General features: G+C 66.8%; 53 protein-coding genes (2 of these 53 cut by a window edge). 28 read left to right on the top strand and 25 right to left on the bottom strand.

Going from position 1 to position 55,094, the window contains the following annotated elements; genetic code table 11:
• Positions 1–1,641: the 3' portion of a type IV pilus assembly protein FimV gene (locus tag AC4BAR_RS05740; RefSeq protein WP_490626843.1), read on the top strand. The gene continues 150 nt to the left of window position 1, outside the view; the window shows 1,641 of its 1,791 coding nt (coding positions 151–1,791); its start codon lies beyond the left edge, outside the window; it ends in the stop codon at positions 1,639–1,641.
• Between the two features lie 97 nt (positions 1,642–1,738).
• On the opposite strand, the gene AC4BAR_RS05735 is transcribed toward AC4BAR_RS05740, so the two are convergent.
• Positions 1,739–2,377: a CoA transferase subunit B gene (locus AC4BAR_RS05735; RefSeq protein ID WP_490626842.1), complete on the bottom strand. Its 639-nt coding sequence runs from the start codon at positions 2,375–2,377 to the stop codon at positions 1,739–1,741.
• 2 nt (positions 2,378–2,379) lie between these two features.
• Positions 2,380–3,087, bottom strand: a complete 708-nt coding sequence (locus AC4BAR_RS05730) for a CoA transferase subunit A (RefSeq protein WP_490626841.1) — start codon at positions 3,085–3,087, stop codon at positions 2,380–2,382.
• A gap of 63 nt (positions 3,088–3,150) precedes the next feature.
• Here AC4BAR_RS05730 and AC4BAR_RS05725 point away from each other — a divergent pair, with 63 nt between their 5' ends.
• Positions 3,151–3,735 (top strand): LuxR C-terminal-related transcriptional regulator, encoded by a 585-nt coding sequence (locus AC4BAR_RS05725; protein WP_490626840.1) that lies wholly within the window; start codon positions 3,151–3,153, stop codon positions 3,733–3,735.
• A gap of 7 nt (positions 3,736–3,742) precedes the next feature.
• On the opposite strand, the gene AC4BAR_RS05720 is transcribed toward AC4BAR_RS05725, so the two are convergent.
• The gene (locus AC4BAR_RS05720; protein WP_490626839.1) at positions 3,743–4,126 is read right to left on the bottom strand and encodes a carboxymuconolactone decarboxylase family protein; all 384 of its coding nucleotides are present in this window, start codon (positions 4,124–4,126) and stop codon (positions 3,743–3,745) included.
• A 92-nt stretch (positions 4,127–4,218) separates the two neighbouring features.
• Positions 4,219–6,429, bottom strand: coding sequence for a catalase/peroxidase HPI (gene katG, locus AC4BAR_RS05715; RefSeq protein WP_490626838.1), 2,211 nt, complete (start codon positions 6,427–6,429; stop codon positions 4,219–4,221).
• Positions 6,430–6,636: 207 nt separating this feature from the next.
• Between katG and AC4BAR_RS05710 the strand changes: the two genes are divergently transcribed.
• The 7 genes from AC4BAR_RS05710 (at position 6,637) to AC4BAR_RS05680 (ending at position 15,448) form a co-directional block, all read left to right on the top strand.
• Positions 6,637–7,209 carry a peroxidase-related enzyme gene (locus tag AC4BAR_RS05710; RefSeq protein WP_490626837.1) on the top strand — a complete coding sequence of 191 codons (573 nt, stop codon included), beginning with the start codon at positions 6,637–6,639 and terminating at the stop codon, positions 7,207–7,209.
• Between the two features lie 204 nt (positions 7,210–7,413).
• The gene (locus AC4BAR_RS05705; protein WP_490626836.1) at positions 7,414–8,439 is read left to right on the top strand and encodes a methyltransferase; all 1,026 of its coding nucleotides are present in this window, start codon (positions 7,414–7,416) and stop codon (positions 8,437–8,439) included.
• A 41-nt stretch (positions 8,440–8,480) separates the two neighbouring features.
• Positions 8,481–8,930 carry an SRPBCC domain-containing protein gene (locus tag AC4BAR_RS05700; RefSeq protein ID WP_490626835.1) on the top strand — a complete coding sequence of 150 codons (450 nt, stop codon included), beginning with the start codon at positions 8,481–8,483 and terminating at the stop codon, positions 8,928–8,930.
• 93 nt (positions 8,931–9,023) lie between these two features.
• Complete coding sequence (locus AC4BAR_RS05695) at positions 9,024–9,470, top strand: SRPBCC family protein (RefSeq protein WP_490626834.1); 447 nt, start codon at positions 9,024–9,026, stop codon at positions 9,468–9,470.
• Between the two features lies 1 nt (position 9,471).
• Entirely contained in the window at positions 9,472–9,801 is a 330-nt protein-coding gene (gene cutA, locus AC4BAR_RS05690) for a divalent-cation tolerance protein CutA (RefSeq protein ID WP_490626833.1), read from the top strand.
• Between the two features lie 215 nt (positions 9,802–10,016).
• Complete coding sequence (locus AC4BAR_RS05685) at positions 10,017–11,039, top strand: diguanylate cyclase (protein WP_490626832.1); 1,023 nt, start codon at positions 10,017–10,019, stop codon at positions 11,037–11,039.
• A complete protein-coding gene (locus tag AC4BAR_RS05680; protein WP_490626831.1) occupies positions 11,021–15,448 on the top strand; it encodes a PAS domain S-box protein in 4,428 nt (1,475 codons plus the stop codon). Before AC4BAR_RS05685 ends, AC4BAR_RS05680 begins: the two co-directional genes overlap by 19 nt.
• Positions 15,449–15,457: 9 nt before the next feature.
• On the opposite strand, the gene AC4BAR_RS05675 is transcribed toward AC4BAR_RS05680, so the two are convergent.
• Both AC4BAR_RS05675 and AC4BAR_RS05670 read right to left on the bottom strand, forming a co-directional pair.
• A complete protein-coding gene (locus AC4BAR_RS05675; protein ID WP_490626830.1) occupies positions 15,458–15,892 on the bottom strand; it encodes an acyl-CoA thioesterase in 435 nt (144 codons plus the stop codon).
• A gap of 25 nt (positions 15,893–15,917) precedes the next feature.
• Positions 15,918–16,703: an SDR family oxidoreductase gene (locus AC4BAR_RS05670; protein ID WP_490626829.1), complete on the bottom strand. Its 786-nt coding sequence runs from the start codon at positions 16,701–16,703 to the stop codon at positions 15,918–15,920.
• 111 nt (positions 16,704–16,814) lie between these two features.
• On the opposite strand from AC4BAR_RS05670, the gene AC4BAR_RS05665 reads away from it, so the two are divergent.
• Both AC4BAR_RS05665 and AC4BAR_RS05660 read left to right on the top strand, forming a co-directional pair.
• Positions 16,815–18,506 (top strand): electron transfer flavoprotein-ubiquinone oxidoreductase, encoded by a 1,692-nt coding sequence (locus tag AC4BAR_RS05665; RefSeq protein WP_490626828.1) that lies wholly within the window; start codon positions 16,815–16,817, stop codon positions 18,504–18,506.
• Positions 18,507–18,545: 39 nt separating this feature from the next.
• Positions 18,546–19,568 (top strand): hypothetical protein, encoded by a 1,023-nt coding sequence (locus AC4BAR_RS05660; RefSeq protein ID WP_490626827.1) that lies wholly within the window; start codon positions 18,546–18,548, stop codon positions 19,566–19,568.
• A 25-nt stretch (positions 19,569–19,593) separates the two neighbouring features.
• Here the strand turns inward: AC4BAR_RS05660 and AC4BAR_RS05655 are convergent, their stop codons facing one another.
• The gene (locus AC4BAR_RS05655; RefSeq protein ID WP_490626826.1) at positions 19,594–20,046 is read right to left on the bottom strand and encodes a MaoC family dehydratase; all 453 of its coding nucleotides are present in this window, start codon (positions 20,044–20,046) and stop codon (positions 19,594–19,596) included.
• Between the two features lie 120 nt (positions 20,047–20,166).
• Here AC4BAR_RS05655 and AC4BAR_RS05650 point away from each other — a divergent pair, with 120 nt between their 5' ends.
• From AC4BAR_RS05650 to gcvP, 4 genes are all read left to right on the top strand, one after another.
• Positions 20,167–20,703, top strand: a complete 537-nt coding sequence (locus AC4BAR_RS05650) for a hypothetical protein (protein ID WP_490626825.1) — start codon at positions 20,167–20,169, stop codon at positions 20,701–20,703.
• A gap of 72 nt (positions 20,704–20,775) precedes the next feature.
• A complete protein-coding gene (gcvT, locus tag AC4BAR_RS05645) occupies positions 20,776–21,939 on the top strand; it encodes a glycine cleavage system aminomethyltransferase GcvT (RefSeq protein WP_490626824.1) in 1,164 nt (387 codons plus the stop codon).
• 64 nt (positions 21,940–22,003) lie between these two features.
• Positions 22,004–22,375 (top strand): glycine cleavage system protein GcvH, encoded by a 372-nt coding sequence (gene gcvH, locus AC4BAR_RS05640; protein WP_490626823.1) that lies wholly within the window; start codon positions 22,004–22,006, stop codon positions 22,373–22,375.
• Between the two features lie 49 nt (positions 22,376–22,424).
• Positions 22,425–25,322: an aminomethyl-transferring glycine dehydrogenase gene (gcvP, locus tag AC4BAR_RS05635; RefSeq protein ID WP_490626822.1), complete on the top strand. Its 2,898-nt coding sequence runs from the start codon at positions 22,425–22,427 to the stop codon at positions 25,320–25,322.
• On the opposite strand, the gene AC4BAR_RS05630 is transcribed toward gcvP, so the two are convergent.
• Positions 25,313–26,176: a DODA-type extradiol aromatic ring-opening family dioxygenase gene (locus AC4BAR_RS05630; protein ID WP_490626821.1), complete on the bottom strand. Its 864-nt coding sequence runs from the start codon at positions 26,174–26,176 to the stop codon at positions 25,313–25,315. The two genes, gcvP and AC4BAR_RS05630, sit on opposite strands and share 10 nt — an antisense overlap.
• Positions 26,177–26,404: 228 nt before the next feature.
• Between AC4BAR_RS05630 and AC4BAR_RS05625 the strand changes: the two genes are divergently transcribed.
• On the top strand, positions 26,405–26,965 hold the full coding sequence (locus AC4BAR_RS05625; RefSeq protein WP_490626820.1) for a bactofilin family protein: 561 nt from the start codon (positions 26,405–26,407) through the stop codon (positions 26,963–26,965).
• Between the two features lie 22 nt (positions 26,966–26,987).
• Here AC4BAR_RS05625 and AC4BAR_RS05620 read toward each other — a convergent pair whose 3' ends face one another.
• From AC4BAR_RS05620 to aroQ, 3 genes are all read right to left on the bottom strand, one after another.
• On the bottom strand, positions 26,988–27,665 hold the full coding sequence (locus AC4BAR_RS05620; RefSeq protein ID WP_490626819.1) for a DsbA family oxidoreductase: 678 nt from the start codon (positions 27,663–27,665) through the stop codon (positions 26,988–26,990).
• A gap of 74 nt (positions 27,666–27,739) precedes the next feature.
• The gene (gene arfB / locus AC4BAR_RS05615) at positions 27,740–28,144 is read right to left on the bottom strand and encodes an alternative ribosome rescue aminoacyl-tRNA hydrolase ArfB (protein ID WP_490626818.1); all 405 of its coding nucleotides are present in this window, start codon (positions 28,142–28,144) and stop codon (positions 27,740–27,742) included.
• A gap of 5 nt (positions 28,145–28,149) precedes the next feature.
• Positions 28,150–28,614 (bottom strand): type II 3-dehydroquinate dehydratase, encoded by a 465-nt coding sequence (gene aroQ / locus AC4BAR_RS05610; RefSeq protein WP_490626817.1) that lies wholly within the window; start codon positions 28,612–28,614, stop codon positions 28,150–28,152.
• An 84-nt stretch (positions 28,615–28,698) separates the two neighbouring features.
• Between aroQ and AC4BAR_RS05605 the strand changes: the two genes are divergently transcribed.
• A complete protein-coding gene (locus AC4BAR_RS05605) occupies positions 28,699–29,592 on the top strand; it encodes a DMT family transporter (protein ID WP_490626816.1) in 894 nt (297 codons plus the stop codon).
• On the opposite strand, the gene AC4BAR_RS05600 is transcribed toward AC4BAR_RS05605, so the two are convergent.
• Positions 29,546–30,739: an MFS transporter gene (locus tag AC4BAR_RS05600; RefSeq protein WP_490626815.1), complete on the bottom strand. Its 1,194-nt coding sequence runs from the start codon at positions 30,737–30,739 to the stop codon at positions 29,546–29,548. The two genes, AC4BAR_RS05605 and AC4BAR_RS05600, sit on opposite strands and share 47 nt — an antisense overlap.
• Positions 30,740–30,743: 4 nt before the next feature.
• Positions 30,744–31,838, bottom strand: coding sequence for a chorismate synthase (gene aroC / locus AC4BAR_RS05595; protein WP_490626814.1), 1,095 nt, complete (start codon positions 31,836–31,838; stop codon positions 30,744–30,746).
• Between the two features lie 99 nt (positions 31,839–31,937).
• Between aroC and AC4BAR_RS05590 the strand changes: the two genes are divergently transcribed.
• Positions 31,938–32,363, top strand: coding sequence for a cupin domain-containing protein (locus tag AC4BAR_RS05590; protein ID WP_490626813.1), 426 nt, complete (start codon positions 31,938–31,940; stop codon positions 32,361–32,363).
• 102 nt (positions 32,364–32,465) lie between these two features.
• Here AC4BAR_RS05590 and AC4BAR_RS05585 read toward each other — a convergent pair whose 3' ends face one another.
• Positions 32,466–33,122, bottom strand: a complete 657-nt coding sequence (locus AC4BAR_RS05585) for a glutathione S-transferase (protein ID WP_490626812.1) — start codon at positions 33,120–33,122, stop codon at positions 32,466–32,468.
• Positions 33,123–33,276: 154 nt separating this feature from the next.
• Here AC4BAR_RS05585 and AC4BAR_RS05580 point away from each other — a divergent pair, with 154 nt between their 5' ends.
• On the top strand, positions 33,277–34,494 hold the full coding sequence (locus AC4BAR_RS05580; protein ID WP_490627202.1) for a polyhydroxyalkanoate depolymerase: 1,218 nt from the start codon (positions 33,277–33,279) through the stop codon (positions 34,492–34,494).
• 21 nt (positions 34,495–34,515) lie between these two features.
• Here the strand turns inward: AC4BAR_RS05580 and AC4BAR_RS05575 are convergent, their stop codons facing one another.
• Positions 34,516–34,977, bottom strand: coding sequence for a CBS domain-containing protein (locus AC4BAR_RS05575; protein ID WP_490626811.1), 462 nt, complete (start codon positions 34,975–34,977; stop codon positions 34,516–34,518).
• 156 nt (positions 34,978–35,133) lie between these two features.
• Between AC4BAR_RS05575 and AC4BAR_RS05570 the strand changes: the two genes are divergently transcribed.
• The 3 genes from AC4BAR_RS05570 to AC4BAR_RS05560 are packed head-to-tail and all read left to right on the top strand — an operon-like array spanning position 35,134 to position 38,488.
• On the top strand, positions 35,134–36,432 hold the full coding sequence (locus AC4BAR_RS05570; protein WP_490626810.1) for an O-acetylhomoserine aminocarboxypropyltransferase: 1,299 nt from the start codon (positions 35,134–35,136) through the stop codon (positions 36,430–36,432).
• 36 nt (positions 36,433–36,468) lie between these two features.
• Complete coding sequence (locus AC4BAR_RS05565; RefSeq protein WP_490626809.1) at positions 36,469–37,671, top strand: E22 family MetX-like putative esterase; 1,203 nt, start codon at positions 36,469–36,471, stop codon at positions 37,669–37,671.
• Between the two features lie 10 nt (positions 37,672–37,681).
• The gene (locus tag AC4BAR_RS05560) at positions 37,682–38,488 is read left to right on the top strand and encodes an alpha/beta fold hydrolase (protein ID WP_490626808.1); all 807 of its coding nucleotides are present in this window, start codon (positions 37,682–37,684) and stop codon (positions 38,486–38,488) included.
• A 15-nt stretch (positions 38,489–38,503) separates the two neighbouring features.
• Here the strand turns inward: AC4BAR_RS05560 and AC4BAR_RS05555 are convergent, their stop codons facing one another.
• A complete protein-coding gene (locus tag AC4BAR_RS05555; protein WP_490626807.1) occupies positions 38,504–40,975 on the bottom strand; it encodes a putative bifunctional diguanylate cyclase/phosphodiesterase in 2,472 nt (823 codons plus the stop codon).
• 173 nt (positions 40,976–41,148) lie between these two features.
• A complete protein-coding gene (locus tag AC4BAR_RS05550) occupies positions 41,149–42,351 on the bottom strand; it encodes a YihY family inner membrane protein (RefSeq protein WP_490626806.1) in 1,203 nt (400 codons plus the stop codon).
• 20 nt (positions 42,352–42,371) lie between these two features.
• Here AC4BAR_RS05550 and AC4BAR_RS05545 point away from each other — a divergent pair, with 20 nt between their 5' ends.
• Together AC4BAR_RS05545 and AC4BAR_RS05540 are read left to right on the top strand one after the other, a co-directional pair.
• On the top strand, positions 42,372–42,758 hold the full coding sequence (locus AC4BAR_RS05545) for a DUF2069 domain-containing protein (protein ID WP_490626805.1): 387 nt from the start codon (positions 42,372–42,374) through the stop codon (positions 42,756–42,758).
• Positions 42,759–42,762: 4 nt separating this feature from the next.
• On the top strand, positions 42,763–44,187 hold the full coding sequence (locus AC4BAR_RS05540; protein ID WP_490626804.1) for an FAD-binding oxidoreductase: 1,425 nt from the start codon (positions 42,763–42,765) through the stop codon (positions 44,185–44,187).
• A 19-nt stretch (positions 44,188–44,206) separates the two neighbouring features.
• Here the strand turns inward: AC4BAR_RS05540 and AC4BAR_RS05535 are convergent, their stop codons facing one another.
• Both AC4BAR_RS05535 and AC4BAR_RS05530 read right to left on the bottom strand, forming a co-directional pair.
• Complete coding sequence (locus tag AC4BAR_RS05535) at positions 44,207–44,812, bottom strand: hypothetical protein (protein ID WP_490626803.1); 606 nt, start codon at positions 44,810–44,812, stop codon at positions 44,207–44,209.
• 61 nt (positions 44,813–44,873) lie between these two features.
• Complete coding sequence (locus tag AC4BAR_RS05530) at positions 44,874–46,199, bottom strand: malic enzyme-like NAD(P)-binding protein (protein ID WP_490626802.1); 1,326 nt, start codon at positions 46,197–46,199, stop codon at positions 44,874–44,876.
• Positions 46,200–46,414: 215 nt separating this feature from the next.
• Between AC4BAR_RS05530 and AC4BAR_RS05525 the strand changes: the two genes are divergently transcribed.
• The 4 genes from AC4BAR_RS05525 to xth are packed head-to-tail and all read left to right on the top strand — an operon-like array spanning position 46,415 to position 49,118.
• Positions 46,415–47,248 carry a thymidylate synthase gene (locus tag AC4BAR_RS05525; RefSeq protein ID WP_490626801.1) on the top strand — a complete coding sequence of 278 codons (834 nt, stop codon included), beginning with the start codon at positions 46,415–46,417 and terminating at the stop codon, positions 47,246–47,248.
• 2 nt (positions 47,249–47,250) lie between these two features.
• Positions 47,251–47,742, top strand: coding sequence for a dihydrofolate reductase (locus AC4BAR_RS05520; protein ID WP_490626800.1), 492 nt, complete (start codon positions 47,251–47,253; stop codon positions 47,740–47,742).
• 1 nt (position 47,743) lies between these two features.
• Positions 47,744–48,331, top strand: a complete 588-nt coding sequence (locus tag AC4BAR_RS05515; RefSeq protein WP_490626799.1) for a DUF4337 domain-containing protein — start codon at positions 47,744–47,746, stop codon at positions 48,329–48,331.
• Between the two features lie 10 nt (positions 48,332–48,341).
• Positions 48,342–49,118 carry an exodeoxyribonuclease III gene (gene xth / locus AC4BAR_RS05510; protein ID WP_490626798.1) on the top strand — a complete coding sequence of 259 codons (777 nt, stop codon included), beginning with the start codon at positions 48,342–48,344 and terminating at the stop codon, positions 49,116–49,118.
• Between the two features lie 62 nt (positions 49,119–49,180).
• Here the strand turns inward: xth and ntrC are convergent, their stop codons facing one another.
• From ntrC to AC4BAR_RS05480, 6 genes are all read right to left on the bottom strand, one after another.
• A complete protein-coding gene (ntrC, locus tag AC4BAR_RS05505) occupies positions 49,181–50,722 on the bottom strand; it encodes a nitrogen regulation protein NR(I) (protein ID WP_490626797.1) in 1,542 nt (513 codons plus the stop codon).
• Positions 50,723–50,750: 28 nt separating this feature from the next.
• The gene (gene glnL, locus AC4BAR_RS05500; RefSeq protein ID WP_490626796.1) at positions 50,751–51,851 is read right to left on the bottom strand and encodes a nitrogen regulation protein NR(II); all 1,101 of its coding nucleotides are present in this window, start codon (positions 51,849–51,851) and stop codon (positions 50,751–50,753) included.
• Positions 51,841–52,341 (bottom strand): hypothetical protein, encoded by a 501-nt coding sequence (locus AC4BAR_RS05495; protein ID WP_490626795.1) that lies wholly within the window; start codon positions 52,339–52,341, stop codon positions 51,841–51,843. The genes glnL and AC4BAR_RS05495 overlap by 11 nt, the downstream gene beginning before the upstream one ends.
• 124 nt (positions 52,342–52,465) lie before the next feature.
• The gene (gene glnA, locus AC4BAR_RS05490) at positions 52,466–53,881 is read right to left on the bottom strand and encodes a type I glutamate--ammonia ligase (protein ID WP_490626794.1); all 1,416 of its coding nucleotides are present in this window, start codon (positions 53,879–53,881) and stop codon (positions 52,466–52,468) included.
• Between the two features lie 224 nt (positions 53,882–54,105).
• On the bottom strand, positions 54,106–54,969 hold the full coding sequence (locus AC4BAR_RS05485) for a competence/damage-inducible protein A (protein ID WP_490626793.1): 864 nt from the start codon (positions 54,967–54,969) through the stop codon (positions 54,106–54,108).
• Positions 54,923–55,094, bottom strand: the final stretch of a protein-coding gene (locus AC4BAR_RS05480) for an EI24 domain-containing protein (protein ID WP_490626792.1). It continues 734 nt past the right edge of the window; only the last 172 of its 906 coding nucleotides appear in the window; its start codon lies off the right edge, out of view; it ends in the stop codon at positions 54,923–54,925. Before AC4BAR_RS05480 ends, AC4BAR_RS05485 begins: the two co-directional genes overlap by 47 nt.

Raw genomic sequence — 55,094 nt, 5'->3', positions numbered from 1 at the left:
ATCAGCCTGTCGGTCGAGGCGGGCAATGACCCGCTGGCGGCCTTGTTGCGCATCCGATCGCCAGTGGCCGTCAACGAGCCGGTGGTGACGCTGGTCGTTAAAGCGTCATGCGGCGCGGAAACCACCCGCCGCTACACGCTGCTGCCTGACGTGCCCGCCCCCAATGTGCCCGTGGTCGAGGGCCCAGCTCTCCAGCCCGCGGCCACGGCCTCGGCGCCCTCGCTGCCCCTGGCCAGTCCCGCCAGGGCGGCCCCGCCTTCGAACAACACCAGCGCGGCCGTACCGCTGGCCTCGCCGACCGCCAAAAAGGCCCCTGCCAGCGTGCCGCGCAAGCGCCCTCCGGCACCGCCCAAGGTGTTGGCCGAGGTGGCCAAGCCCTCGGCAGCTGCCAGCGCCCTGCCCTTTCCCTCCAAAGCGCCGGTCACACCGCCCCCGACACAGGCCGGCCGGCTGAAGCTGGACCTGATCGACGCTGCACCCGCGGCCGGGCGTTCCGCATCGGCGGCGGTGGCAGCAAGCGCTTTGGCCGCCGCGCCGACGGCGCTGGGCAAGGACGTCGAAGTGACCCGCTCGCTCAACGAGGTGATTGCCGACGAAGCCCGGCTGCGCGCCTTGGAGGCCAAGATCCAGACCCTGGTCGAACTGAATACCAGCAATCAGGCGGCGGTTGCCGCGATGAGAAGCCGCTTGGAGTTGGCGGAGGGTGAGCGTTACAACAACCCCTTGGTGTACGCGCTGGGGGCGGCCTTGTTGCTGGCCGCAGCGGCCTTTGTGGTCCAGCGTCGCCGCCAGGCCCTCGACCAGCGGCATTGGGCCGGCGAGAACACCACCTTTGGCCTGACCAATTTCCCCAGTTCTTTCCTGAACGCCGAGACCGGGACCTCTGATTTGCCGGAGCAGCCCGATTCCGCCAGAACAGGCCCCGCCAGTAAGCCTGCCGCACCGCTGGCCTCGAAACAACCGGCGCCGACCACACCGCCGACGTTCAAGCGGGCGCCGGTGGCACCCGCAGCCAAAGCCGTTGATGTGCCTGACTTCTTCCTCAACAGCATCAGCAGCACGCTGCATTCGGTGAGCACAGAGGAATTGTTTGACATCCAGCGTCAGGCCGACTTCTTCGTGGTGCTGGGCCAGCACGACAAGGCCATCGACCTGTTGCTCGACCACATCGAGAAAAATCCCGACACCAGCCCGCTGGCCTACCTGGACCTGTTGGCCATCTACCACCAGCAGGACAACCGGGCCTTGTTTGATCGCCTGCGCGAAGACATTCGGAAGAACTTCCGCGTGCAAATTCCGGCTTTCGACCAGTTCACCGAAAAGGGACGTTCCCTGATGGACTACCCCGACACCTTGGCCCAGATCAGCCGGGCCTGGCCACGGCCCGAAGTGTTGGCGCTGATCGAAGAACTGGTGTTCAGCGACCCTTTCCAACCTCAGGGCGACATGTTTGAGGTGGAAGCCTACCGCGACCTGATGCTGCTGTTCGCGGTGGCCAGAGGTTTGCTCACCGGCGTGGTCAGTGAACCGCTGCGTCAGTCCGGCATGCCGGCAGGGTCGCCACCGGTGGCACTGGACATCGACCTCAGCGACCAGCTGAAGCTGCTTGACAACGAGCCTTCGAAGCGCCCCCCCGCCTGACGGTTTGCGCGCCCTCCTCGGCGCTGTCTGTGGATGAAAAAAAACGCCCGCCGCGGCAGCACCGGGCGGGCGTTGGTGTTGGTGGGGCCTGGTTGGCTTAGCGCAAGGTCACACCGGTCTTCGACTGGATGAACTCGCGGGTCACGCCCGGCGCCAGTTCAACCAGCGTCAGGCCTTCGGGGGTGACGTCCATCACACCCAGGTCGGTGATGATGCGGTCGACCACGCCCACGCCGGTCAGCGGCAGCGTGCAGGCCGGCAGGATCTTCAGGTCCTCGCTGCCGTCCTTCTTCTTGGCCACATGCTCCATCAGCACGATCACGCGCTTGACGCCGGCCACCAGGTCCATCGCGCCACCCATGCCCTTGACCATCTTGCCCGGGATCATCCAGTTGGCCAGATCGCCTTGTTCACTGACCTGCATCGCGCCCAGGATGGACAAATTGATCTTGCCGCCGCGGATCATCGCGAAGCTGTCGTGGCTGCCAAAGATGCTGCTGCCCTGGATGGTGGTGACGGTTTGTTTGCCGGCGTTGATCAGGTCGGCGTCGACCTCGTCCTCGGTCGGGAAGGGGCCGATGCCCAGCATGCCGTTTTCGCTCTGCAGCCAGACCTCCTTGTCGGCCGGCACGAAGTTGGCCACCAGCGTGGGAATGCCAATGCCAAGGTTGACGTAGAAACCGTCTTCCAGCTCGTGGGCGGCCCGTGCCGCCATTTGATCTTGGGACCAGGCCATGTTCACACCCCCGCCTTCTCAGTGATGGTTCGTTTCTCGATGCGTTTTTCAGGATTCGGGTTGTGCACGATGCGGTGCACGTAAATGCCGGGCAGGTGCACCTGGTCGGGCGGGATGGCGCCGGTTTCCACAATCTCTTCGACCTCCACGATGCAGACCTTGCCGGCCATGGCCACCGCCGGGTTGAAGTTGCGCGCCGTCAGGCGGAACTGCAGGTTGCCCGACTTGTCGGCCCGGTGCGCCTTGACCAGCGACACCGCCGGCACCAGCGAACGCTCCATCACATAGGTCTCACCGTCGAACTCGCGCAGCTCCTTGCCGTCGGCCACGATGGTGCCCACGCCGGTCTTGGTGAAAAAGGCCGGGATGCCGGCGCCGCCGGCGCGCAGCTTTTCGGCCAGCGTGCCCTGGGGCGTGAACTCCAGCGCCAGTTCACCGGCCAGGTACTGGCGCTCGAACTCCTTGTTCTCGCCCACGTAGCTGGAAATCATCTTCTTGATCTGCCGGGTTTCCAGCAGCTTGCCCAGGCCGAAGCCGTCGACACCGGCGTTGTTGGAAATCACGGTGAGGTTTTGCACGCCGCTGTCGCGCAGCGCGTCAATCAGCGCCTCGGGAATGCCACACAGGCCAAAGCCGCCCACGGCCATCAGTTGGCCGTCTTGCACCACGCCGGCGAGCGCGGCCGTGGCAGAGGGAAAAATCTTGTTCACGAAAGGGTCTCCTTGCGAATGAGCCTGAACGATACTACGTAGTGGACTACGTAGTATTTCGTAATGGAAGCACCGGACATCGATTACCGCCTGGCCTTTGACCTCAACCCCATCGGCCTGGTGTTGTCCAACAACCGGCAGATTGTGGACTGCAACCAGCGCCTGTGCGAAATGTTCGGTGCCACAGCCAAGCAATTGGTGGGCCAGTCGTTTCTGGTGTTGTACCCCAGCGCCGCCGAATACCAGCGCACCGGCGAGCGCATCACGCCCATCATGAACACCCGTGGCAACTACGCCGACGACCGCATCATGAAGCGGCTGGATGGCCGCTTCAAGGGCGAAACCTTCTGGTGCCATGTGACCGGCCGGGCGCTGGACCGCAACCGCCCGCTGGGCCCCGGGATCTGGACCTTTGAAGACCTCAGCGAGCGCCGGCCGGTGACCGCCGCGCTGACCCCGCGCGAACGCGAGGTGGCCACGCTGCTGACCGACGGTCAGACCTCCAAGGAGATTGGCCGCACACTGGGCGTGAGCCACCGCACGGTGGAGGTTTACCGGGCCCGGCTGATGAAGGCCTACAAGGCCGGCACCACCGCCGAGCTGGTCAACAAACTGCTGGCCGGCGGTCAGTCACTGGCCAAGCCGTAACGCCAACTCAAACGACCTTGGGCGGCTCCACCACCTCGGCGGCGCTGCGAAAGGCCTCCACTGCCGCCGGAAAACCGCAATACACGGTGGCGTGCAGCAACACCTCCTGGATTTCCTTGACCGTGGCGCCGTTGTTCAGCGCGCCGCGGATGTGGCCTTTCAGCTCGGTCTGCCGGCCCAGCGCGGTGAGCATGGCCACCGTCACCAGGCTGCGGGTCTTCAGGTCCAGCCCGTCGCGCTGCCACACCGTGCCCCAGGCGTTGCGTGTCACGTACTCCTGCAGCGGCTCGGAAAACGGCGTCATGCCGTCAAAGGCCTTGGCCACAAAGGCCTCACCCATCACCGCGGTGCGTTGGGCCAGGCCGGCTTCGAATTGCGCGTCTTTGTTCATGTTTTTTCTCCAGCCCGGCAGCTTACCCAAACTCGCCGGGGCACAAAAAAGCCCGGCCGAGGCCGGGCTTGGGGGATGGACCCTGGCGGGCCTCAGGCCAGGTCGAAACGGTCGGCGTTCATCACCTTGGTCCAGGCAGCCACAAAGTCGTTGACGAACTTGCCCTGGGCGTCGCTGGTGGCATAGACCTCGGCCAGCGCGCGCAGCTGCGAATTGGAGCCGAACACCAGGTCCACCACGGTGCCAGTCCACTTCAGCGCACCAGTTTGGCGGTCACGGCCTTCCAGCACCTGGGCGTCGGCCGCCGAGCGCTTCCACTGGGTGCGCATGTCCAGCAGGTTGACAAAGAAGTCGTTGCTCAGCGTCTCCGGCCGGGCGGTGAACACGCCGTGTGCGGCCTGGCCCACGTTGGCGTTGAGCGCGCGCAGGCCGCCCACCAGCACCGTCATTTCGGGGGCGCTGAGGCCCAGCAGCTGGGCCTTGTCCACCAGCAACTCGGCCTGGGCCGCTGCCAGACCCGGCTTGACGAAGTTGCGGAAGCCATCGGCCTGCGGCTCCAGCACCGCAAAAGACTCCACGTCAGTCTGCTCCTGGCTGGCGTCGGTGCGGCCCGGCGCAAAGGGCACGCTCACGTCCTGGCCGGCCTTTTTGGCCGCGGCTTCCACCGCCGCGCCGCCGGCCAGCACGATCAGATCGGCCAGCGAAATCTTCTTGCCGCCGATGGCCGACGCATTGAAGTGCTTCTGGATGCCGTCCAGCACCGCCAGCACCTTGGCCAGTTGCGCCGGTTGGTTGGCCTCCCAGTTCTTTTGCGGCGCCAGGCGGATGCGGGCCCCGTTGGCACCGCCTCGCTTGTCGCTGCCCCGGAAGGTGGAGGCCGAAGCCCAGGCCGTGCCCACCAGCTCGGCGATCGACAGTCCGGAGGCCAGCACCTGGGCCTTCAGCGCCGCCACGTCGCTGGCGTCCACCAGCGGGTGGTTGACGCCGGGCACCGGGTCTTGCCAGATCAGCGCCTCTTGCGGCACCAGCTTGCCCAGGTAGCGGGCGCGTGGGCCCATGTCGCGGTGGGTCAGCTTGAACCAGGCGCGGGCAAAGGCGTCGTGGAAGGCCTGCGGGTCCTTGTGAAAGCGGCGCGAAATCTTCTCGTAGGCCGGGTCGAAGCGCAGCGACAAATCGGCCGTGGTCATCATCGGCGGGTGCTTTTTGCTCGGGTCGTGGGCATCGGGAATCAGGTGCTCGGGCTTGCAGTTCTTGGGCGTCCACTGGTGGGCGCCGGCCGGGCTCTTGCTCAGCTCCCATTCGTAACCCAGCAGCATGTCGAAGTAACCCATGTCCCACTTGGTCGGGTTGGGTTTCCAGGCGCCTTCAATGCCGCTGGTGATGGCGTCGCCGCCTTTGCCGCTGCCGTGGCGGCTGATCCAGCCAAAGCCCTGGGCCTCGATGGGCGCACCTTCGGGTTCGGGGCCGCAGTTGGAATCGGGCGCGGCGCCATGGGCCTTGCCGAAGGTGTGGCCGCCGGCCACCAGCGCCACGGTTTCCTCGTCGTCCATGGCCATGCGGGCAAAGGTGTCACGCACGTCGCGGCCCGAGGCCACCGGGTCGGGGTTGCCGTCCGGACCCTGCGGGTTCACATAGATCAAACCCATCTGCACTGCGCCCAGCGGCTTGGCCAGTTCGCGATCGCCCGAGTAGCGGCTGTTAGGTTTGTCGCTGGTGGCCAGCCATTCGGCCTCGGGGCCCCAGTAGGTGTCTTCTTCCGGTGCCCAGATGTCGGGCCGGCCACCGCCGAAACCAAAGGTCTTGAAGCCCATGGAGTCCATGGCCACGTTGCCGGCCAGCACCAGCAGGTCGGCCCAGGACAGCTTGCGGCCGTACTTCTGCTTGATGGGCCACAGCAGGCGGCGGGCCTTATCGAGGTTGCCGTTGTCGGGCCAGCTGTTCAGCGGGGCGAAGCGCTGGTTGCCAGTGCCAGCACCACCGCGGCCGTCGTGGATGCGGTAGGTGCCGGCGGCGTGCCAGGTCATGCGCACGAACAGGCCACCGTAGTGGCCCCAGTCGGCCGGCCACCAGTCTTGCGAATCGGTCATCAGCGCACGCAGGTCGGCCACCACCGCGTCCAGGTCCAGCGTCTTGAATTCCTTGGCGTAGTCAAAGTCGGCGCCCATGGGGTTGGACTCGTTGCCATGCTGGTGCAGGATTTTCAGGTTCAGCTGATTCGGCCACCAGCCGGCATTGCCGCGTGTGCCGGTCACAGCGTTGGGGGCGGCATGGGCGCCGAATGGGCACTTGGCTTCTGTGGACAAGATGATCTCCTTGGTTGTTGGAATGGCTGACCGAGTGCAGTCTAGGGCGTCCCCTCCCATCCATCAACATGGTTTTGCCAATGACCCCGATAGCCGGCCACTCGCGGGGCTGCGGTGACGATTCGGGGGCCGTCCGATGGCAGTACGATGACAACCGATCACCGGCCTTGCCGCCACGAAGACCCGCCCCACGACATTGGAGACCCCATGAGCCGCTACCCCTTCCCAGACCTGAACAGCCTGCCCGACGACATCAAGACCCAGGTGCTGGCGGTGCAGGAAAAAGCCGGCTTCATCCCCAACGTGTTTCTGGCGCTGGCGCGCCGCCCCGCCGAGTGGCGGGCCTTCTTCGCCTACCACGACGCGCTGATGCTCAAGGAGGATGGCAGCCTCAGCAAGGGCGATCGCGAGATGATCGTCACCACCACCAGCGCGGCCAACCAGTGCCTTTACTGTGTGGTCGCCCATGGCGCGCTGTTGCGCATCTACGAGAAGAAGCCGTTGGTGGCCGACCAGGTGGCGGTGAACCACCGCAAGGCCGACATCAGCCCCCGCCAGAAAGCCATGCTGGACTTTGCGATGAAGGTCTGCAACGCCTCGGCCGAGATCACCGATGCCGACATCGACGCCCTGCACGCCCATGGCTTCAGCGACGAAGACGCCTGGGACATCGCCGCCATCACCGCCTTCTTCGGCCTGTCCAACCGCATGGCCAGTTTCAGCGGCATGCAACCGAATCCGGAGTTCTACCTGATGGGCCGGGTGCCCAAGCAGAAGTGAGGCCGCCGTCGACCGCCTGAAGAGGCGGTCGCAGACCCGGCCAATTGACATCGGTGCGGCCCGTCCTCAGAATGCCCTTAGCGCAATCCAGGTGAGGCCCGCTCGGCTGAGGCGCACTCATCCACGGTCGAAGCCATTCAGCGTTAAGCGCGACCTGCCTCGTTGTGACAGCCACGGTTCAGCATTGACCTGGAAGGAAACGACATGAATGAGCCGCTCGACCCCACCCCCATCATGCAAACGGTCACGGCCTTCTGGGCCTCCAAGGTGCTGTTGACAGCGGTGGAACTGGATGTGTTCACCACCCTGGCCGACCGCCCGGCAACAGCCGCGGAACTGGGTAGCACGCTGGGTCTGCACCCGCGTGGCACCTTCGACTTCTTCGATGCGCTGGTGGCCTTGAAGTTTCTGCAGCGCGACGGCGATGGGCCGGCAGGCCGTTACCGAAACACACCTGAAACTGGCGCTTTCCTGAACCAGAAAAGCCCTGCCTACATCGGTGGCCTGGCGCACATGCTGAACAGCCGCCTCTTTGGCTTCTGGAACCACCTGGGGACGGCGCTGAAAACAGGCCAGCCACAGAACGAGATGAAGAACGGCGGCAAAGGCATGTTCGAAGAGCTTTATGCCGACGAGGCCAGGCTGGGCCAGTTCCTCGAAGCCATGACGGGGTTTCAGGCCGGCAACTTCAAGCTGTTGGCGGAGAAGTTCGATTTTTCCCGGTACCAGACGGTCTGCGATGTCGGCGGGGCGCTGGCCCTGCTGTCACGCATCGTGGGCGGTCGCCACCCCCACCTGCGCCTGGCCAGCTTTGACCTGCCAGTGGTCAGGCCCCATGCCGAGCAGCATGTCAAGGCCGCCGGCCTCGACGGTCGGATCGCGGTGGTGTCCGGTGACTTCTTCAAAGACCCACTGCCCAAGGCCGACGTCGTGACCATGGGCAACATCCTGCACGACTGGAATCTGGAGAAGAAGAAAATCCTCATCCAGAAAGCCTACGAGGCGCTGCCTGCGGGAGGGGCCTTGATCGCCATCGAAAACGTCATCGACGATGCACGCCGGGAAAACGCCTTCGGCCTGCTGATGTCGCTGAACATGCTGATTGAATTCGGCGACGCCTTTGACTACACAGCCCAGGATTTCCGCAACTGGTGTGGCGAGGCCGGCTTCCAGCGTTTTGAGTTCATCCCGCTGGCGGGCCCGACCAGCGCGGCCATCGCCTACAAGTGAGCGGCGGCCCGGCCCCTCCCCCATTCCTCCCCCAATTCACCATGGACAACGCCAGTTTCTTCACCCAACGCCGCCTGCCCCAGACCACGCCCGCGCAGGTGTTCGCCGCCTTTGCCGATCCCACGCGGCTGGCCCGCTGGTGGGGGCCGGCGGGGTTCAGCAACCGCTTTCAGGTGTTCGAGTTCCAGCCCGGCGGGCGCTGGGAGTTTGTGATGGTGGGCCCGGACGGCACCGAGTACGCCAACCGCAGCGTGTTTGCTGAACTGCGCCCGCCACAGCGTGTCGTCATCGAACACCGCTCACAGCCGCACTTCACCCTGACGGTGGTGCTCACCGCCGAAGGCCCCGACACCGTGATTGCCTGGACCCAGGCCTTCGAGAGTGCCAGCGTGGCGCAAAGCGTGCGCCACATCGTGGAGCCGGCCAATGAGGAAAACCTCGACCGGCTGCAGACCGTGCTGGGCTCCCCCGGGCTTGTGCCAAATCGTTGACAGCCGCGGGTTTTTGTCTGCGCAGGGGGCGCTGCACTTCCCTTACCATGGCCTGCGAAACAGCGGGTAGTCGTCCGCGCCAAGGAATGTTTCATGCCCAACAACACCGTCCGTTTTCACCGCGTGCTGCGCGCCCCTGCCGAACGCATTTACCGTGCCTTTCTGGACCCCGGCGCCATGGCCAAATGGCTGCCGCCGTTCGGCTTCACCTGCCATGTGGAGCACATGACGCCCGAGGTGGGCGGCAGCTTCCGGATGGCGTTCACCCAGTTCGGCACCGGCCACAGCCATGCTTTTGGCGGCACTTACCACGAGCTGCTGCCCTCGTCCTGCATCCGCTACAGCTCGCTGTTCGATGACCCGCACCTGCCGGGTGAGATGCTGACCACCGTCACCCTCACCGAGGTGTCTTGTGGCACCGAGGTGAACATCGTGCAGGAGGGCATTCCGGTGGTGATTCCACTGGAAGCCTGCCACCTGGGCTGGCAGGAGTCGCTGGTGCAGCTGGCCCAACTGGTGGAAGCCAGCAGTCCGGCCTGACATGGCAGCCGCCGACGCACTCGCCGTGGTCACCACCCTGCCCACCCGGGAACAGGCCCTTGCGCTGGGCCGGACCTTGGTGGAGCAGCGGCTGGTGGCCTGCGCCCAGGTGTCGGCCATCGACAGCGTCTACCGCTGGGATGGCGCCATTCAACAGGAAGCAGAATTCCAGCTGGTGTGCAAGACCACAGCCGGCCAGTGGACTTTGGTCGAACAGGCCATTTTGGCCCAGCACCCCTACCAACTGCCAGCGATACACGCGTTGCCAGTGGCCAGAATCCACGCCCCCTACGGTGACTGGGTTGCCTCTCAGGTGATCCCCAAGCCCTGATTGCCCTCCTCGGGCCATGCCCGAGCGAGCTTGTGACCCCGCACAAGGTCTGTTGCAAGGCCAGGCCCCCTTGGCGGGGCAAAGGTGTCCAGGCGTCCCGCTGTGGTTTCACCACAGCCAGGCTGCCGCCATTCAAGTCTGTGCCCAACGCACCGATAACACCGACACAGGCACGTCCAGGATGTGCCATCCCCCACAACACAGAACAACACCACATGACGCCCCAACCCAAAATTCTGCTGGTTGACGATCAACCCGGGATGATTCAGGTCATGGCCAAAGCGCTGTCCAACGTGGGGCAACTGACCTTCGCCACGTCCGGCCAGGCCGCATTGGACCAGGCAAGGAACACACGCCCCGATCTGATCCTGCTCGACGCCGAAATGCCGGGGATGACCGGTTACGAGGTCTGCGTGGCCCTGAAAAAGGATGTCACCCTGGCCAACATCCCCGTGATTTTTGTCACAAGCCACAAGGACCAGGAACACGAGTTGCGTGGTTTGGACCTGGGCGCCGCGGATTTCCTGTCCAAACCGGTCAGCGAGCCCCTGCTGCTGGCACGGGTGAAAACCCAGTTGCACATCAAACACCTGACCGACGAATTGCGTCGCATGGCCTTGATCGATGCGCTGACCGAAACCACGAATCGACGGGGTTTCGATGCGGCCCTGACGCAGGAGTGGCTTCGCTGCCAGCGCGCCGGGGATCCCATCGCCTTGCTGATGGTGGATGTGGACCATTTCAAGAACTACAACGACCACTATGGCCATCCGGCCGGTGATGCCAGTCTGCGCCAGATCGCCATGGCGATGCGGCAGTCGGTCATGAGGCCTGCGGACCTGGTGGCACGCTTCGGCGGTGAGGAATTCGCCGTGTTGCTGCCGCACACCGGCCAAGAGGGTGCCATGCACGTGGCGGCCAAAATGCTGGAGGCCGTGACCGCGCTGCAAATTCCCCATGCGACGTCGCCGGTCGCCAGCCACGTCACGGTCAGCATTGGCGTGGCCTGCCAAGACCACCTGCTGGCCATCCCCGGAGATGAGGCCGTTGACGCCGGGTTCGACCGCGACATCCAGGCCAGCGACCTGATCCAGGCGGCCGACAGCGCGCTCTACATGGCCAAAGCCGCCGGCCGGGCCCGGGCATGCTTCCAGCCCGTGACGCGCCACCGCCCGGCGTCACCGGCGCCCCAATTGGTGCACCTTTCATCCACGCCACCATGCCGACTGAGCGCCTGAATCGACCCAGGCTCGTGCCTTGGGTCGGCGGCATTACGCTGCTGCTGGGCCTGCTGGTGACCGCGTTCAGTGCCTGGTGGCGATTCCAGGCCAACCAGAACGAGGCGCAGCGGCATTTCGACACCATGGCGTTGGAAGTGACCGACCGCATCAAAGAAAGAATGGCGCGGTACGAATACGGTCTGCGTGGTGGCCGCGGCGCCGTCGTGGCAAACCCCAACCGCATCACCAGACAGGATTTCAAAGCCTACAGCTTGACCCGGGATCTCCCGATCGAGTTCCCTGGCGCCCATGGTTTTGGCCTGATATACCGCGTGCCCAAGCAGGACCAAGCCCGCTTTGAGCGTGCCGCCCGAATTGACGATTGGCCATCGTTCGCCGTCCGGCAGTTGGAGCCACACGACGGCGACCGCTTTGTGATCCAGTACATCGAGCCCATCGAGCCGAATCGCGCCGCGGTCGGCCTCGATGTGGCCTCTGAGCCCAACCGCCGCGAGGCGGCGCTGCAGTCGGCGCAGACGGGCAGGGCCACCCTCACCGCACCCATCACGCTGGTTCAGGCCTCCGGGCTGGCCATGCGCTCCTTTCTGCTGATGCTGCCGGTGTACAACACCGACCAGCCCAGCCAACTCGCCGAGGAGCGACTGTCCCAAACCATTGCGTGGAGTTACGCGGCCCTGGTGACGGACGAGGTGCTGAAAGACCTGTTCAAAGACCCCCAGCGTTTCAAGCTGACCTTGCAAGACAAGGGCTCACCAGAGCAGCAGCCCTTTTTCCAGATGGCCGAGGGTGGCGTCTCGCCCGACGTCCTGCCACAGAAGCGGATGGAGTTGCCCATCTTCGGCCGTACCTGGGTGGCCACAGTGACGGCCACACCGCAGTTCATGGCCTCGCTGAGGCTTCAGTCACCGATTCAGGTCGGGTTGACGGCGGGGCTGATCACGGTGCTCCTGGCCGCGGTGGCCACCATGCTGGCCCAACTTCGCGAAAAGTCCCGCCGCCAGCGGCTGGATCAAGCCCGGCGCGCCGCCCTTGTGGAGTCGTCTGACGACGCCATCATCAGCCTGACATTGGACGGCCAGATCACGGACTGGAACGACGGTGCCGAACGCCTGTTCGGCTACTCTGGCACCGAAGCGATCGGTCAGTTCGTCAAGTTCCTCTTGCTACCGCCGGAGTTGGAAGCGGAAGAGGACAAGCTGGCCGCTGCGGCGAAGGCAGGCAAACGCCACAGTCCACTGGAAACCAAACGCCGCCATCGATCGGGTGAACTGATCGATGTGTCCATCACCACCGCACCCATCCAGGGGGAAAACGGGGATTGTGTCGGTTACACGAAGTTCCTGCGTGACATCCGTCAGAGCATCGAGGACCGAAACCGCCTGGCCAGCATGAATGCCTCCCTCGAGGCCTTGGTGCTGGAGCGCACCGAACAACTCCGTGCCACCAGCCACGACCTGCGTGCGGTTTTGGATGCCGTGCCGTCCATGATTGGCTATTGGGACCATGACCTCGTCAATCGCATGGCCAATCAGGCCTACGCCAAATGGTTTGGTGTGGACCACGAGCAGCTGCCGGGGCGGACCATGTCCAGCCTGCTCGGGGCAACCTTGTTTGAAAAGAACCGCGTTCACATTGAAGCCGCGCTGCGTGGCGAAGCGCAAACGTTCGAGCGGTCCATCCCCAGGCCGGATGGTCAGGGCAATCGCCATTCCCTGGCACATTACCTGCCAGACATTGTGGACGGCCAGGTGCGGGGTTTTTATGTGCTGGTTCACGACGTCAGCGAATTGGTAGAGAGCCGGCAGGCTTTGGCCCGCTCCCTGGAGGAGAATGACCAGCTCCTGCTGCGTGCCGAACTGGCGCGCAAGGAAACAGAAACCGCGCACCGCTTTCTGCGCCAAGTGACGGACAAGCTTCCCTTGTCCATCGCTTACCTCGACCAGGAACTGCGTTACCGCTTTGTCAACTCGGCCTTCTGCCGCCAGCTGGGGCTGGCCAAAAAGGACCTGCTTGGTCATGCCGCATCGGATGTGGACAGTGCCAACGGGCGCGAGCTCGCAGAACGTTTTGCAGACGGCATTGCGAGCCAGGGGCTCACGTTTGAGTCCTCTGTGGAGCAGCGCATCCAGGAAGTTCGCCTGGTGCCTGATTTGGACGAAGACCACAGGACAAACGGTCTGTTCTCCATTGGCACCGACATCACGGAGCGCAAGGCGTTCGAGAACAACCTCAAGCGCACCCTGACCCTGTTGAACTCGGTTTTGGCGACGTCCACCCAGGTGGCCATTGTGGCCGTCGATCCGGAGGGAATGATCAACCTGTTCAACCGGGGGGCCGAAAACATGCTCGGGTACAGAGCAGAGGATGTGGTGGGGCGCTTGCCAGGACGTGTGTTGTTGGACAAAGAACAACTCTCGCAAAGGGCGACCGAGCTCGGCAAGCGACTGGGCAGAACAGTCCGGGGAGCGTATGTGCTGACGGAAGCCGAGTACTTGAATCGGCCCATGGAATGGAACTATGTGCACAAGGACGGGCACAAAGTCCCCGTGTCACTGGGCATGACCGCCATCACCGACAGCGCTGGTGTGCTGCTGGGCTACCTGGCCGTGGCACACGACATCAGTGAGCGCAAAAAGTACGAGGCTTCGCTGCGCCATGCGGTGCAAAAATCGGAGGCGGCCAACCTGGCCAAAAGCCGATTCCTGGCCAACATGAGCCATGACATACGCACACCCATGAACGCGGTGATCGGCCTGACCCATGTGCTGGAGAAAACCCGGTTGGACGCCAACCAGGCCGATTTGCTGCAAAAAATGAAGCTGTCCAGCCAATCCTTGCTGAACCTGCTCAACGACGTGCTGGACCTGTCCAAAATCGAGGCTGAGGAAATGCACCTCGAAAGGCGACCGTTTGCCCTGTGCGGCCTGCTGAAGAAGGTCGAAAACCTCTTTCGGGTCCAGGCTGAAACGAAGCGCCTTCGGTTGGACTTGGTTCTCTCTGACGACATGCCCTGCCATGTCCGTGGGGATGAGACCCGGCTCCAGCAGATTCTGCACAACCTGTTGGGCAACGCCATCAAATTCACGGACCATGGCACCGTGAGACTGAGCGCCCAGGTGCTGCGCAACGACGGGATGCGTGCGTTGCTGCAATTCAGTGTCAAGGACACCGGTATCGGTATTGCAAGCGATGTCCTGCCCAAGCTTTTCGCCCCTTTCGTCCAAGCCGATTCCACCACCACCCGGCGCTTCGGCGGCACGGGCCTGGGGCTGTCCATCGTCAAAGAGCTGGTGACCATGATGGGCGGTCAGGTCCATGTGACCAGCACCCCGCACAGTGGCAGCGAATTCACGGTCGAGTTGGAAATGCCCTTGTGCATGCCGGGTGAGGTGTCAGACAACGCAGCGACGGACGGCGACAGCGGATCCGTCGACATCCGGAATGTGCGGGTGCTGGTGGCTGACGACAGCAAGATCAACCTGGAGGTGGCACGGCGCATCCTCGAGCACGAAGGCGCCATCGTCACATTGGTGGACAACGGTCAACAGGCCGTCGACGCCCTCGCCAACCCGGATGCCCGCTTCGATTTGGTGTTGATGGACGTGCAAATGCCGGTGTTGGATGGCTGCGATGCCACCCGCCGCATCCGCAGCGGTCTGGGACTCCAGGCTCTCCCCATCGTGGCGCTCACCGCGGGAAACACCACCAGCGAGCGTTCTCGGGCCCTGGCGTCGGGCATGGACGATGTGCTGGCCAAGCCCTTTGACCCGGACCATTTGGTGCAGGTCATGGGCAAACACCTGAAGCGGCACATCGCCGCCCGCACCGACCAGACCAAGCATGGCGACGCCTGGCCATCCCTTGAAGGCATTGACATGCCGGTGGTGAGAAACCGGCTCAAGGGAGACCTTGCCCTTTTCCGCACGCTGTTGCGCAACCTGATGGACGAACTGTCAGCCCTGTTCAACAAACAGGCGGTCGACGGCCCAACACCTGCGCTGGCCGCACAATTGCACAGCCTCAAGGGTTGTGCGGGCACCTTGGGTGCTGACGCCCTTTACAGCGTCACCGCTCGCGCGGAAACCGTTTGCCTGACCCAGGATGTGGCTTCGTTCCCGTCCGTTCTGAGGGAATTGCGCGAGGAGCAAAGCCGGCTGCAGTCGCTGGTGTCAGGGTTCTTGAATGTCCAGGAACGGTGGGAGGACTCCGCGGAGCCCATGGATCCCAAGTCCCTGTCCCATTTGCTGGACCAGTTGCGCTCAGCCGATCTGGCAGCCATCGAATCCTTCAAGTCGCTTGCACCCCAGCTGCGTCACAAGCTCGGACCGTCGTCATTCGAGAGAGTTCGCCAACACATCGACAACCTGGAGTTCTCCGAGGTGGCACAGGCACTGGCAACCTGCTGAGCCGACCGCTCAGACCCGCGCCTCTGGCGTGACTGCGGCGCGCACCCAATCCGGCAGAGGCACGGCCTTTTGCCTGGGAAAGTCGACCCAGATGGTGGTGGCGCCGCCCTCGGCGTGGATGACGCCGGGCAGGTCGGTGCGCTCCAGCGTGCACCAGGTCTCGAAGGTGGTTCGGGCCGGGTCGCTGGCATACATGCGGGCCAGCACATCGCCCGGGTATTCCAGCTGCTTGTAGAAATTGCAGAAGGCGTTGACGATCACCGGCCCCTCCCCCATCGGGTTGGCCGGCGCACCGATGGCGCGGAACCACTCGATGCGGATGGTTTCCAGGTAACGGAAATAGGTGGTGTTGTTGACATGGTTCATCGCGTCCATGTCGCCCCAGCGGATGGGGATCACCATTTCGTGGACTTGCTTCTTGGTCTCAGGCAGCGAAAATTTCATCGGTTCAGGGCCAGGTGAAAAGGGCTCAGGCCGCGCCAAAACCGTCGTCGGCGGCAATCACCGCGCCGTTGACGAAATGGCTTTCGTTGCTGGCCAGCATGACCAGGATGGCGTCCAGATCCGAGGCCTGGCCCACCCGCTTGCGCGGCAGCATCTGCACCAGCTTCTGGCCTTGATCGGTTTGCCAGTGGTGGTGGTTGATTTCGGTGTCGATGTAGCCCGGGCAGATGGCGTTGACGTTGATGCCGTACTTGCCCCACTCCAGCGCCATGGCCTTGGTCATGTGCACCACCGCGGCCTTGCTCATGCAGTACACGCCGATCTGCGGCAGCACCCGCAGGCCGGCCATGCTGGCGATGTTGATGATGCGCCCACCGGTGTAGCTGCCGGGGGCGGCGCCACGGGCCCGGGCCAGCATGCGTTTGCCCACCTCCTGGGCCATGAAGAACGCGCCCTTGACGTTGGTGTCGAACACGAAGTTGTAGTCTTCCTCGCTCACGTCCTGCAGGCGCTGGGTGGTGCTGACGCCCGAGTTGTTGACCAGGATGTCGATCGAGCCCACCTCGGTTTCGGCATGGGCCACCGCGGCCTTGATGCTGTCGTGGTCAGTCACGTCGAGTTCCAGCACATGGGCGTCACCGCCCTCGCCTTCGATCTCGGCGCGCAGGTCCTTGAGCTTCTCGACCCGGCGGCTGGCCAGCACCACCGCCGCCCCGGCGCGCGACAGCACGCGCGCGAACTGCGCGCCCAGGCCGCCGGACGCGCCGGTGATGAAGGCCACGCGGCCCGACAAATCGATGCTGTATGCCATTTAGAGCGTCTCCACAAAACGTCAGTGCCGCCAGGCGGCGGGCCGCCATTCCCCGAATAAAATCCGTTAGATCTCCGGCAGCCGTCGGCCCATTATCCAGCGAGACACCGCATGACCAACCAAGAAATACTGGCCCAGTTCGGCCCCCGCGAATCCATGGCGTACGACGTGGTGGTGGTGGGCGGTGGTCCCGGTGGCCTGGCCACCGCCATCCGACTCAAGCAACTGGCGGCCGAGAAGGGCACCGACGTCTCGGTGGTGGTGCTGGAAAAAGGCTCCGAGCCCGGTGCCCACATCCTGTCCGGCGCCATCATGGACCCCAAGGCCCTGACCGAGCTGATCCCCGACTGGAAGGCCAAGGGCGCTCCGCTGACCCAGCCGGTCACCGACGACGCCTACGTGTTCTTGGGCGAGAAGTCGGCCTTCCGTGTGCCCAACATGGTGCTGCCACCGTTCGCCCACAACCACGGCAACTACATCATCAGCCTGGGTTCGCTGACCAAGTGGCTGGGCGAACAGGCAGAGGCCCTGGGCGTGGAAATCTTCCCCGGCTTCACCGCCGCCGAGGTGCTGTACAACGACGACGGTTCGGTCAAAGGTGTCGCCACCGGCAACCTGGGCGTCAACAAGGAAGGCGAGCCCACCGACAACTTCCAGCTCGGCATGGAACTGCTGGGCAAGTACACCGTGTTCGCCGAAGGCGCGCGTGGCCACCTGGGCAAGCAACTGATTGCCAAGTACAAGCTCGACGAGGGCAAAGACCCGCAGAGCTGGGGCATCGGCATCAAGGAGCTGTGGGAGATCGACCCCAGCCGCCACCAGCCCGGTTTCGTGATGCACACCGCCGGCTGGCCGATGGACGCCAAAACCTATGGCGGCGCCTTCCTGTACCACATGGAGGGCAACAAGGTGGCGCTGGGCTTCGTCACCGGCCTGGGCTACGAGAACCCCTACCTGAGCCCGTTCGAAGAGCTCCAGCGCTGGAAGACCCACCCCAATGTGCGCTGGTACTTCGAGAACGACAAAGGCGAGGTCAATGCCAAACGCCTTTCTTATGGCGCCCGCGCCATCAACGCCAGCGGCCTCAATTCGCTGCCCAAGACGGTGTTCCCCGGCGGCGCGCTGGTGGGCTGCAATGCCGGCTACCTCAACGTGGGCCGCATCAAAGGCAGCCACGCGGCCATCAAGACTGGCATGCTGGCCGCCGAGGCCGCCTATGACGCGGTGGTGGCCGGCCGCCAGCACGACGAGCTGAGCGCCTACCCCGCGGCCTTCGAGGCCAGCTGGCTGCACACCGAGCTGAACAAGGACCGCAACTTCAAGAACTGGTTCAAGCACGGCCTGGCCGTGGGCACGCTGATGAACGGTTTCGAGCAGTTTGTGCTGCGCGGCCACATCCCGTGGACGCTGCACCGCGACAAGCCCGACCACGCCTACCTGAAGCCGGCCGCCGAGTGCCAGCCCATCGCCTACCCCAAGCCCGATGGCAAGCTGACCTTTGACCGCCTGTCCAGTGTGTTCATCAGCAACACCAACCACGAAGAACACCAGCCCGCCCACCTGACGTTGAAAGACGCCTCGGTGCCAGTCAGCATCAACCTGGCCAAGTACGCCGGGCCCGAAGCGCGCTACTGCCCGGCCGGTGTCTATGAGTACGTGAAGAACGCCGACAACAGCGACCGGCTGCAGATCAACGCGCAGAACTGCGTGCACTGCAAAACCTGCGACATCAAGGACCCGACGCAAAACATCGTCTGGGTCACGCCCGAAGGCGGCGGCGGACCCAACTACGCCGGCATGTAAGCCACACCGGCCGCCCCATCCGCCGCACAGGCCCCTGGCATGAAGATCACCCCCGACGCTGCCGCGGCCAAGATCGCCAACCTGCAGGCCATCACCGCGACCGAGGGCCAGCTGGCCTCGGCCGGCAAAGGCGCGACCCGGGCGGTGGTGGGGGCGCCCCCCATCGACCCCAAGGCGCTCAGAGCGCCGGTCCGCACCGACCCCTCGCTGCGCCCACCGGTGGTGGGCACGCCGCTGGTGCTGTCGGTGGCGGCCCGGCAGCTGTCTGGCCCACCACCGCCGGCCACGCTGGCCTGGGCCCACCAGGTGGTGGAGGCCTTGACCGGCCTGAAATTGCCACCGCCCCTGCCCGGCACACCCCTGGTGCGCCCGCCGCTGGGTGGCCCCGTGCCCAGCGCATCGCCAGCCTCCGTTGCGGCGCCTTTGGCCGCTGTCGCGAGCGCCACCACCCCACTGGCCCACCTGCCCTTTGCCGACACCGACCGGGCGCTGTTCCATGCCCAGGGCCAGGTGTTTCCGGAGAACGCCCCCGAGGTCGATTTCAGCCTGCAGCTGTTCGCCGAGCGCTCGACCGATGCGCCCCATGTGCCGCCCACGGTGTCACCGGTGCTGGCACGCATGCTGGGCAGCCACCCGCTGATGCCGCCGCTGTCGCTGCGCTTCCAGGCACCGGCCGAGCAACTGCAGTCGGCGGTGTTCCATTTCGAGGTTGAGCCCTCGGTGGGCGACCCGGCCGTGGCCGCCGCCCAGGCCTCCGGCCCCAACCTGCGCCTGCTGGGCCTGCTGGTGCTCAACCCGCAGCTGACACCGGTGTATGACATGCATGTGGCCGGCGCCGCCGCGCCACGCACCGACCCGGCCGCGATGATGGCGGCCATGGGTTTTCACCCGCTGCAGCAGCCGCCGTTTGGCAAGGTGGTGCTGGACGTGGCGGCCAGCCTGCTTTGCAGCGACGAACGCTGCCCCTTCTACGGCCAGGGCAGTTGCCCGCAGCCCGGCTGCCGTCGCCACGAGTGGTCGGACAACAGCCCGCCGCCCGACACCCCGCCCGCGGCCGGCTGAGGCAGGCGCGCGTCTCCGGCAGGCCTCAGGCCAGGGCTTTTTTCTCGCGTTTGGCGCGCGAGGTGGTCATCACCAGCGCCTCGCCATCGATCACCACCACCCCCGCGACACGGCACACGGTTTCCAGCGTCACCCGGCGGCGGGCGGCGTCCACCGTCTTCACGCTCACGGTGGCATGCACCGTGTCGCCGGGCCGTACCGGCGCACGAAACGACATCTGCTGGCTCAGGTAGACCGTGCCCGGGCCGGGCAGGCGGTTGGCAATGGCGGCCGAGATCACGCTGGCGGTCAGGAACCCATGGGCAATGCGGCCACCGAAGGGCGTGCTGGCGGCAAATTCCTCGTTGATGTGGATGGCGTTGTTGTCGCCCGACACGCCGGCGAACAACACGATGTCGGCCTCGGTGATGGTTTTGGCAAAGCTGGCCGTCATGCCCTCGCTCAGGTCTTCGATGTCGTAACCGTTCTGGTCGTTCATGTTGTCTCCGGGTGTTGTTATGGCAAGGCCAAACCAGTGTAGCGGCGCCTTTGCGCGCCCTTTCGGCCTCGGTGCTTCATCACCACGTCACAGTCGACGGGCACAGTGATGGGTCATTTCATGCCCACCATGCTGCTGCAAAAAACCGACAAAGGCCGAGCCGAGCTGTTGCCCGGCATGCGCACCCTGAGCCTGCGCGAGCGCAGTCTGCTGCTGATGGCCAACGGCCGCCAGACCGTGGCGGCCATGGGCACGGTCTGCGGCAACGACACCGCTGCGCTGGCCTTGCGCCTGCTGGCCGACGGCTACCTGGAACCGGTGCCCACCCCGCCACCGCAGGCAGCCCCTGGCCCGGCGGTGGCGCCTCTGGAGCAAGTGGCTCGCGGCAGCGACCCGTTCGAGGGTCGGCGCTCGCTGGCCACCGCCCGGATGTTTCTGTTCGACCTCTGCGAACGCCTGTTCGCCCGCCGCGATCCGGTGCTGGCCGAGCGGCTGCGGGAGGGCCTGCGCCAGGCCCGTGACCGCGACACCATGCTGGCCGCGGCCCGAACCCTGATGGACGAGGTGGAAAAAATCGCCGGCTTCGCCCGGGCCGACGCCATCGGCGAACGCCTGGCCATGCTGCTGCCGCCCGAGACCGCTGAGGCCAACGGCTAAAATCAGGGCCCCACCCGCAAGCGGGTGAACCGCGCCCCCGCATGCGGGCGCAGGACCCCTGCTGGAGCCGCCTTGAACCCACCCCCCTCTTCCCCGGCAGCCGTCCTGCGGCTCAGCCCGCTCAACGCCTTGCACCTGGAACGGGGCGCCCGCATGGTGCCCTTTGCCGGCCACAGCCTGCCGGTGCAGTACAGCGGCCCCGGCGCCGGCCTGATGGCCGAACACCTGCATACCCGGCAGGCGGCCAGCCTGTTCGACGTGTCCCACATGGGCCAGATCCTGGTATCTGGCCCGGACGCGGCAGCAGCGCTGGAGAGCCTGATGCCCATGGACGTGTTGGGCCTGCCCGAGGGCAAGCAGCGCTACGGCCTGCTGCTCAACGAGGCCGGCGGCATCCTCGACGACCTGATGTTTCTGCGCCTGCCCGGCGCCACCCCCTGCTACTTTCTGGTGGTCAACGGCGCCTGCGCGGCCGCCGATATCGCCCATTTGCAGGCCCGCATCGGTGCGCGCTGCAGCGTCGCACCGCAGCCGCAACTGGCGCTGCTGGCCTTGCAAGGCCCGCGCGCGGTGGACGCGCTGGCCCGGCTGCTGCCCGGCGTGGCCGCGCTGGTCTTCATGACCGGCGGCCGTTTCGACTGGCAGGGCGTGCCGCTCACGGTGAGCCGCAGCGGCTACACCGGCGAAGACGGGTTCGAAATTTCGGTGCCGGCCGACCAGGCCGAGGCCCTGGCCCGCGCGCTGCTGGCCCAGCCCGAGGTCAAGCCCGCCGGCCTGGGTGCCCGCAATTCGCTGCGGCTGGAGGCCGGCCTTTGCCTGTACGGTCAGGACATGGACAGCGCCACCACGCCGGCCGAAGCCGCCCTGGGCTGGGCCATCCCCAAGCTGCGTCGCCCGGGCGGCGCGCGGGCCGGCGGTTTCCCCGGGGCTGACCATGTGCTGGCCCAGCTCGCCGGCCCCGTGGACACGCTGCCCGGCCGGCTGGTGGGCCTGAAGGCCCTGGATCGGGTGCCGGTGCGGGAGCATGTGGTGCTGCACGACGCCGACGGCACGGTGGTTGGGGAAGTCACCAGCGGCCTGCTGTCGCCCAGCCTCGATCAGCCGGTGGCGCTGGCCCGGGTGCAGGCAAAATGGGCGCCTTTGGGCAGCCGGCTGAACGCCATGGTGCGTAGCAAGGCGGTGGCCATGGAAGTCTGTGCCCTGCCCTTTGTGCCCCACCGCTACCACCGCGGCTGAGCTTGTCCTGCGGCCGCCGCGTTGGCGGCCAGCCCTGTTTGAACCCTCGTCTCTGGAGAACCCCATGACCGTCAAATACACCCCCGACCACGAATGGCTGCGCATCGACGGCGACACCGCCGTGGTGGGCATTACCCACCATGCCCAGGACGCGCTGGGCGACGTGGTGTTTGTCGATCTGCCCGAAGTCGGCAAGGCCCTGGCGCAGAAAGACGTGGCCGGCGTGGTCGAGTCGGTCAAGGCCGCGGCCGACGTCTACATGCCGGTGGACGGCGAGATCGTCGAGGTCAATGAAGCCCTGCGCGCCGACCCAGGCCTGGCCAACACCGACCCGCTGGGCAGCGGCTGGTTCTTCAAGGTACGCCTGAGCCAGCCGGCCCAGCTCGACAACCTGATGGACGAAACCGGCTATTCCGCCTTCGCCCAGGACGCCTGAGCCCAACCCCTGCCTCTGTTCTTTCTTTCCTCTTTGCCCTGCCCCTGACATGAGCGACTCGCTGGCCGAACTCGACAACACCCAAGCTTTTGTGGCCCGCCACATTGGCATCACCCCGGCCGACGAGGCCCGCATGCTGCAGGCCGTGGGCGCGGTCTCGCGGGCCGAGCTGGTGGCCCGCATCGTGCCGCCGTCGATTGCCCGGCGCTCGGCCATGGCCATCCCGCCGGCGGTGGGCGAGCCGGCGGCGCTGGCCGAACTGCGCGGCATTGCGGCCCGCAACCAGGTCTTCAAGAGCTTCATCGGCATGGGTTACCACGGCAGCCACATGCCGAGCGTCATCCAGCGCAACATCCTCGAGAACCCCGCCTGGTACACCGCCTACACGCCCTACCAGGCCGAGATTTCGCAGGGCCGCATGGAGGCACTGGTCAATTTCCAGACCATGGTCTGCGACCTGACTGGCATGGCGATCGCCAACGCCTCCATGCTGGACGAGGCCACCGCCGCCGCCGAGGCCATGACGCTGGCCAAGCGCAGCGTCAAGAGCCCCAGCAACGTCTTCATCGTCGCCGGCGACTGCCACCCACAAACCATCGAGGTGATTCAGACCCGCGCCGCACCCCTGGGCATCACCGTCAAGGTCAGTTCGGCCAGCGCCACCGTGCCCCAGCTGATGGCCGGGGGCGACTACTTCGCCGTGCTGGCCCAGTACCCCGGCACCACCGGCATGGTGCACGACCTGCGGCCGCTGGCCGCCCAGGCCCATGCGGTGGGCGCGGCCCTGTGTGTGGCGGCCGATTTGCTGGCGCTGACGCTGCTGCTGCCACCGGGCGAGTTCGACGCCGACATCGTGCTGGGCACCACCCAGCGCTTCGGTGTGCCCATGGGCAACGGCGGGCCGCACGCCGCCTACCTGGCCTGCCGCGACGCCTTCAAGCGCTCACTGCCCGGCCGGCTGGTGGGCCTGAGCGTGGACGCCCATGGCGACCCGGCCTACCGGCTGGCGTTGCAAACCCGCGAGCAACACATCCGGCGCGAAAAAGCCACCTCCAACATCTGCACCGCCCAGGTGCTGCCGGCGGTGCTGGCCAGCATGTACGCGGTCTACCATGGCCCCGACGGCCTGCGCCGCATTGCCCGCCGTGTGGCCACCTACACCGCGGTGCTGGCGCGTGGTCTGCAGCAAATGGGTTATGGCCTGAGCCATGCCAGCGCCTTTGACGCACTGACGGTGCACACCGGCCAGGCCACCGACGCCATCCTGGGCCGCGCGCTGCGTTCACGGGCCAATTTGCGCCACCGGCTGACCCACCACCTGGGCATTGCACTGGACGAAACCACCACCCGCAGCGACGTGGAAATGCTGTGGTCGTTCTTTGTGCAGCCCGGCCGGCCCATGCCGCGCTGGGACGCGATGGCCGAGGGCGCCGAACCGCTGATCCCGGCCGCGCTGCGCCGCCAGAGCGACTTCCTGACGCACCCGGTGTTCCACCGCCACCATTCCGAAACCGCGATGCTGCGCTACATCCGGCGCCTGAGCGACAAGGACCTGGCGCTGGACCGCAGCATGATCCCGTTGGGCAGCTGCACCATGAAGCTCAACGCCACCAGCGAGATGCTGCCCATCACCTGGCCGGAGTTCGCCCACATCCACCCCTTCGCGCCGGCCGACCAGTTGCAAGGCTATGCCGAGCTCGACCGCCAGCTGCGCGACTGGCTGTGCCAGGCCACCGGCTACGCCGCCATCAGCCTGCAGCCCAACGCCGGCAGCCAGGGCGAGTACGCCGGCCTGCTGGTCATCCGCGCCTGGCATGCCTCGCGCGGCGAAAGCCACCGCCACATCTGCCTGATTCCCAGCAGCGCCCATGGCACCAACCCGGCCAGTGCCCAGATGGTGGGCATGACGGTGGTGGTGGTGGCCTGCGACGCCCAGGGCAATGTGGACATGGCCGACCTGCAGGCCAAATGCGAGCAGCACAGCGCCCACCTGGCCGCGATGATGCTGACCTACCCCAGCACCCACGGTGTGTTCGAGGCCAGCGTGTCCGAGCTGTGTGCGCTGGTGCACCGCCATGGCGGCCGGGTCTATGTGGACGGCGCCAACTTGAACGCCATGGTGGGTGTGGCCGCGCCGGGCGAGTTTGGCGGCGACGTCAGCCACCTGAACCTGCACAAAACCTTTTGCATCCCCCACGGCGGCGGCGGCCCCGGCGTGGGCCCGGTCTGTGTGGTGGCCGACCTCGCGCCCTTCCTGCCCGGCCACGCCACGGCCGGTGGCTCGGCCTCGGCGATGCAGAGCCCGGCAGTGGGTGCCATCTCTGCGGCCCCCTTGGGCAACGCCAGCGTCTTGCCCATTAGCTGGATGTACTGCCGGATGATGGGTGCCGAGGGCCTGACACAAGCCACCGAGGTGGCCATCCTCAGCGCCAACTACATCAGCGCCCGGCTCAAAGACCATTACCCCACGCTGTACGCCAGCGAACGCGGCGACGTGGCCCACGAATGCATCCTGGACCTGCGGCCGCTCAAGGAGACCAGCGGCGTGACCGCCGAGGACGTGGCCAAGCGGCTGATGGACTACGGCTTTCATGCGCCCACGCTGAGCTTTCCGGTGCCGGGCACGCTGATGGTGGAACCCACCGAAAGCGAGAACCTGGCCGAGCTGGACCGCTTCATCGACGCCATGGTGGCCATCCGTGGCGAAATCGCCCGCATCGAAAGCGGCGAATGGCCGCAGCTCAGCAACCCGCTGAAACACGCGCCCCACACCGCGGCCAGCCTGCTGGGTGAGACCTGGGACCGGCCCTACCCGCGTGAGCTGGGGGCCTACCCACTGGCCCACCTGAAGCGGGGCAAGTACTGGCCGCCGGTGGGCCGCATCGACAACGTCTACGGCGACCGCAACCTGTTCTGCAGCTGCATCCCGGTGGCGGATTACGCCTGAGCCGTGGCGCTGGCCGGCGGCAAAGCCAGCGCGTCCATCGCCAGCATGCCGTACATCACCTCGCGGGTGATGTACTCGGGGTCGATGCCATCGCCCTCGGCCCAGTCGGAGGCGCCCAGCGCGAAAAACAGCGGCAGAAAATGGTCGTCTTCCGGGTGGGCGCGCTTGGCGTTCGGACCGATCTGCTCGTAGCGCAACAGGCCGTTCTGGTCGTTCAGCATGATCAGCGCCTCCACCCAGCGGGCGAAAGCCACCACATAGGGCGCGGGCTCGCTGTCGATGGGGGGCATGCCACCAAAAAACTCGCGCAGGTTGTGGGTCATGCTGCCGCTGCCCATCAGCAGAATGCCCTCGTCGCGCAAGCCCCGCAGCGCCCGCCCCATGCGGAACACATCGGCCGGCCTGGCGCCCCGGGGCAGCGCCAGCTGGATGGCCGGCACATCGGCCTGCGGAAACAAATGCATCAGCGGCACCCAGGCCCCATGGTCGCGCGGGCGCTGGTCGTCCACCACCACCGGGATCTGGTCGGCGTCCAGCAGCGCACGCACCCGCTCGGCCAGCGCCGGGCTGCCCGGGGCCGGGTACTGCAACTCGTAGAGCGCCGGCGGGAAGCCGCCGAAGTCGTGCCAGGTGTCGGGCTGGGGATGGGCCATGACGGTGGGCCGCAGCGGCATCCAGTGCGGCGACATCACCACCACGCCCTTCAAGTCGTGGCGGGCCCGCAGTGCCGTGCCCCAGGCCTGCAAGGCGGGGCCGCTGCTGCCTTTGTCCACCGCGAACAGCGGTGCACCGTGGGAGACAAACAGCGCGGGCAACGGGGCAGTGGTGGGGCCGGTGGCGGAGGGAACGGTCATGGCAACAATCCTTTCAGCAAGCCACACCCTGCACAGGCGCGGCCGCAACGCCTCCTATTGTCGGTCCAAGCCACACCCGGAGGGGTGGCCATGGCGCAGAGGCCGCAGACGGCCAGGGCCATTCCACACCCTAACCGGGGCACACAGCTCATTACAGTTCTTGCATTCCACCCACAGCTTCACACAGAGGTCCTGCCTACCATCGGTCCTTTCAACCAAGGACCACCGATGGCACTGCAAACCCCCTTCTTCAACAAGCGCGACAACGACGGTTTTGGGCTGCGTGGCCACCCCATCGGCGGCATGGCGACGACACCCGCTTCGGCCCCGTCCACGTCGCCCGCCCCGGCCCCACAAGCAACCCAGCCTGCGGCCGTGGACAAGGCCGCGCCGCCGACCGAAGGCAGCAAGCTCACGGTCGGGCCCAACATCAAGCTCAAAGGGGTGGAGATCACCGATTGCGACACCCTGGTGGTCGAAGGCACGGTGGAGGCCACGATGGACTCGCGGGTGATCCGGATTGCCGAGACCGGCACCTTCAAGGGCTCGGCAGAAATCGATTTCGCCGAAATCCGCGGCCTGTTCGATGGCGAGCTGACGGTGCGCGAAAAGCTGGTGATCCACGCCACCGGCAAGGTCACCGGCACGGTGCATTACGGCCGGGTGGTGATCGAGGAAGGGGGCCAGCTGTCGGGCAAGATCGTGTTCGGCCCGGCCCCGGCAGCCGACAAGCTGCGACACGCCAGTGCCGGCGGCGCTGGCAAACCGGCTTTGCAGGTGCGCGCCTGAGCCCTGCGCCCTGAGGCAGGACTCAGGCCGTCTGCAGGCTGGCGGCGATCTGCCGCAGGGCCTGCTCGAAGGCCTCAACCGGCTGACCGCCGGAGATCAGATGGCGGCGGTTGACGACGGTGGCCGGCACCGACTGGATGCCGGCCTGCCGCCAAACCTGGGCATCCTCGCGCACCTCGGCAGCCCAGGCGCCACTGGCCAGCACCTCGTGGGCCTGGGGCCCGTCCAGCCCCACCGACACCGCGGCCGCCACCAGCACCGCGTGGGATTCCGGTGGCTGGCCCTCGGTGAAATAGGCCCGCAGCAAGGCTTTCTTCAGCGCCAGCTGCTGACCGCCCTGCCCCTGATCCACCACGGCTGCCCAGTGCAGCAGCCGGTGGGCATCAAAGGTGTTGTAGATGCGGCCCCGGCCCTCGGCACGGAACACAAAACCCACCTCGGCACCGCGCTGGCGGATGGTCTCGCGAATCTGGGCCTGCTGTTCGGGCGTGGAACCGTATTTCTGCGTCAGGTGCTCGGTGATGTCCTGGCCGCCCGGCGGCATCTGCGGGTTCAGCTCGAAGGGCCGGCAGGTGATGGTGGCGGTGGCCAGGTCGCGCAGCCGGTCCAGGGCCAGTTCCAGCGCACTGAGGCCGATGGCACACCAGGGGCAGGAGACGTCGGACACGAAATCGATGGAGAGAGACACAGGCTGGGACATGGTGATTTCAGCAAAACTGGAATGAAGCCCATGCTAGGCGGCTTTGCTTGGCGCTGCTGGCGGGGGCCTTTGCGCTACTCATCCACCCGGCGGCGCGACGACTTGACCTCGGAACGCAGGCTTTTGCCCTGCAGACGGCGCTGTTTAGAGCCATAGGTGGGTTTGGTGGGGCGCCGCACCCGGGGCGGCAGTGCCACCGTGGCCACCAGCGCGTTGAGCCGCGCCAGCGCGTCGCAGCGGTTTTGCTCCTGGGTGCGGTACTGCTGGGCCTTGAGCACCAGCACCCCCTCGTCGGTGATGCGGTTGTCGCGCAGCGCCAGCAGCCTGGCCTTGACGTCCTCGGGCAGCGACGAGGCCGCGATGTCAAAGCGCAGGTGGACGGCGGTGGCCACCTTGTTGACGTTTTGCCCGCCCGCGCCCTGGGCCCGGATGGCACTGATCTCGACCTCCGAGGCGTCGACCGCCGGCGGCCGCAGCATGGCGCCTAACCTGCCAGCGCGGCCAGTCCCGCAATGGCCAAGGCATAGCCCTGCACACCAAAGCCGGCCATCACGCCCTGCGCCACCGGCGAAATGTAGGAATGGTGGCGAAAGGCCTCGCGGGCATGGACGTTGGAGATGTGCAACTCGATCAGCCGCAGCCCCGTGCCCTTGATGGCATCGTGCAGCGCCACGCTGGTGTGGGTGTAGGCGCCGGCATTGAACACCACGCCCAGCAGCTGGCCGGCGGCCTGGGCACGGCCGGCCTCGTGCAGCCAGTCGACCAGCTGGCCTTCGTGGTTGCTCTGGCGGAAATCCAGCGTCAGGCCGTGGCTGGCGCAGGCGCTGGCACACAGCGCCTCCACGTCGGCCAGCGTGGCCGAGCCATAGACCTGGGGCTCGCGGGTGCCCAGCAGGTTGAGGTTGGGGCCGTTGAGCACAAGGACGGTGGGCGCGGAAGAAGTGGTCATGGTGGTGGCTGCAATGAAGTCCCAAGGGTAGCAAATTGGCGCAGGCCTGCCCACGGGTTGGGGTTGCTGGGCCACAATCGTTTGGTGAAGGCCCGCCATTTCTTCCAGTTGCTGCTGCTGTCCGCGGTCTGGGGCGCCTCGTTCATGTTCATCCGCATCGCCAGCCCGGTGCTGGGGCCGCCGGTGCTGGCGGTGCTGCGCATCGCGCTGGCGACCCTCACCTTGTGCACGCTGATGGGGCTGCTGCGCCAACCCTGGCCGCGCGGCCATGCGCTGGAGCTGGCCGGCCTGGGCCTGCTGTCGGTGGCCCTGCCCTTCTCGCTCTACGCCTGGGCGGCACTGCGGCTGCCGGCCGGCTACAGCGCGCTGCTGAACTGCACCTCGGTGCTGTTTGGCGCGGTGGCGTCCAGCTGGCTGGGCCAGGACACGCTGACCCGCTCCAAGTGGCTGGGCTGCGCCTTTGGCGTGGCCGGCGTGGGCCTGGTGGTGCGGCTGGGGCCGGTCCAGCCCACGCCCGAGGTGCTGTGGGCGGCACTGGCCTGTGTGGGCGCGGCCGCCTGCTACGGCCTGTGCCTGCCACTGATGAAACGCGCCACCACCCGCATCGCCCCCTTGCCGCTGGCCGCCGGTGTGCACCTGGGCGCGGTGCTGATGGTGCTGCCCGGTGGCCTGTGGGCCTGGCCCGAGGCCCGCTTCACGCCCGGCGCACTGCTGGCCACGGCGGTGCTGGGCGTGGTGGCCTCCGGCCTGGCCTACTGGATGCATTTGCGGCTGATCCGCCACCTGACGCCGATGGCCGCGATGAGCCCGACCTTTCTGATCCCGCTGTTCGGTGTGGGCTGGGGCGCGCTGGTGCTGGGCGAGGCCATCGGCCCCGGCGTGCTGGCCGGCGGGGCGCTGGTGCTGGTGGCTTCGGCGCTGGTGAGCGGCTTCAACCCGCTGCGCTGGCGGGGCGCGGCTGACGACGCCACACACTGAAGGCGCAGGCCGAGGCCAGCAGCGCCACCGCCAGCGAAAGCCAGAACACCGCCACCAGGCCGAAACGCTGGCTCAAGAGGCCGCCCAGCACACCGCCCAGCACGCCTGGCATGCCGTAGCCGATGACGGTGTAGAGCGCCTGGCCGCGGCCACGCAACCGGCCCGGGAAATGCTCGGACAGCAGCGCGATGCAGGCGGTGTGGTGGGCGGCAAAGGTCAGCGCGTGCAGGGCCTGGGCCAGCAGCAGCACCCACAGCACATCGGCCCAGCCCACGGTGAGTGCCATGCGCAACACCATGGCCAGTGCACACAGCAACAGCCAGCCCGGCAGGCTGAGCCAGTGCTGCCAGCGGCTCTGGAAATAAAACCAGGCAATCTCCACCAGCACCGACACCGCCCACAGCACACCGATCATGGTTTTGCTGTAGCCCAGCGCGTCCAGGTAGAGCGAAAAGAACACGTAGATGCCGATGTGGGCCAGCACATGGCAGAACACCGACGCAAAAAACCAGCGCACCGCCGGCTGGCGCAGCACCGGCCCCACCGGTGGCCTGGCCTCGCGGGTCGGCGGCACCTCTTTCACATCGGGCAGGCGCCAGGCGCTCAGGGCCACCGCGGCCAGCGTGGCCACCGTCCAGGCCGGGAAATCACCCATGCCGAAACGCTCGAACCAGGCCCCGGCCACAAACACCGTGACCAGAAACCCCAGCGAGCCCCACAGCCGCACCCGGCCGTAGCGTTTGGTGTCGAACACCCCGTTCACCGTGACGCGGTGGGCCAGCGCGGCCTCGCTCATCGGCATCATCGCGCTGGTGTGGCTGAACATCAGCACCAGCACCAGCGCCAGGCCCAACGGTCCGGGCTGCAGCCACAGGGAACAAGACACCAGCAGCGCCACCGTGGCGCCAAAACGCAGCAGCTTGACACGCTCACCGGTGTGGTCGCTCAACACCCCCCAGGCATAGGGCGCAACCATGCGGGTGGCCGACTGCACCGAGGTCAACAGGCTGATGGCCACAATGCCAAAGCCCAGCTCCTTGAGCCACAGCGGCAAATACGGGTTGAAGAAACCGATGTGGGCGAAGTAGCTCGCCGACAGCGCGGCGAACGGCAGCAGCCCGCCGCGGCCGGCCCCGGACGGGCCCATGGCCTCAGGCCGCGCCAGGGATGGCGGCCAGCGGGGCCACCACGTCGCCGCACTGGGCGCGGTGGCGCAGCGCATGCTCCATCACCACCAGGGCCAGCATGGCCTCGGCGATCGGGGTGGCACGGATGCCCACACAGGGGTCGTGCCGGCCCTTGGTGATGACCTCGGTGGGCTGGCCCGCCATGTCGATGCTTTCGCGCGGCGTCAGGATGGAACTGGTGGGCTTGATGGCAATGCTCACTTCCAGGTCCTGCCCGGTGCTGATGCCGCCCAGCACACCGCCGGCGTTGTTGGAGCGGAAACCCTGTGGCGACAGCGAATCGCCGTGCTGGCTGCCGCGCTGGGCCACGCTGGCAAAACCAGCGCCGATCTCCACGCCCTTGACGGCGTTGATCCCCATCATCGCGAAGGCGATGTCGGAATCCAGCTTGTCGAACAGCGGCTGGCCCAGGCCCACCGGCATGCCGCTGGCCACCACCCGGATGCGGGCGCCGCAGGAGTCGCCGGCCTTGCGCAGCGCGTCCATGTAGGCCTCCAGGGCCGAGGTGTCGGCCACCGGGGCGAAGAAGGGGTTGTTGGGCACATGGTCCCAGGACTCGAAGCCGATTGGTTGTTCGCCGATCTGCGTCATGCAGCCGTGAAAGCGGGTGCCGAATTTGGCGGCCAGCCATTTCTTGGCCACCGCGCCGGCAGCCACCATGGGCGCGGTGAGCCGGGCCGAGGAGCGGCCGCCGCCGCGCGGGTCGCGCAGGCCGTATTTCTGCAAATAGGTGTAGTCGGCATGGCCGGGCCGGAAGGTCTGGACGATGTCGCCGTAGTCCTTGCTGCGCTGGTCGGTGTTCTTGATCAGCAGACAAATCGGCGTGCCGGTGGTCTGGCCCTGGTAGACGCCGGACAGGATTTCCACCGCGTCGGGCTCGTTGCGCTGGGTCACGTAGCGGCTGGTGCCGGGCCGGCGGCGGTCCAGGTCGGGCTGGATGTCGGCCTCGCTCAGGGCCAGGCCGGGGGGGCAGCCGTCGATCACACAGCCGATGGCCGGGCCATGGGACTCGCCGAAGTTGGTGACTGCGAAAAGGGTGCCGAAGGTGTTGCCGCTCATGCCCCAATTATCCCCGACGGCCGCTGCCCTTTTGGAACGGTTCATGCTTTCATGCCGCAGTGCAGCATCGACCCGAGGCTGAACCCAGGAGAGCGCACCATGCTGGACCGAACCACCACCCAGTTCTCGCATGTCAGACCCGGCGACACCGGCTATGTTTCTGGCGGATTGCGTGACTTTTTTCTCTACCGCGACCTTGGCATTGCCGAGGCCACCCACGGCCAGGTGATCGCCCACCTGGTCAAGGCCAACATGGCACCGGATGGGGGCACCGGATGGCACCGCCATGAGGCGGACTTCCAGATCGTCATCATGGTCAAGGGCTGGGCCCGCTTCATGTACGAAGACCAGGTCACGCTGGTTCAGGCCGGTGACGTGGTGCACCAGCGCCCCGGCATCCGCCACTACCTGTTCGACTACTCGCCCGACATGGAGTACCTGGAGATCGTCTCGCCAGCCGATTTCAAGACCATCGAAGTGGAGCCGGTCTGCGAGATCCCGCCGCCCACGCCCTGGACTTCCTAGCGCTGGTGTCTTCGCCAGGGACACCGCAGATCCGGCTTGGCCGGGCTGCTGGTGTCGCCCCCTGGAGGGGGAGACGGCCAAAGGCCGTTTCGGGGGTGTTTGTTAAAACTCGGCGTCGAGTTCGTCGATCTCGTCCGGCTCCAGCCGGGCTGCGGCCACCCATTCCTGCATCGCCGGCAAGGCCATGATGGTTTGGCCGTAGCCGGCGCAGACCGGGTCCAGCGGCACCGCGTAGGTGAGGAAGCGCGTCACCACCGGCGCGTACATCGCATCGGCCATGCCGGGTTTTTTGCCAAACAGGTAAGGGCCGCCATAGGTGGTCAGGCAGTCCTGCCAGATCGCCACCACCCGGTCGATGTCGGCCTGGGCGCGTGACCAGACCTTGAAGTTCGGGTGATGGGCCTTGAGGTTCATCGGCAAGGCCCCGCGCAGCGCGCTGAAGCCCGAATGCATTTCGCCGCAGATGGCCCGGCAATGGGCGCGCGCCTTGGCATCGCCCGGCAGCAGTCCGGCCTTAGGCTTGACCTCGTGCAAATACTCGCCAATGGCCAGCGTATCCCAGACTTTGATGCCGTTGTGCTGCAAGGAGGGCACCAACATGGACGGTGCCAGCAGCAGCATCTCGGCCTTCATCGCCGGGTCGTCCGGTGGAATCACCTTTTCAGTGAAGTCCAGGCCGGCCAGGCGGGCCATCAGCCAGCCTCGCAAAGCCCAGGCGCCGTAGTTTTTGCTGCTGATGGTGAGAACGGCTTTGGCCATGGGGCTTCCTTGGTGGTGCCCCGTCTTTGAGCAAGGGCTGTGCCAGTGCGGTGCACCGCGCCGCGCCATGCACCGCTTGGCCCACAACTTGCCTGTGCCTTGGCACCGCCCTGGGGCCACAAGCCCCGCGGGCCCCCGCTCAAGGACACCCATGCTGCTGTACCACGCCTACCAAGCCCAGACCGACCTGGTCTCCCCCTTGCGACTGATGGCGCAGGCGACCAGCCCCGCCCTGTGGTGGCGCCAGACCGAGGGTTCGCTGCTGCGCAAAGTGTCGGCCGCCTGCGAGGTGATGTCGCGCCTGCGCCTCACCCACACCCGGCCGGCTTACGGCATCCCCTCGGTGGAGGTGGACGGCCAGACGGTCGCGGTGGTGGAGGAAAAAAAGCTCAGCCTGCCCTTTGGCACGCTGCTGCATTTCCGCAAGGAAGGCATCCAAGGCCAGCCGCCGGTGCTGTTGATGGCGCCGCTTTCAGGCCATTTCGCCACGCTGCTGCGCGACACCGCGCGCACCCTGCTGCAAGACCACGACGTCTACATCACCGATTGGCACAACGCGCGCGACGTCAGCCTGCGCCATGGGGCTTTTTCGCTCGACGACTACATCGACTACATGATGCGTTTCCTGGCCGAGGTGGGGCCGGGTGTGCACGCGGTGGCGGTGTGCCAGCCCTGCGTGGCCGCACTGGCTGCCACCGCCCTGATGGCCGAGGACGACCACCCGGCCACGCCGCGCAGCCTGACGCTGATGGCCGGGCCGGTGGACTGCCGGGTCAACCCCACCGAGGTCAACCGGCTGGCCACCAGCCAACCCATGCGCTGGTTTGAAAACAACCTGATCAGCCATGTGCCGCTTCCCCACGCCGGCCACATGCGCCGGGTCTACCCCGGCTTTGTGCAACTGAGCGCCTTCCTCAACATGAACCTGGAGCGCCACAAGCAGCAGTTTCGCAACCTCTACCAGCACCTGGTGGACGGCGACACCGCCAAGGCCGACGTGATCCGGGTCTTCTACGACGAGTACCTGGCCGTCAACGACCTGCCGGCCGAGTTCTACCTGGAAACGGTGGAAAAGGTCTTCCAGACCTATGACCTGGCGCGCGGCAGCTTGCGGTACCGCGGCCGCTTGGTCAACCCGGCGGCGATCCGGCGCACCGCGCTGCTCACCGTGGAAGGCGAGCGCGACGACATCTGTGCGGTGGGCCAGACAGTGGCCGCGCAAGACCTGTGCAGCGGCATCCGCCCGTACTTGAAAACCCACCACATCCAGGTCGGGGTGGGCCACTACGGTGTGTTCAGTGGCCGCAAATGGCACCAGCAGATCTACCCGCGGCTGCGGGAAGTGGTGCACACCAGCGCCGAGCTCGGCTGAGCCGGCCGGCGCCCGGCCTTGTCAGGCCGCTGGCGCGGCTTCTTCGCCCTCGGTGGGCCAGTCGCGGATGTAGGCCTTGAGCATCTTGTTCTCGAAGTTCTGGCTGTCCACCACCGCCTTGGCCACGTCGTAGAGGCTGATCACGCCCATCAGCATGCGCTGGTTCATCACCGGCATGTAGCGGGCATGGCGCTCCAGCATCATGCGGCGCACCTCGTCCAGCTCGGTCTCGGAGGTGCAGGTCAGCGGCGCGTCGTCCATCGCGGTGCGGACCACGGTGCTGCCGATCACGCCGCCGTTCTTCACCGTCTGCTGAATCACCTCGCGGAAGGTCAGCATGCCCACCAGGTCACCATGCGCCATCACCACCAGCGAGCCAATGTCCTTGTCGGCCATGGTCTGCGCGGCCTGCATCAGCGGCTCTTCGGGGGTGACGGTGTAGAGGGTGTTGCCCTTCACACGCAGGATGTCGATGACTTTCATGGGTGTCCTCCTCGGTCTGGTGACCCGGACGCGACGGCGCCACGGGTGTGGTGTCTCAAATATAGCCCACAATAAACAGGCCACGTCGTTCATTCAACGCCCGTCGGGTGGGTCGGTCAAGCGCCGGACTGCCCTGTGCCCCTGGAGACCTGCCCCATGCCCGGATACGCCGACCCCGGCTTCGACACCCTGGCCTTGCACGCCGGGGCCGCGCCCGACCCGACCACCGGCGCCCGCGCCGTGCCCATCCACCTCAGCACCTCGTTTGTCTTCGAGTCCAGCGACCATGCGGCGGCGCTGTTCAACCTGGAACGCTCCGGCCATGTCTACAGCCGCATCAGCAACCCGACCAACGCGGTGCTGGAGCAGCGGGTGGCCGCCCTCGAAGGCGGGGTGGCGGCGATCGCCACTGCCAGTGGTCAGGCCGCGCTGCACCTGGCCATCGCCACGCTGATGGGCGCGGGCAGCCACATCGTGGCCAGCACCGCGCTGTACGGCGGCTCGCACAACCTGCTGCACTACACGCTGAGCCGCTTTGGCATCGAAACCAGCTTCGTCAACCCGCACGACATCGACGGCTGGCGCGCCGCCATCCGGCCGAACACCAAGCTGCTGTTCGGCGAAACCGTGGGCAACCCCGGCCTGGACGTGCTGGACATCCCCACGGTCAGCGCCATCGCCCACGCGGCCGGCCTGCCGCTGCTGGTGGATTCCACGCTGACCTCGCCCTGGTTGATGAAGCCGCTGGACCATGGCGCCGACCTGGTCTACCACTCGGCCACCAAGTTCCTCAGTGGCCATGGCACGGTGATCGGCGGCATCGTGGTCGACGGCGGCTGCTTCGACTGGGAGGCTTCAGGCAAATTCGCCGAGCTGACCGCGCCCTACGAGGGCTTCCACGGCATGGTGTTCAGCGAGGAAAGCACGGTGGGCGCCTTCACGCTGCGGGCCCGCCGCGAGGGCCTGCGCGACTTTGGCGCCTGCATGAGCCCGCACACCGCCTGGCTGATTCTGCAAGGCATCGAAACCCTGCCGCTGCGCATGGCCCGCCATATGGAAAACACCGCCAAGGTGGTGGACTTCCTGGCCAGCCACCCGCTGGTGAGCCGGGTCGGTCACCCGCTGCTGGCCAGCCACCCCAGCCACGCGCTGGCCCAGCGGCTGCTGCCCAAGGGCGCGGGCTCGGTGTTCAGCTTCGACATCCGGGGCCACCGCGGCCAGGGCAAGGCCTTCATCGAGGCCTTGCAGGTCTTCAGCCACCTGGCCAATGTGGGCGACTGCCGCAGCCTGGTCATCCACCCGGCCAGCACCACCCATTTCCGCATGGACGACGCGGCCCTGGCCGGTGCCGGCATCTCGCAGGGCACCATCCGTTTGTCCATCGGCCTGGAAGACCCGGCCGACCTGATCGACGACCTGAAACGGGCCCTGAAAGCGGCTGAAAAAGCCGCCTGAACCCGCCCCCATCCACCACCGACGAGGAGACCCCCGATGCGAAACCGCCTGCTCCCTAGCGCCTGCGCCCTGCTGTTGGTGCTGTTCTCGGCCGCTGCCGTGCCGGTGCTGCACGCGCAGACCAGCGCCCCGGCCGCCGCGCCGCTGCTCACCGAAAAGAAGGTCTTCACCCTGTCCAGCTACACCACTGTGGGCGGGGCCACGCTCAAGCAGGTCAAGGTGGGTTACGAGACCTACGGCCAGCTCAACGCGGCCGGCGACAACGCCGTCTTTGTGGCCCATTTCTTCAGCGGCAATTCCCACGCCGCCGGACGCTACGCGGCCGCCGACGCCGCCCCCGGCTACTGGGACAGCCTGATCGGCCCGGGCAAGCCCATCGACACCACCAAGTACTTCGTGGTCAGCGCCGACACCCTGTCCAACCTCAACACCAAAGACCCCCGGGTCACCACCACCGGGCCGTCCACCGTCAACCCCGACACCGGCAAGCCCTATGGCCTGGCCTTTCCCGCCATCGCCATGCGCGACTCGGTGCGGGTGCACCGCGCGCTGCTGGATTCGCTGGGCGTGAAGAAACTGCAGGCCGCGGCCGGCGCCTCGGGCGGCGCGATCCAGGCCATGGACTGGGCGGCGCTCTACCCCGGCTATGTGGACCGCGTGGTGCATGTGATCGGCCCCGGCTTTGCGATGAGCGCCTGGACCCTGGGCCTGCTGGAGGCCTGGGCCGCCCCGATCCGCCAGGACCCCAAGTGGAACGGCGGCGACTACTACGGCCGCGAGGAGCCACGCGAGGGTGTGGCCCAGGCGCTCAAGCTGGTGACGCTGACCGCCCGCCACTGGGGCTGGGCCGACAAAACCTTTGGCGCCAAACCCGCCGACCCGGTCAAGCCACCGGCCGCCGCGCTGGACAACCGCTTCGCCATCGAAGACGGGCTGACCAAGGCCGGCTTTGCCCGCGCCGCCACCACCGACGCCAACCATTTCCTTTACATGGCCAAGGCCAACCAGCTCTACAACGTGGAGGCGGAGCTGCCGGCCATGCGGGCCCGCATCCTGTTTGTGCCGGCGCAGAGCGACCTGGTGTTTCCGCCCGAGTTCAGCCGCCAGGCGGCGGCGCGCTACCGGGCCCTGGGCCAGAGCGCCGAGGTGGTGGAGATCGAGGGCGACGGCGGCCACCTGGACGGTGTGCTCAACGTCGCCAAGGCCGGCGAAGCCATCCGCAACTTCCTGGCCAAGTGAGCCCTGCCCCATGCTGCTGACCGTTCAAGGCCATTCCCTGTACGCCTACACCGGCGGCAAAGCTTTCGACCCGGCCCAGCCCACGGTGGTCTTCGTCCACGGTGTGCTGAACGACCACAGCGTCTGGGGCTTGCAGAGCCGCTCGCTGGCCCACCATGGCTGGAACGTGCTGGCCATCGACCTGCCCGGCCATGGCCGCAGCGCCGGTGCGCCGCCGGCCTCGGTGGAGGACGGCGCCCAGGCGGTGCTGGCCCTGCTGGACGCCGCCGGCGTGGTCAAGGCCGCACTGGTGGGCCACAGCTGGGGTTCGCTGATCGCGCTGGCCGCCGCGGCCCAGGCGCCCGAGCGGGTCAGCCATCTGGTGATGGTGGGCACGGCGTTTCCGATGCGGGTCTCGCCGGCGCTGCTGGAGAACGCGGTCAAGGCACCGCTGCAGGCCATCGACATGGTCAACACCTTCTCGCACTCGATGCTGGCGCCGCCGCCGTCGGCGCTGGGGCCGGGCACCTGGCTCAAGGGCGGCTCACGGGCCTTGATGCGCCGGGTGCTGGCCAGCAACACCCAGGTCAATGTGTTCCACACCGGCTTTCTGGCCTGCGACAGCTACCAAGGGGGCGACGCCGCGATGGCCCAGGTGCCCTGCCCGGTGCTGTTTGTGCTGGGCCGGCAAGACCAGATGACGCCGCCCAAGGCCGCACAGTCCCTGCAAAAAGCCGCCAAGAATGGCCAGACCGTGCTGCTGAACGCTGGCCATTCACTGATGACCGAGGCCCCTGACGGGGTATTGTTCGCGCTGACGGATTTTCTGGCCCGCTGAGCGGGCCGCCCGCCCTCAGCCGGCCGCGGTGGCGGTGTCGGCCAGCAAGGGGCGTGCGGGTGCGGGCATGTGGTCGTTGACCCAGTCCACCAGCGCGTCCTTGGGCATGGGCTGGCTGAACAGATAGCCCTGGCCGAGGTCGCAACCGTGGGCCATCAGGTAGTCGTGCTGGGCCTGGTTTTCAATGCCCTCGGCAATCACCATCATGCCCAGGCTGTGGGCGATGGAAATGATGGCGGTGCTGACCACCGAGGCGTTGCGGCCATGCGGCAGTTCCTGCACAAAGGACTGGTCGATCTTGATCCAGTCCACCGTGTAGCGGGTCAGGTAGGACAGGCTGGAATAGCCGGTGCCGAAATCGTCGATGGACAGCGACACGCCCATGGCCCGCAGCGTGCTCAAGGTGTTGGCGGTGCTGTCCGAGTCCTGCATGAAGATGCCCTCGGTGATCTCCAGCTCCAGCAGGTTGGGTTCCAGGCCGCTGTCGCGCAGCGCTTCGGCCACCAGGTCGGGCAGGTCGGGCTGGGCAAACTGGGCCGGGCTCAGGTTGACGGCCACGCCCAGGCGCCGGCCCAGCCGGCGCTGGATCTCGGCCGCCTCGTGGCAGGCGGTGTTCAACACCCAGCGGCCCAGCGGCTGGATGAGGCCACATTCCTCGGCCACGCTGATCATCTGGGCCGGTGACACCGGGCCCAGGTCGACGTTCTGGCAGCGCAGCAGCGCCTCCATGCCCATGATGTCGCCGCTCTCCAGGTCGAACTGCGGCTGGTACTGCAGCGACAGCTCGCCCCGCTCCATGGCCTGGCGCAGTGCCGCCTCCACCACCATGCGGTCGGTGTTGCGGTGCATCATCTGCTTGTCGAACAAGCGGTAGGTGTTGCGGCCGGCGGCCTTGGCCTCGTACATCGCGGCGTCGGCGTTTTTCAGCAGCTCGGCGTTGTCGGTGCCGTCGTTGGGCATCACGGCCACGCCGATGCTGGCCGTCACCTGCAGCTCGTGCGGGCCCTCCACCAGCGGCTCTTCCAGCCGGTGCTTGATGAGCCGGGTGATGCGTTCGATGTCGATGGCGTTGCCCATGCCGTCCAGCAGCACCACAAACTCGTCGCCGCCCATGCGCGCCACCGTGTCGGACGGCCGCACCGAAGAACGCAGCCGCTGGGCCACGGTCTGCAGCACGCGGTCGCCCACATGGTGGCCGTAGGAGTCGTTGATGCGTTTGAAATGGTCGATGTCGACCATGATCACCGCCACCCGGCTGCCGCTGCGCAGCGAGCGCGCCACCGACTGCTTGAGCCGGTCGTCCAGCAGCGCGCGGTTGGGCAGCTGGGTCAGCGGGTCGTGGTAGGCCTGATGCCGAATCAACGCCTCGGTCTGTTTGCGCTCGGTGATGTCACAGGCAATGGCCAGAAAACCGGTGATCTCCTGCTCGGTGTTGCGGATGGCGGTGATGGCCACGCTGACCGGCACATGCGAGCCGTCCTTGCGCACATAGGTCCACTCCCGCTCCTCGGCCACGCCCTCGCGGGCCCGCGCCACCAGCACCTCGAAGCCGCTGACGCTGCGGCCCAGGGCCTCGGAGAGCTGGATGCCTTGCCGCACCAGTTCGATGGGGTCGTGAAAGCGGGTCGGTGTGAACTGGTTGACCAGCTCGTCGGCGCGGTAGCCCAGCAGGCGCAGGCCAGCGGGGTTGATGTTCTGGATGCGGCCCGACACGTCGGTGGCGATCACGGCCAGCGTGGTGCTCTCGAAAATGGCGCTCTGCCAGGCCAGCGCCTGGGCCAGCTGCCGCTCCAGCGCCAGGTGGGCACTGATGTCGACCCGCATCACGTAAAAGCCCAGCACCTGGCCGTCTTCGGTGCGGTCGGGCACGTAGTCGAGCTGGAAGTCGGTGTCCTGGCCGGCCACCGCCAGCCGGGCGGTGAAACGCACTGTCTCGCCGGCCAGCGCCCGTTCGGCATAGGGGGCCACCCGGGCGTGATCGCGTGGGCCTAGCACCTCGTCCAGGGTGCGGCCCACCAGCTGGTCCATCGGCCGGCCGGTGCTGCGCTCGTAGGCGGTGTTGCAGTACTGGTAGCGCAGGTCGCGGTCCACATAGGCCATGAAGGCCGGCAGGTGTTCGGTCAGGGTGCGCAGCTGGGCCTTGCGGCGCTGCAGGGTTTGGGTGCGGCGCTGAACCGACTCGGCCATGTGGTTGAAATCGGTCTGCACCCCCACCAACGCCCTTGGGCCCTGGGGTTCGCAGCGGGTGCTCAGGTCGCCCTGGCCCACGGCGCGCAGCGCGGTCTGCAGTTCGACCAGCGAGGGCTGCAGCCGGCGGGTGGCCTGCCACAAGGCCGCACCGCCCAGGCCCAGGGCCACCAGCGGCAACAGCACCACCAGCCATTGCCACAGCCCGTTCAGGCCGGCATGCACACCGGCACCCCAAACGGCCAGACACAACAGCACCACACTCGCAATGCAGAGCCTCAGCAGGGCAGGGATGGACATCGGGGCCTTTCGGGCGCTGGACAACGCCAATGCCCACACCCAGCCGCCTTGGGGGACGGTCAAGGCGTGCAGGGCATGGGTTTGACTCGAGCATAGGCCGCCCGCCGGCGGTGCAAAGGCCGAAATGACGGGCTTTTACCCCGCTCTTTGGCCGCTTGGGGGGTGACAGCGGCTCAAAGCGCCTCGCGCAGCTTCAATTCGGGCAGGCGGCTGCCGAACCACAGCCGGCGGGTGGCCTCGGACGGGTCGAGCAGCAGGCGCCGGGCCAGTGGCGCCAGCAGGGTCTCGTCCGGGTTGGCCAGCAACACAAAGCGGGCCTCCTCGGCGCCGCTGGTGGTGCTGAGCTGGCCCACCCAGTCGAGTGCCATCAGCGTTTCCAGCACCGGCTCCAGTTGCAGGGCGTCCACCTGCAGCTGCCGCACCAGGTTGGACAAGGTCAACCCATGCAAGGCCTGGCCGTTGGGACGGTCCAGCTGCTGCAAGACCTCGATGGCCAGTTGGAACTGCCAGCCATGGGCGGCGCTGCGCCGCACCACCCCGCTGAGCAGGCTGGGCAAGTAGGCCGCCACCACCGCGCCCAGCAGCACGATGACCCAGCCCACATAAATCCACACCAGCATGATGGGCACGGTGGCAAACGCGCCATACACCAGCGAGTAAGTGGGCACCGAGGTGATGTAGACCGCCAGCAGCTTCTTGGCCAGCTCGATGCCGGCCGCGGCAAACACACCGCCGGCGCCGGCATGGCCCCATTTCACATGCGTGTTGGGCACATAGCGGTACATCGCCGCCAGGCCACCGGCCAGCAGGCAAAACTCCACCAGGTCGAGCAGAAAACGCACGCCGCCCGGCAGGCCACCCACCACGTCCTGCGAGGCCGAAATGGCGTAGGAGGTGATGACCAGGCTGGCGCCCAGCACCAGCGGCCCCAGCGTCATCGCCGCCCAGTAAATCAGCACCCGCTGACCCAGCGGCCGGCCCTGGCGCACCCGCCAGATGCGGTTCAGCGTGCGGTCGATGGTGAGCATCAGCGCCACCGCGGTGAACAACAGCAACGCCAGACCGGCCACGCCCAGCTTGTTGGCCTTGCCGGCGAACTGCGTCAAATAGCCCAGCACCTGGCGGGCGATGTTGTCGGGAATCAGGCTCTGGATCAGCCAGGTCTGCAGGGCCACCTGCAATTTGGCAAAAATGGGAAAGGCGGTGAACAGCGCCAGCGCCACGGTGAAAAACGGCACCATGGCCATGGTGGTGGTGAAGGTCAGGCTGCTGGCGGTGACGCCCAGGCTGTCCTCGCGAAAGCGCTCACGCAGCGTGAACAGGGTGGTTTTCCAGGGGAAGCGGGACAGCTCAGCCAACCAATCTTTTGAAATCATCGGGCTATGATGCCATCGCAATGACACATCTCTCTTTCTCGGTGGCGGCCACACGCCGGATGGCGGTGGGCAGCCTGGTCGGTCTGATCGTGCTCGGACTGGCCTGGGAAATGCTGCTGGCGCCGGTGCGGCCCGGTGGTTCGCTGCTGGCGCTCAAGGTGCTGCCGCTGTGCATTCCGCTGGCCGGCCTGCTGAAAAACCGCATGTACACCTACCGCTGGGTCAGCCTGCTGGTGTGGCTGTACTTCATCGAAGGCGCGGTGCGCGCCACCAGCGACCGCACCCCCAGCGCCTACTACGCGATGGCCGAGGTGGTGCTGTGCCTGGTGCTGTTTGCCGCCTGCGCCCTGCATGTGCGGCTGCGCCTCAAAGGGGCGGCGGCGGCCACCCCCGCCCCCAGCGCCTGAACCCATGAACCCGCTGCTGGACCGGCTGCGGCAGACCGTGGGCGCGGCCCATGTGCTGACCGGCGACGGCCTGGCGGCCTGGGAAACCGACTGGCGCCAGCGCTACCACGGCCGGGCCCTGGCCGTGCTGCGGCCGGCGTCCACCGCCGAGGTGGCCCAAGTGGTGCAGGCCTGTGCCGAGGCCGGCGTGGCCATCGTGCCCCAAGGCGGCCACACCGGCCTGGTGGGCGGCGGCACCCCCGATGCCAGCGGCAGCCAGATCGTGCTGAGCCTGCAACGCCTGAACCGGGTGCGTGGCCTGGACGCCGCCAACCTGACGCTGACCGCCGAGGCCGGCTGCATTCTGCAAACCGTGCAGCAGGCCGCCACGGACGCCGGCCTGCTGTTCCCGCTGAGTCTGGCCGCCGAAGGCAGCTGCACCATTGGCGGCAACCTGGCCAGCAATGCCGGCGGCACCCAGGTGCTGCGCTACGGCAACGCCCGCGAGCTGTGCCTGGGGCTGGAGGTGGTGACGGCCCAGGGCGAGGTCTGGCACGGCCTGAGCGGGCTGCGCAAGGACAACACCGGCTACGACCTGAAGCAGCTCTTCATTGGCAGCGAAGGCACGCTGGGCGTGATTACCGCCGCCACGCTGAAGCTCTTTCCCCAACCCGCCGCCACGCTGGCCGCCTGGGCGGTGGTGCCCAGCCTGCAGGCCGCGGTGGACCTGCTGGGCCTGGCCCACCAGCACCTGGGCGCCGGCCTGACCGGCTTCGAGGTCATGGGCGCGCAGGCCCTGGCCCTGGTGCGCCGCCACCTGCCGCAGTTGCGCATGCCCTTCGCCGACCTGCCGCCGGGCGCTGACGCGCCTTACCGCGTGCTGCTGGACCTGGCCGACAGCGAATCACAAGCCCATGCCCGCGAACGGCTGGAATCGCTGCTGGAGGCCGCACTGGACCGCGGCTGCCTGAGTGACGCGGTGGTGGCCGACAGCCTGGCCCAGGCCCAGGCCTTCTGGCACCTGCGCGAAGGCATCCCGCTGGCCCAGGCCCAGGAGGGCCTGAACATCAAACACGACATCGCCCTGCCCGTCTCGCGCATCCCGGCCTTTTGCGCCGCGTGCGACGTGCTGCTGCAGCAGCGGCTGCCTGGCGTGCGCCTGGTGAATTTTGGCCACCTGGGCGACGGCAACCTGCACTACAACGTGCAGGCCCCCGAAGGCCAGGACGCCGCGGCCTTTCTGCGCCAGCACGAGGGCCAGGTCAATGCCCTGGTCTACGAGGCCGTGGCCCGCCATGGCGGCAGCTTCTCCGCCGAGCATGGGGTGGGCGCACTGAAGGTCGATGAACTGGTCCGCTACAAAGCCCCCGAGGCGCTGGCGATGATGCGCGCGATCAAGGGCGCGCTGGACCCGCGGGGCGTGATGAACCCGGGGCGGGTGCTGGGCTAGACCGGGCCGGGGCCGGCCCTCAGCCGCCCGTCAGCCGGCTGTAGCCCGCTCGCGTGTCCGCCGACACCGCCGCCAGCACCTGCTCATGGCTGCTCTGGTGGCGGGCCAGCAGCCGGGCCGAGGCGGTGGCCTGCGAGCGGCAAAACCAGTGGCAGCTGTGCTGCAACAGCAGCAGCTCGGCAGAAAAGCCGAAGGCATGGGCCTTGGGGTCCACGTCCTCGGGCGCGTCGGCCAGCCTTTGCAGGCCGGTGGCGTGCAGGCGCAGCAGGTCGCGCATGTCGAAGGTCTGGCTGGGAAACAAGCGGTCGGCGTAGGCGATGGCCACCGGCAGGCGACTGACGCGGGTGTGTAACACGTCGACCTTGGCAAAGTCGCCCGCGACCTGGCCCAGCTGGCTGGCCAGGTCGCGCTCGGCGCTGCGCATCAGCGCCAGAACGGCGCGCTGGCGTTCGGCATCGGCCTCGCCCAAAGCGCGCTGGTAGCCGTCCATCACGGTTTCCATCAGTTTTTCCAGCCGGTGGCGGCCCAGGAAATGGCCCAGCAGGGCGATGCGCTGGCGCTGCTGGCGGGTTTTCAGCACCCAGGCGCCCACCAGCAAGGGGGCCAACAGAAGCAATGTGTTCATGTGCAATGGAAAGCGGTGGCGAACGGCAGACCCCGCCTGCCGCAGCCCGGGTGGAGGGGGTTCAGGCCTGGGTCTGGGCGGCCAGCCGCTGCAGGCGCTGGCGGTAGGCCTTGGCGTCAAAGGGCCGGCGGGCCACACCGCTGTCGACCGCAGCCTGGGCCACGCAGAGCGACACCGCTTCCAGCAACCTGGGGTCGAGCAGCGTGGGCAGCAGCTTGGCGGGGCCGAAGTCGGCGTCGCTGCGGGCCAACTCGGCCAGCGCACGCACCGCGGCCTGCTTCATCGCGCCGTTGATTTGCCGCACGCCGGTGTCGAGCGCGGCACGGAACAAATAGGGGAAACACAGGGCGTTGTTGACCTGGTTGGGGTAGTCGGAGCGGCCGGTGGCGGTGATGGCCAGGGGCGCCACCGCGGCCACCCGCTCGGGCCGGATCTCGGGCTCGGGGTTGGACAGGCTGAACACCACCGGCGGCTGGGCCATGCTCAGCACCATGGCCTCGTCCACCAGGCGGGGGCCGGACAGGCCCAGGAACACATCGGCGCCCACCAGGGCGTCGGCCAGCGTGCGGGCGGCGGTGGGCCGGGCCCAGGCGCCCTTCTCGCCGTCGTCGCCGGGAGCGTGGCGGCCCTCAAAGATCACGCCGCGCGAGTCGCAGACCAGGGTCTTGGCCGGGTCCAGGCCCACCCCCACCAGCAGCTCCAGGCAGGCGATGGCCGCGGCACCGGCGCCGTTGCAGACCAGACGCACGTCCTGCAGGCGTTTGCCCTGCAGGTGCAGCGCGTTCATCAGGCCGGCGGCCACCACGATGGCCGTGCCATGCTGGTCGTCATGGAAGACCGGGATGTCCAGCCGCTCGCGCAGCACCCGCTCGATGTGGAAGCATTCCGGGGCCTTGATGTCCTCCAGGTTGATGCCGCCAAAGGTGGGATGCAGGCTGGCCACGATGTCGATCAGCTTCTGCGGGTCGTTCTCGTCGATCTCGATGTCGAAGGCGTCAATGCCGGCAAAGCGCTTGAACAGCACCGCCTTGCCCTCCATCACCGGTTTGCTGGCCAGCGCGCCGATGGCGCCCAGGCCCAGCACCGCGGTGCCGTTGCTGATGACGGCCACCAGGTTGCCCTTGGCGGTGTACTCGTAGGCCAGCGCGGGGTCGCGGGCAATTTCTTCACAGGGCGCGGCCACGCCGGGCGAATAGGCCAGCGACAGGTCGTCCTGGCCGGCGACCTGCTTGGTGACCGCGATGGCCAGCTTGCCGGCGGTGTCGCCGCCATGCTGGGGCCGGTGGTAGGCCAGTGCGGCCTGTTGCAGGGCGGTCAGCGGGTCGGCGGCGGGCTGGAATTGCTGTTGTTGGGCGGCTGGGCCAGCCTCGGGGCGGCTGGCGTTCATTTGGTCGGTCATGGCGGTCGGAATGGCGCGCATTCAGGGCGAGATGGCCCGCGCGGCGAAAAAAGCAAGGGGCGGATTGTCGCAGGACTCGGCCGGCGGGGTTTGGTGCGATGCAGCAAGGCCTTGCCCTGGGGCGCCGGCGGGACGCGGCGGCACACTACACTTCACCCAGCAGCCTGCAGGCCACCCGATTTTTCGCCTTTGTCCAACACCCCATGACCACCCGTCCCGTCCGCTCCCAATACGAGGACTTCATGCGCCATGTGGCGAGCCACGGCGTGTTCAAGCCCGACCGCACCGGCACCGGCACCACCAGCGTGTTCGGCCACCAGATGCGCTTCGATCTGAACGAAGGCTTTCCACTGGTCACCACCAAAAAGGTGCACCTGAAGTCCATCATCCTGGAACTGCTGTGGTTTCTGCGCGGCGACAGCAACGCCAATTGGCTCAAGGAACGCGGCGTGACCATCTGGGACGAGTGGGCACGCGAGGACGGCGACCTGGGCCCGGTCTACGGCGTGCAATGGCGCAGCTGGCCCACGCCAGGCGGCGGCCACATCGACCAGATCGCCGAGGTCATCCAGACCCTGAAAACCAACCCCGATTCGCGCCGCATCATCGTCAGCGCCTGGAACGTGGCCGAGCTGAACAAGATGGCGCTGATGCCCTGCCATGCCTTCTTCCAGTTCTACGTGGCGCCGTCGCAGACCCCGGGCGAGCCGGGCCGCCTGAGCTGCCAGCTGTACCAGCGCAGCGCCGACATTTTTCTGGGTGTGCCCTTCAACATCGCCAGCTACGCGCTGCTGACCCACATGGTGGCCCAGCAATGCGGCCTGGCGGTGGGCGATTTCATCTGGACCGGTGGCGACTGTCACATCTACAGCAACCACAGCGAGCAGGTGGCGCTGCAACTGAGCCGTGCGCCCCTGCCCTACCCCACACTGCACATCAAGCGCCAGCCCGCGTCCATCTTCGACTACGAGTTCGACGACTTCGAGGTGCTGGACTACCAGCACCATCCGGCCATCAAGGCGCCGGTGGCGGTGTGAGCATGGCCCTTCATTTGATCTGGGCACAGGCCCGCAACCGTGTCATCGGCAAGGACGGCGGCATGCCCTGGCATCTGCCGGAAGACCTGGCGCATTTCAAGCGCACCACGCTGGGCAGCCCGGTCATCATGGGCCGCAAGACCTGGGACTCGCTGCCAGCCAAATTCCGGCCCCTGCCCGGTCGGCTGAACGTGGTGGTGACCCGCCAGGCCGACTGGCAGGCCGCAGGCGCGCAGCGGGCCGGCTCGCTGGCCGAGGCCGCCGCCCTGTGCCCGGCCGACGCGGTGGCCTGGGTGATTGGCGGCGCCGACATCTATGCCCAGGCGCTGCCGCTGGCCCAGCGGCTGGTGGTGACCGAGATCGATGCCGACTTTGACGGCGACGCCCATGCCCCGGTGCTGGGCCCCGAGTGGCGGGAAACCGCGCGCCAGACCCTACAGACGGCCAATGGCCTGACCTGCCATTTTGTGATTCACGACAAACGAGGAGAGTGAGATGTCCGGAGGAGGTTTCCACGTGCACGGCCCGCACGACCACGAGCTGGAGCATGCCGCCCAGCATGCCCATGAGTCTGGCGGCGGCAAGATGGTGAACCAGATCGCGATGTTCACCGCCATCATCGCCACCGTGGGCGCGCTGTTCGCCTACATGGGGGGCGCCACCCAGGCCAACGCCGGCCTGTTCAAGAACAACGCGGCCATCAAGAAAACCGAGGCCTCCAACCAGTGGAATTACTACCAGTCCAAGAGCACCAAGCAGTCGCTGGCCGAACTGGCCCGTGACCTGTCGCCCGAGGACAAAAAGGCCACTTACCAGGGCAAGGCCGAACGCTACGAGAAGGAAAAGGCCGAGATCAAGCTGGCCGCCGAGAAGCTCGAAGCCGAGGCCACCGAGTGGGACAAGAAAAGCGACGAGCAGATTCACCAGCACCACCGCTGGGCCCAGGCCACCACCGTGCTGCAGGTGGCGATCGCGCTGGCCGCCATCGCCTTGCTGAGCCACAAGAAATGGCTGGAGTACGCGATGTTTGTCACCGGCGGCGTGGGCGTGCTGGTGGGCGTGCTGGCCGCACTGCACATCTGAGGCCGGCGCCATGACCCAAATCGCCACCTGGAACGTCAACTCGCTGGGCGTGCGCCTGCCGCAGGTGCTGGACTGGCTGGCCACCAACCCGGTGGACCTGCTGTGCCTGCAGGAGCTGAAGCTGCCCGACGAGAAGTTCCCGCAGGCCGAGCTGGCCGCTGCCGGCTACCAGGCCGTGTGGCTGGGCCAGAAGACCTACAACGGCGTGGCCATGCTGAGCCGCAGCCCAATGACCGAGGTGGTGCGCAACATCCCCGGTTTTGCCGACGAGCAGGCCCGGGTGATCGCCGCCACCGTGGCCACGCCGCAAGGCCCGCTGCGGGTGATCAACGGCTATTTCGTCAACGGCCAGGAGCCGGGTTCGGAAAAGTTTGCCTACAAGATGGCCTGGCTGACCGCGCTGCACGACTGGGTGCGCAGCGAGATGGCGCAGCACGCCAATCTGGTGCTGCTGGGCGATTTCAACATCGCCCCGGAAGACCGCGACTCTTACGACCCCGAGGGTTTGCGCGAGACCATCCACCACACCACCGAGGAGCGAACCCATTTCCAGGCCCTGCTGGACCTGGGCCTGCACGACGCCTTCCGCGCCTTCGAGCAGCCGCCCAAAAGCTTTTCGTGGTGGGATTACCGGATGCTGGGCTTCCAAAAAAACCGCGGCCTGCGCATCGACCACATCCTGGTCAGCGCGCCACTGAAACCGCTGCTGCAGGCCTGCACGGTGGACCGGGCGCCGCGCAAATGGGAAAAGCCCAGCGACCACGCGCCGGTGGTGGTGACGTTTTAAGGCTGGGTGCCTGGCTCAGGCAGGAGCCAGAAAAAAAGGACGCTGGCCAGCGTCCTTTTTTTTCACTCCAGACCGAGTTCCTGGATCTTACGGGTGATGGTGTTGCGGCCGATGCCCAGCTTCTGAGCGGCCTCGATGCGGCGGCCCCGGGTGTTGGACAAGGCGGTCAGGATCAACTTGGACTCGAAGCGCCGGGTCAACTCGTCCCACACATCGTGCCGGCCGGTGGCCAGCAACTCCAGCGCCTCGGCTTCCAGGCCCAGTTCCCAGCCCGTGCTGGCACCGCCCACCGGGCTGCGCAGCGCCACCACCGCGGCGTGCAGCGGGTCGGCCAGGGCGGCCTCTTCGGTGCGGCCCAGCAGCGTGGGGCCCTCGGTGGCCAGCACCGCAGCCTCCACCGCGTCGGGCCGTGCCCCGGGCTCGATGGGCAGCGCCTGGATTTCGGGCGGCAGGTCTTTGCGTTCGATCACCTGGGCCGGCGCCATCACGGTCAACCAGTGGCAGATGTTTTCCAGCTGGCGCACATTGCCGGGGAAACCAAAGCCCCCCAGCTGGGCCAGCGCCGCGTCGGAAATGCGCTTGGGCTCCACCCCCAGCTGCTTGGCGCTTTGCTGCAGGAAATGGCGGGTCAGCATGGGCACGTCTTCGCGGCGCTCGCGCAGCGCCGGCAGGCGCAGGCGGATCACGTTGAGGCGGTGGAACAAATCCTCGCGGAACACGCCTTCCTTGACGCGCTGCTCCAGGTCCTGGTGGGTGGCGGCAATCACCCGCACATTGGCCTTGACGGCGTTGTGGCCGCCGACGCGGTAGAAATGGCCGTCGCTCAGCACCCGCAGCAGCCGGGTCTGCAGGTCGAACGGCATGTCGCCGATTTCGTCGAGGAACAGCGTGCCGCCTTCGGCCTGCTCGAAGCGGCCGCGGCGCATGGTCTGGGCGCCAGTGAAGGCGCCGCGCTCGTGGCCGAACAGCTCGCTCTCCAGCAGGTCCTTGGGAATGGCGGCGGTGTTGATGGCCACGAACGGCCCGTTGGCGCGCGGCGAATGCTTGTGCAACGCACGCGCCACCAGCTCCTTGCCCGAGCCGGATTCGCCGGTGATCATCACCGTGACGTTGCTCTGGCTGAGCCGACCGATGGCACGGAACACGTCCTGCATCGCCGGCGCCTGGCCCAGCATCTCGGGCGCGGCGGCCATGCGTTCCTCGGCCACCTCTTCGCGCTGGCTTTCTTCCACCGCGCGGCGGATCAGCTCGATGGCCTTGGGCAGGTCAAAGGGCTTGGGCAGGTACTCGAAGGCCCCGCCCTGAAAGGCCGAGACCGCGCTGTCGAGGTCGGAGAAGGCGGTCATGATGATGACTGGCAGACCGGGGTGTTTTTCCTTCACCTTGGCCAGCAGGTCCAGACCGGAACCACCGGGCATGCGGATGTCGCTGACCAGGATTTGGGGGCCGTAGTGCTCGGGGTCGTCATCGCTGACCGCCTCGAGGGCTTGCAGCACCTCGCGGGGGTTGGTGAAACTGCGGGTGGGAAGGTCTTCCCTCAGCAGGGCCTTCTCCAGCACGAAGCGGATGGACTGGTCATCGTCAACGATCCAAATCGGCTTCATGTGTGTGGTCACCTCGGGTGTGTCTCGGTTATGGCAATGGGATCAACAGCTTGAAATCTGTTCGCCCCGGCACACTTTCACACTCGATCAAGCCATGGTGCTGTTGCACGAAGGTTTGCGCGAGCGTCAGACCCAACCCCGATCCGCCCTCCCTGCCCGACACCAGCGGGTAGAAAATGCGGTCCTTGATCGCGTCGGGCACGCCGGGCCCGTTATCGATCACATGCAATTCCAGTGCCAGTCGGTAGCGGTGCTTGCCGAAAGTCACCTGCCGCGCGATGCGGGTGCGAAAAATCAGCTGCCCTTCGCCGGTGGCGATCTGGTCGGCCAGGGCCTGGCAGGCGTTGTGCGCGATGTTCAGCACCGCCTGAATCAGCTGCTCGCGGTCGCCGCGAAACTCGGGGATGGAGGTGTCGTAGTCGCGCACCACCCGCAGGCCGCGCGGGAACTCGGCGGTGATCAGCGAACGCACCCGCTCACAGACCTCGTGGATGTTGACGTCGCCCACCACATGCGGCCGGCGGTGCGGCGCCAGCAGGCGGTCGACCAGGGTCTGCAGCCGGTCGGCCTCGTGGATGATGACCCGGGTGTACTCCTTCAGGTCCTTGGAGTCGATCTCCATCTCCAGCAACTGGGCCGCGCCGCGGATGCCGCCCAGCGGGTTCTTGATCTCGTGGGCCAGGTTGCGGATCAGCTCCTTGTTGGCCTGGGCCTGGTCGATCAGCCGCTCCTCGCGGTCTTGTTTGGCCTGCTGCTCCAGCGGCAGTAGCTCGACGACGATCTCACCCGGCCGCTCGGTCTGGGCCACGATCACATGCACCGGCAAGGGCTCATGGTGGTGGCGCTTGAGCCAGGCGTCGTAGCGCAGCGCGGCAAACTCGTTGCTGCCGGCGCCCTGCAAGGCGTTGCGAAGCAGCTGGGGCTCTGTGAAACACTCGGTGAGCTGCGAGCCCTCGATGGTGCGGCGCGAGGTGCCCAGCGCGTCTTCCAGCGCGGCGTTGGCAAACAGCACCTGGCCGTCGGTGCGCACCACGGCCACCAGCGTGGCCAGCAGGTCCAGCGGCTGAAACCAGCTGTGGGCGGAAGCGGCCTTTTTCACCCCGCCGTTGGCGGCCGGCTTAGCGGCCACCGGGGGTCCCGAGCCGGGCCAGTTCGCGTTTGATGCCGGCGATGTCGCTGTCGCCACGGGCAATGGCGGCCTTCATCTCGGCCACCCTGTCAAGGTACTTCTGGTAGTTGCGGGCCTCACCGCCCTGCTTCTCCGGCTCGCCGTTGTTGTACTCGCGCAGCAGGTCGGCCTGACGGGCCTCGGCGCGCTTGAGTTCGGCCTCTAGGATGGCGCGCGAATCGCTGTCGCGGGCCCGCTGCTCGTCATTGCCCACCTTCTGGGCCGCGGTGCCGCTGGCCGCCGGGGCGGCGCCTTTGCCGTTCTGCACCCGGGTGCCCTGGATGACGGTGACGTTGCCGCCTTCAATGGGCTTGCAGTCCTTGGATTTGGCCGCTGACGGGTTGTTGGTGTATTCGTTGCCGCAACGGTAGACGCGCTCTTGCGCCTGGCTGCTGCCCATGCCGGCCAGGGCCAGCAGCGTCAGCATGATCAATGGGGTGGTTTTCGACATTCGCTCGCCCGCAAATCAAAAATGCATTGTCGGTCAGCCACCGTCGCTGTGAAAGTGGCAGGGAATGTGGGGGCAAAAAAAAGGACGGCAGCTGCCGTCCTTTTGGGTTGTCATCGCAGCGCGATCACAGGCTGTAGTACATGTCGAACTCGACCGGGTGCGGGGCCATGCGGAAGCGGGTCACTTCGCCCATCTTCAGCTCGATGTAGGCGTCCAGCATGGAGTCGGTGAACACGCCGCCCTTGGTCAGGAAGGCGCGGTCCTTGTCGAGGTACTCGAGCGCCTGGTCCAGGCTGTGGCACACGGTGGGCACCAGCTTGTCTTCTTCCGGCGGCAGGTGGTACAGGTCCTTGGTGGCCGCTTCGCCCGGATGAATTTTGTTTTCCACGCCGTCCAGACCGGCCATCATCAGGGCCGAGAAGCACAGGTAAGGGTTGGCCGATGGGTCCGGGAAACGCGCTTCGATGCGGCGGCCCTTGGGGTTGGCCACAAACGGAATGCGGATCGAGGCCGAGCGGTTGCGGGCCGAGTAGGCCAGCTTCACCGGGGCTTCGAAGCCAGGCACCAGGCGCTTGTAGCTGTTGGTGCCGGGGTTGGTGATGGCGTTCAGTGCGCGGGCGTGCTTGATGATGCCGCCGATGTAGTACAGCGCGAAATCGCTCAGGCCGGCGTAGCCGTCACCGGCGAACAGGTTCTTGCCGTCCTTCCAGATCGACTGGTGCACGTGCATGCCGGAGCCGTTGTCACCGGCGTAAGGCTTGGGCATGAAGGTGGCGGTCTTGCCGTAGGCGTTGGCCACGTTCCACACCACGTACTTCAGTACCTGGGTCCAGTCGGCGCGTTGCACCAGCGTGGAGAACTTGGTGCCGATTTCGTTCTGGCCGGCGCCCGCCACTTCGTGGTGGAACACTTCGACCGGGATGCCCAGCGATTCCAGAATGAGCGACATTTCGGCGCGCATGTCCTGCGTGCTGTCGACCGGGGGCACGGGGAAGTAGCCGCCCTTCACGGTGGGACGGTGGCCGCGGTTGCCGCCTTCGAGCTTGGCGCCGCTGTTCCAGGGGGCTTCGTATTCCTCGATTTCGCTGAACACGCGGCCAGGTTCGTTGCTCCAGCGCACGCCGTCGAAGATGAAGAATTCGGGTTCCGGACCGAAGAAGGCGGTGTCGCCAAGGCCGGAGGCCTTCAGGTAGGCTTCGGCGCGCTTGGCCACCGAGCGGGGGTCACGGTCATAGGCCTTGCCATCGCTGGGCTCGACCACATCGCACTGCAGGAACAGCGTGGTTTCTTCGAAGAAGGGGTCGATGTTGGCGGTGTTGGGGTCGGGCATCAGTTGCATGTCCGAGGCCTCAATGCCCTTCCAGCCGGCGATCGACGAACCGTCGAAGGCGTGGCCGGAGGTGAACTTGTCTTCATCGAAATGCGACACCGGCACGGTCACGTGCTGCTCTTTGCCACGGGTGTCTGTGAAACGGAAGTCAACGAACTTGACTTCGTTTTCTTTCACCATCTTCATCACGTCTGCGACGGTCTTTGCCATCAAGCTCTCCTGGTTGGGGTCATCGTTGAAAAAAGAACAGGCTCAAGATGCAGTTTTTGTGCCACGGTCGGTGGGTGTCATCTTTCCAGCGCCCCGTATTTTGCCCTGAGATGCGGCGGATTCCCGCCACCTGCGCAGGCTTGGTGCAAAAGTCTTGGCGCCACTGCGGCCGATGATGCACGAATTTGGTGCTATGCGGCCCGCACCAGGACCGTGCATGCCATCTAGCGCACCAACTCAGGGCCCAGCTTCGCCTCATGATGGTGGAGGCCGCTAAGCAGCGCCGCATAGGCGGCGTCCAGCAGCGCTGGCGCGCCCTTGACCCCCAGCTCGATGTGCCGGCCCCATTCGGGATGGGCCACGCTGGGCAGGCTGAAGACCTTGACGCCGGCGAAGTCGCGCTCGATGGCCTCCATCAACGGGGTCAGCGTGGCCTCCATCGCACCCATGACGATGACCGACTTCTCCCGCTGCGCCTGGCGGTGGAACAGATGGGCATACTGGGTGTCCAGCACCCAGGCCAGCATGGGCCAGGCCATCACCGGAAAGCCGGGCACAAAATGCACCTGGCCGCCGCCCGCACCGGCGCAGCTGAAACCCGGGATCTTGTTGTAGGGGTTGGGGATGATGGCCGCGCCTTCAGGGAACACACCCATGTTGAGCCGGTGCAGGTTGTCCGGGTGCTCGGGCTGGTAAACCGTGCCCTGTTCGCGGGCCAGGTCCTGCATGCGCTCACGGATCAGCACGGCCGCCTGCGGGTGCAGCACCAGGGGCCGGCTCAGTGCCCGCGCCGCGGCCTGGCGGGTGTGGTCGTCGGGGGTGGCGCCAATGCCGCCGAATGAGAAAACGATGTCGCCCGACGCGAAAGCCCGGCCCAGCGTGGCGGTGATGCGGGCCGGGTCGTCGCCCACGTAATCGGCATAGGCCAGCGCCAGGCCACGCTCGCCCAGCAGCTCAATGGCCTTGGCGAGGTGTTTGTCGGCCCGCTTGCCGGACAGGATTTCGTCGCCAATGATCACCAGGCCGATGGCCGGCGTCGTCTCAGGCGGGGGGGCGTTCGGCGGCAAAGGGCTCGAGGGTGGGCTCACGGTCATGGGTCAGCGCGGGCGGTTCGGCCACGGGGGTGGCAGGGGTTGCAGCGACGGCGGTGGCCTGCTCGCTGCGCAGCCGGTCCAGGCCGGCCAGGCAGAAGTGGGAGAACCACAGCGACGAA

Source organism: Rhodoferax sp. SPJ4 (assembly GCF_058216275.1).
Note: the sequence above shows the minus strand (reverse complement) of the source record. Positions and strands in the feature narration are given on the sequence as shown.

What these genes read in the sequence shown, in the direction of transcription:
- AC4BAR_RS05680 (WP_490626831.1), top strand. Translation starts at nt 11,021, where the DNA reads ATGCCGACTGAGCGCCTGAATCGACCCAGGCTCGTGCCTTGGGTCGGC.
- AC4BAR_RS05570 (WP_490626810.1), top strand. Translation starts at nt 35,134, where the DNA reads ATGCCCGGATACGCCGACCCCGGCTTCGACACCCTGGCCTTGCACGCC.
- aroQ (WP_490626817.1), bottom strand. Translation starts at nt 28,614, where the DNA reads ATGACCACTTCTTCCGCGCCCACCGTCCTTGTGCTCAACGGCCCCAAC.
- AC4BAR_RS05675 (WP_490626830.1), bottom strand. Translation starts at nt 15,892, where the DNA reads ATGAAATTTTCGCTGCCTGAGACCAAGAAGCAAGTCCACGAAATGGTG.
- AC4BAR_RS05530 (WP_490626802.1), bottom strand. Translation starts at nt 46,199, where the DNA reads ATGAACGCCAGCCGCCCCGAGGCTGGCCCAGCCGCCCAACAACAGCAA.
- AC4BAR_RS05625 (WP_490626820.1), top strand. Translation starts at nt 26,405, where the DNA reads ATGGCACTGCAAACCCCCTTCTTCAACAAGCGCGACAACGACGGTTTT.
- gcvP (WP_490626822.1), top strand. Translation starts at nt 22,425, where the DNA reads ATGAGCGACTCGCTGGCCGAACTCGACAACACCCAAGCTTTTGTGGCC.
- AC4BAR_RS05660 (WP_490626827.1), top strand. Translation starts at nt 18,546, where the DNA reads ATGAAGATCACCCCCGACGCTGCCGCGGCCAAGATCGCCAACCTGCAG.
- AC4BAR_RS05655 (WP_490626826.1), bottom strand. Translation starts at nt 20,046, where the DNA reads ATGAACGACCAGAACGGTTACGACATCGAAGACCTGAGCGAGGGCATG.
- AC4BAR_RS05585 (WP_490626812.1), bottom strand. Translation starts at nt 33,122, where the DNA reads ATGGCCAAAGCCGTTCTCACCATCAGCAGCAAAAACTACGGCGCCTGG.
- aroC (WP_490626814.1), bottom strand. Translation starts at nt 31,838, where the DNA reads ATGAGCGGCAACACCTTCGGCACCCTTTTCGCAGTCACCAACTTCGGC.
- AC4BAR_RS05710 (WP_490626837.1), top strand. Translation starts at nt 6,637, where the DNA reads ATGAGCCGCTACCCCTTCCCAGACCTGAACAGCCTGCCCGACGACATC.
- AC4BAR_RS05560 (WP_490626808.1), top strand. Translation starts at nt 37,682, where the DNA reads ATGCTGCTGACCGTTCAAGGCCATTCCCTGTACGCCTACACCGGCGGC.
- AC4BAR_RS05630 (WP_490626821.1), bottom strand. Translation starts at nt 26,176, where the DNA reads ATGACCGTTCCCTCCGCCACCGGCCCCACCACTGCCCCGTTGCCCGCG.
- cutA (WP_490626833.1), top strand. Translation starts at nt 9,472, where the DNA reads ATGGCAGCCGCCGACGCACTCGCCGTGGTCACCACCCTGCCCACCCGG.
- AC4BAR_RS05555 (WP_490626807.1), bottom strand. Translation starts at nt 40,975, where the DNA reads ATGTCCATCCCTGCCCTGCTGAGGCTCTGCATTGCGAGTGTGGTGCTG.
- AC4BAR_RS05650 (WP_490626825.1), top strand. Translation starts at nt 20,167, where the DNA reads ATGCCCACCATGCTGCTGCAAAAAACCGACAAAGGCCGAGCCGAGCTG.
- AC4BAR_RS05735 (WP_490626842.1), bottom strand. Translation starts at nt 2,377, where the DNA reads ATGGCCTGGTCCCAAGATCAAATGGCGGCACGGGCCGCCCACGAGCTG.
- arfB (WP_490626818.1), bottom strand. Translation starts at nt 28,144, where the DNA reads ATGCTGCGGCCGCCGGCGGTCGACGCCTCGGAGGTCGAGATCAGTGCC.
- AC4BAR_RS05705 (WP_490626836.1), top strand. Translation starts at nt 7,414, where the DNA reads ATGAATGAGCCGCTCGACCCCACCCCCATCATGCAAACGGTCACGGCC.
- AC4BAR_RS05685 (WP_490626832.1), top strand. Translation starts at nt 10,017, where the DNA reads ATGACGCCCCAACCCAAAATTCTGCTGGTTGACGATCAACCCGGGATG.
- AC4BAR_RS05535 (WP_490626803.1), bottom strand. Translation starts at nt 44,812, where the DNA reads ATGAACACATTGCTTCTGTTGGCCCCCTTGCTGGTGGGCGCCTGGGTG.
- AC4BAR_RS05520 (WP_490626800.1), top strand. Translation starts at nt 47,251, where the DNA reads ATGGCCCTTCATTTGATCTGGGCACAGGCCCGCAACCGTGTCATCGGC.
- AC4BAR_RS05545 (WP_490626805.1), top strand. Translation starts at nt 42,372, where the DNA reads ATGACACATCTCTCTTTCTCGGTGGCGGCCACACGCCGGATGGCGGTG.
- AC4BAR_RS05525 (WP_490626801.1), top strand. Translation starts at nt 46,415, where the DNA reads ATGACCACCCGTCCCGTCCGCTCCCAATACGAGGACTTCATGCGCCAT.
- AC4BAR_RS05600 (WP_490626815.1), bottom strand. Translation starts at nt 30,739, where the DNA reads ATGGGCCCGTCCGGGGCCGGCCGCGGCGGGCTGCTGCCGTTCGCCGCG.
- AC4BAR_RS05495 (WP_490626795.1), bottom strand. Translation starts at nt 52,341, where the DNA reads ATGTCGAAAACCACCCCATTGATCATGCTGACGCTGCTGGCCCTGGCC.
- AC4BAR_RS05575 (WP_490626811.1), bottom strand. Translation starts at nt 34,977, where the DNA reads ATGAAAGTCATCGACATCCTGCGTGTGAAGGGCAACACCCTCTACACC.
- AC4BAR_RS05665 (WP_490626828.1), top strand. Translation starts at nt 16,815, where the DNA reads ATGACCAACCAAGAAATACTGGCCCAGTTCGGCCCCCGCGAATCCATG.
- gcvH (WP_490626823.1), top strand. Translation starts at nt 22,004, where the DNA reads ATGACCGTCAAATACACCCCCGACCACGAATGGCTGCGCATCGACGGC.
- AC4BAR_RS05695 (WP_490626834.1), top strand. Translation starts at nt 9,024, where the DNA reads ATGCCCAACAACACCGTCCGTTTTCACCGCGTGCTGCGCGCCCCTGCC.
- AC4BAR_RS05700 (WP_490626835.1), top strand. Translation starts at nt 8,481, where the DNA reads ATGGACAACGCCAGTTTCTTCACCCAACGCCGCCTGCCCCAGACCACG.
- AC4BAR_RS05670 (WP_490626829.1), bottom strand. Translation starts at nt 16,703, where the DNA reads ATGGCATACAGCATCGATTTGTCGGGCCGCGTGGCCTTCATCACCGGC.
- ntrC (WP_490626797.1), bottom strand. Translation starts at nt 50,722, where the DNA reads ATGAAGCCGATTTGGATCGTTGACGATGACCAGTCCATCCGCTTCGTG.
- xth (WP_490626798.1), top strand. Translation starts at nt 48,342, where the DNA reads ATGACCCAAATCGCCACCTGGAACGTCAACTCGCTGGGCGTGCGCCTG.
- glnA (WP_490626794.1), bottom strand. Translation starts at nt 53,881, where the DNA reads ATGGCAAAGACCGTCGCAGACGTGATGAAGATGGTGAAAGAAAACGAA.
- AC4BAR_RS05620 (WP_490626819.1), bottom strand. Translation starts at nt 27,665, where the DNA reads ATGTCCCAGCCTGTGTCTCTCTCCATCGATTTCGTGTCCGACGTCTCC.
- AC4BAR_RS05515 (WP_490626799.1), top strand. Translation starts at nt 47,744, where the DNA reads ATGTCCGGAGGAGGTTTCCACGTGCACGGCCCGCACGACCACGAGCTG.
- AC4BAR_RS05540 (WP_490626804.1), top strand. Translation starts at nt 42,763, where the DNA reads ATGAACCCGCTGCTGGACCGGCTGCGGCAGACCGTGGGCGCGGCCCAT.
- AC4BAR_RS05550 (WP_490626806.1), bottom strand. Translation starts at nt 42,351, where the DNA reads ATGATTTCAAAAGATTGGTTGGCTGAGCTGTCCCGCTTCCCCTGGAAA.
- AC4BAR_RS05725 (WP_490626840.1), top strand. Translation starts at nt 3,151, where the DNA reads ATGGAAGCACCGGACATCGATTACCGCCTGGCCTTTGACCTCAACCCC.
- AC4BAR_RS05565 (WP_490626809.1), top strand. Translation starts at nt 36,469, where the DNA reads ATGCGAAACCGCCTGCTCCCTAGCGCCTGCGCCCTGCTGTTGGTGCTG.
- AC4BAR_RS05720 (WP_490626839.1), bottom strand. Translation starts at nt 4,126, where the DNA reads ATGAACAAAGACGCGCAATTCGAAGCCGGCCTGGCCCAACGCACCGCG.
- AC4BAR_RS05590 (WP_490626813.1), top strand. Translation starts at nt 31,938, where the DNA reads ATGCTGGACCGAACCACCACCCAGTTCTCGCATGTCAGACCCGGCGAC.